Source organism: Falsigemmobacter intermedius, assembly GCF_004054105.1.
Classification (GTDB): Bacteria; Pseudomonadota; Alphaproteobacteria; order Rhodobacterales; family Rhodobacteraceae; genus Wagnerdoeblera; species Wagnerdoeblera intermedia.
The window spans coordinates 1-54967 of the sequence record NZ_SBLC01000014.1 but is presented as its reverse complement, the minus strand read 5'-3'; the positions used below and the strand labels follow the sequence as shown (position 1 = coordinate 54967).

At 64.1% G+C, this 54967-nt stretch carries 55 protein-coding genes, 1 tRNA gene and 1 other RNA gene (1 of these 57 cut by a window edge); 29 read left to right on the top strand and 28 right to left on the bottom strand.

The window, feature by feature from the left end; all coding sequences use genetic code 11:
* The 3 genes from dnaG to EP867_RS11340 all read right to left on the bottom strand — a co-directional run.
* Positions 1–1829, bottom strand: the 5' portion of a protein-coding gene (dnaG, locus tag EP867_RS11350; RefSeq protein WP_128489261.1) for a DNA primase. 127 nt of this gene lie to the left of the window's left edge; only the first 1829 of its 1956 coding nucleotides appear in the window; the start codon lies at positions 1827–1829; its stop codon lies beyond the left edge, outside the window.
* A gap of 120 nt (positions 1830–1949) precedes the next feature.
* Positions 1950–3113, bottom strand: coding sequence for an alpha-hydroxy acid oxidase (locus EP867_RS11345; RefSeq protein ID WP_128489259.1), 1164 nt, complete (start codon positions 3111–3113; stop codon positions 1950–1952).
* Positions 3114–3220: 107 nt separating this feature from the next.
* Positions 3221–3706 carry a peroxiredoxin gene (locus EP867_RS11340; protein WP_128489257.1) on the bottom strand — a complete coding sequence of 162 codons (486 nt, stop codon included), beginning with the start codon at positions 3704–3706 and terminating at the stop codon, positions 3221–3223.
* A 77-nt stretch (positions 3707–3783) separates the two neighbouring features.
* Between EP867_RS11340 and EP867_RS11335 the strand changes: the two genes are divergently transcribed.
* From EP867_RS11335 to EP867_RS11325, 3 genes are all read left to right on the top strand, one after another.
* On the top strand, positions 3784–4983 hold the full coding sequence (locus EP867_RS11335; protein ID WP_128489255.1) for an NAD(P)/FAD-dependent oxidoreductase: 1200 nt from the start codon (positions 3784–3786) through the stop codon (positions 4981–4983).
* 83 nt (positions 4984–5066) lie between these two features.
* Positions 5067–5636: a 16S rRNA (guanine(966)-N(2))-methyltransferase RsmD gene (rsmD, locus tag EP867_RS11330; RefSeq protein ID WP_128489253.1), complete on the top strand. Its 570-nt coding sequence runs from the start codon at positions 5067–5069 to the stop codon at positions 5634–5636.
* Entirely contained in the window at positions 5636–6001 is a 366-nt protein-coding gene (locus EP867_RS11325; RefSeq protein ID WP_128489251.1) for a YbaN family protein, read from the top strand. Before rsmD ends, EP867_RS11325 begins: the two co-directional genes overlap by 1 nt.
* A gap of 18 nt (positions 6002–6019) precedes the next feature.
* Here EP867_RS11325 and EP867_RS11320 read toward each other — a convergent pair whose 3' ends face one another.
* From EP867_RS11320 to EP867_RS11305, 4 genes are all read right to left on the bottom strand, one after another.
* A complete protein-coding gene (locus EP867_RS11320; RefSeq protein ID WP_128489249.1) occupies positions 6020–9277 on the bottom strand; it encodes an efflux RND transporter permease subunit in 3258 nt (1085 codons plus the stop codon).
* 9 nt (positions 9278–9286) lie between these two features.
* Entirely contained in the window at positions 9287–10462 is a 1176-nt protein-coding gene (locus EP867_RS11315; protein ID WP_128489247.1) for an efflux RND transporter periplasmic adaptor subunit, read from the bottom strand.
* 183 nt (positions 10463–10645) lie between these two features.
* An RNA gene (gene ffs / locus EP867_RS11310) (signal recognition particle sRNA small type) lies at positions 10646–10744 on the bottom strand.
* Positions 10745–10761: 17 nt separating this feature from the next.
* A complete protein-coding gene (locus EP867_RS11305; RefSeq protein ID WP_128489245.1) occupies positions 10762–12663 on the bottom strand; it encodes a 5'-nucleotidase C-terminal domain-containing protein in 1902 nt (633 codons plus the stop codon).
* Between the two features lie 227 nt (positions 12664–12890).
* On the opposite strand from EP867_RS11305, the gene nudC reads away from it, so the two are divergent.
* The 8 genes from nudC (at position 12891) to EP867_RS11265 (ending at position 20327) form a co-directional block, all read left to right on the top strand.
* On the top strand, positions 12891–13859 hold the full coding sequence (gene nudC / locus EP867_RS11300; protein WP_128489243.1) for an NAD(+) diphosphatase: 969 nt from the start codon (positions 12891–12893) through the stop codon (positions 13857–13859).
* Positions 13860–13967: 108 nt separating this feature from the next.
* The gene (locus EP867_RS11295) at positions 13968–14390 is read left to right on the top strand and encodes an SRPBCC family protein (RefSeq protein ID WP_128489241.1); all 423 of its coding nucleotides are present in this window, start codon (positions 13968–13970) and stop codon (positions 14388–14390) included.
* 77 nt (positions 14391–14467) lie between these two features.
* Entirely contained in the window at positions 14468–14872 is a 405-nt protein-coding gene (locus tag EP867_RS11290; RefSeq protein ID WP_380049788.1) for a cytidine deaminase, read from the top strand.
* On the top strand, positions 14869–16173 hold the full coding sequence (locus EP867_RS11285; RefSeq protein ID WP_128489237.1) for a thymidine phosphorylase: 1305 nt from the start codon (positions 14869–14871) through the stop codon (positions 16171–16173). The genes EP867_RS11290 and EP867_RS11285 overlap by 4 nt, the downstream gene beginning before the upstream one ends.
* A complete protein-coding gene (locus EP867_RS11280; RefSeq protein ID WP_128489235.1) occupies positions 16174–17370 on the top strand; it encodes a phosphopentomutase in 1197 nt (398 codons plus the stop codon). It begins immediately after the preceding gene.
* Positions 17367–18344, top strand: a complete 978-nt coding sequence (locus EP867_RS11275) for an adenosine deaminase (protein WP_128489233.1) — start codon at positions 17367–17369, stop codon at positions 18342–18344. Before EP867_RS11280 ends, EP867_RS11275 begins: the two co-directional genes overlap by 4 nt.
* Entirely contained in the window at positions 18341–18985 is a 645-nt protein-coding gene (upp, locus tag EP867_RS11270; protein WP_128489231.1) for a uracil phosphoribosyltransferase, read from the top strand. Before EP867_RS11275 ends, upp begins: the two co-directional genes overlap by 4 nt.
* A 79-nt stretch (positions 18986–19064) precedes the next feature.
* A complete protein-coding gene (locus EP867_RS11265) occupies positions 19065–20327 on the top strand; it encodes an SPOR domain-containing protein (protein WP_128489229.1) in 1263 nt (420 codons plus the stop codon).
* 75 nt (positions 20328–20402) lie between these two features.
* Here the strand turns inward: EP867_RS11265 and EP867_RS11260 are convergent, their stop codons facing one another.
* From EP867_RS11260 to EP867_RS11230, 7 genes are all read right to left on the bottom strand, one after another.
* Positions 20403–21431, bottom strand: coding sequence for a hypothetical protein (locus tag EP867_RS11260; RefSeq protein ID WP_128489227.1), 1029 nt, complete (start codon positions 21429–21431; stop codon positions 20403–20405).
* Between the two features lie 111 nt (positions 21432–21542).
* Positions 21543–22235, bottom strand: coding sequence for a phosphate regulon transcriptional regulator PhoB (gene phoB, locus EP867_RS11255; protein ID WP_128489225.1), 693 nt, complete (start codon positions 22233–22235; stop codon positions 21543–21545).
* An 11-nt stretch (positions 22236–22246) separates the two neighbouring features.
* Positions 22247–22969: a phosphate signaling complex protein PhoU gene (gene phoU / locus EP867_RS11250; RefSeq protein ID WP_128489223.1), complete on the bottom strand. Its 723-nt coding sequence runs from the start codon at positions 22967–22969 to the stop codon at positions 22247–22249.
* A gap of 17 nt (positions 22970–22986) precedes the next feature.
* Positions 22987–23775: a phosphate ABC transporter ATP-binding protein PstB gene (pstB, locus tag EP867_RS11245; RefSeq protein WP_380049794.1), complete on the bottom strand. Its 789-nt coding sequence runs from the start codon at positions 23773–23775 to the stop codon at positions 22987–22989.
* Positions 23776–23795: 20 nt separating this feature from the next.
* Positions 23796–25112: a phosphate ABC transporter permease PstA gene (pstA, locus tag EP867_RS11240; RefSeq protein ID WP_128489219.1), complete on the bottom strand. Its 1317-nt coding sequence runs from the start codon at positions 25110–25112 to the stop codon at positions 23796–23798.
* A complete protein-coding gene (pstC, locus tag EP867_RS11235; RefSeq protein ID WP_128489217.1) occupies positions 25109–26470 on the bottom strand; it encodes a phosphate ABC transporter permease subunit PstC in 1362 nt (453 codons plus the stop codon). Before pstC ends, pstA begins: the two co-directional genes overlap by 4 nt.
* Before the next feature lie 58 nt (positions 26471–26528).
* Complete coding sequence (locus EP867_RS11230; RefSeq protein ID WP_128489215.1) at positions 26529–27548, bottom strand: substrate-binding domain-containing protein; 1020 nt, start codon at positions 27546–27548, stop codon at positions 26529–26531.
* A gap of 231 nt (positions 27549–27779) precedes the next feature.
* Here EP867_RS11230 and pheS point away from each other — a divergent pair, with 231 nt between their 5' ends.
* Entirely contained in the window at positions 27780–28850 is a 1071-nt protein-coding gene (gene pheS / locus EP867_RS11225) for a phenylalanine--tRNA ligase subunit alpha (RefSeq protein ID WP_128489213.1), read from the top strand.
* Between the two features lie 213 nt (positions 28851–29063).
* Here pheS and EP867_RS11220 read toward each other — a convergent pair whose 3' ends face one another.
* The 3 genes from EP867_RS11220 to EP867_RS11210 all read right to left on the bottom strand — a co-directional run bounded on the left by EP867_RS11220 (position 29064) and on the right by EP867_RS11210 (position 32107).
* Positions 29064–30068 (bottom strand): GGDEF domain-containing protein, encoded by a 1005-nt coding sequence (locus tag EP867_RS11220; protein WP_128489211.1) that lies wholly within the window; start codon positions 30066–30068, stop codon positions 29064–29066.
* Between the two features lie 30 nt (positions 30069–30098).
* The gene (locus EP867_RS11215) at positions 30099–30689 is read right to left on the bottom strand and encodes a heme NO-binding domain-containing protein (protein ID WP_128489209.1); all 591 of its coding nucleotides are present in this window, start codon (positions 30687–30689) and stop codon (positions 30099–30101) included.
* A 65-nt stretch (positions 30690–30754) separates the two neighbouring features.
* Positions 30755–32107: a GGDEF domain-containing protein gene (locus tag EP867_RS11210; protein ID WP_128489207.1), complete on the bottom strand. Its 1353-nt coding sequence runs from the start codon at positions 32105–32107 to the stop codon at positions 30755–30757.
* Between the two features lie 149 nt (positions 32108–32256).
* Between EP867_RS11210 and EP867_RS11205 the strand changes: the two genes are divergently transcribed.
* Together EP867_RS11205 and EP867_RS11200 are read left to right on the top strand one after the other, a co-directional pair.
* Positions 32257–32535, top strand: a complete 279-nt coding sequence (locus EP867_RS11205) for a DUF3572 domain-containing protein (protein WP_128489205.1) — start codon at positions 32257–32259, stop codon at positions 32533–32535.
* Positions 32526–33233 (top strand): HAD family hydrolase, encoded by a 708-nt coding sequence (locus EP867_RS11200; RefSeq protein ID WP_241656894.1) that lies wholly within the window; start codon positions 32526–32528, stop codon positions 33231–33233. The genes EP867_RS11205 and EP867_RS11200 overlap by 10 nt, the downstream gene beginning before the upstream one ends.
* Here EP867_RS11200 and EP867_RS11195 read toward each other — a convergent pair.
* Both EP867_RS11195 and EP867_RS11190 read right to left on the bottom strand, forming a co-directional pair.
* Positions 33226–33918, bottom strand: coding sequence for an NUDIX hydrolase (locus EP867_RS11195; protein ID WP_128489203.1), 693 nt, complete (start codon positions 33916–33918; stop codon positions 33226–33228). The two genes, EP867_RS11200 and EP867_RS11195, sit on opposite strands and share 8 nt — an antisense overlap.
* Positions 33919–33945: 27 nt before the next feature.
* Positions 33946–34347: a DUF983 domain-containing protein gene (locus EP867_RS11190; protein ID WP_128489201.1), complete on the bottom strand. Its 402-nt coding sequence runs from the start codon at positions 34345–34347 to the stop codon at positions 33946–33948.
* A 265-nt stretch (positions 34348–34612) separates the two neighbouring features.
* Between EP867_RS11190 and EP867_RS11185 the strand changes: the two genes are divergently transcribed.
* The 4 genes from EP867_RS11185 (at position 34613) to EP867_RS11170 (ending at position 36870) form a co-directional block, all read left to right on the top strand.
* Positions 34613–35272: an EF-hand domain-containing protein gene (locus EP867_RS11185; protein WP_164888837.1), complete on the top strand. Its 660-nt coding sequence runs from the start codon at positions 34613–34615 to the stop codon at positions 35270–35272.
* A gap of 81 nt (positions 35273–35353) precedes the next feature.
* On the top strand, positions 35354–35935 hold the full coding sequence (locus EP867_RS11180) for an RNA polymerase sigma factor (protein ID WP_380049791.1): 582 nt from the start codon (positions 35354–35356) through the stop codon (positions 35933–35935).
* Complete coding sequence (locus EP867_RS11175) at positions 35919–36350, top strand: hypothetical protein (RefSeq protein WP_128489195.1); 432 nt, start codon at positions 35919–35921, stop codon at positions 36348–36350. The genes EP867_RS11180 and EP867_RS11175 overlap by 17 nt, the downstream gene beginning before the upstream one ends.
* Positions 36343–36870 (top strand): periplasmic heavy metal sensor, encoded by a 528-nt coding sequence (locus EP867_RS11170; RefSeq protein WP_164888836.1) that lies wholly within the window; start codon positions 36343–36345, stop codon positions 36868–36870. Before EP867_RS11175 ends, EP867_RS11170 begins: the two co-directional genes overlap by 8 nt.
* Positions 36871–36873: 3 nt before the next feature.
* On the opposite strand, the gene EP867_RS11165 is transcribed toward EP867_RS11170, so the two are convergent.
* Positions 36874–37764, bottom strand: a complete 891-nt coding sequence (locus tag EP867_RS11165) for a LysR family transcriptional regulator (protein WP_128489191.1) — start codon at positions 37762–37764, stop codon at positions 36874–36876.
* 158 nt (positions 37765–37922) lie between these two features.
* Here EP867_RS11165 and EP867_RS11160 point away from each other — a divergent pair, with 158 nt between their 5' ends.
* The gene (locus EP867_RS11160; RefSeq protein WP_128489189.1) at positions 37923–39518 is read left to right on the top strand and encodes a GMC family oxidoreductase; all 1596 of its coding nucleotides are present in this window, start codon (positions 37923–37925) and stop codon (positions 39516–39518) included.
* A gap of 338 nt (positions 39519–39856) precedes the next feature.
* On the opposite strand, the gene EP867_RS11155 is transcribed toward EP867_RS11160, so the two are convergent.
* Positions 39857–39931: transfer RNA gene (locus tag EP867_RS11155), tRNA-Gly, on the bottom strand.
* A 102-nt stretch (positions 39932–40033) separates the two neighbouring features.
* Entirely contained in the window at positions 40034–41266 is a 1233-nt protein-coding gene (locus EP867_RS11150) for an MFS transporter (protein ID WP_128489187.1), read from the bottom strand.
* A gap of 240 nt (positions 41267–41506) precedes the next feature.
* On the opposite strand from EP867_RS11150, the gene EP867_RS11145 reads away from it, so the two are divergent.
* The 8 genes from EP867_RS11145 (at position 41507) to proB (ending at position 47486) form a co-directional block, all read left to right on the top strand.
* The gene (locus EP867_RS11145; RefSeq protein ID WP_128489185.1) at positions 41507–42139 is read left to right on the top strand and encodes an ATP-dependent Clp protease proteolytic subunit; all 633 of its coding nucleotides are present in this window, start codon (positions 41507–41509) and stop codon (positions 42137–42139) included.
* Positions 42140–42228: 89 nt separating this feature from the next.
* On the top strand, positions 42229–43497 hold the full coding sequence (gene clpX / locus EP867_RS11140) for an ATP-dependent Clp protease ATP-binding subunit ClpX (protein ID WP_128489183.1): 1269 nt from the start codon (positions 42229–42231) through the stop codon (positions 43495–43497).
* A gap of 119 nt (positions 43498–43616) precedes the next feature.
* The gene (locus EP867_RS11135; protein ID WP_206616328.1) at positions 43617–43994 is read left to right on the top strand and encodes a RidA family protein; all 378 of its coding nucleotides are present in this window, start codon (positions 43617–43619) and stop codon (positions 43992–43994) included.
* Positions 43995–44062: 68 nt separating this feature from the next.
* Positions 44063–44440 (top strand): NADH:ubiquinone oxidoreductase subunit NDUFA12, encoded by a 378-nt coding sequence (locus EP867_RS11130; RefSeq protein WP_128489181.1) that lies wholly within the window; start codon positions 44063–44065, stop codon positions 44438–44440.
* The gene (gene mlaD / locus EP867_RS11125) at positions 44437–44898 is read left to right on the top strand and encodes an outer membrane lipid asymmetry maintenance protein MlaD (RefSeq protein ID WP_128489179.1); all 462 of its coding nucleotides are present in this window, start codon (positions 44437–44439) and stop codon (positions 44896–44898) included. Before EP867_RS11130 ends, mlaD begins: the two co-directional genes overlap by 4 nt.
* A complete protein-coding gene (locus tag EP867_RS11120) occupies positions 44895–45248 on the top strand; it encodes a DUF2155 domain-containing protein (protein ID WP_174722320.1) in 354 nt (117 codons plus the stop codon). Before mlaD ends, EP867_RS11120 begins: the two co-directional genes overlap by 4 nt.
* Before the next feature lie 82 nt (positions 45249–45330).
* Complete coding sequence (gene obgE, locus EP867_RS11115) at positions 45331–46362, top strand: GTPase ObgE (protein ID WP_128489177.1); 1032 nt, start codon at positions 45331–45333, stop codon at positions 46360–46362.
* A 14-nt stretch (positions 46363–46376) separates the two neighbouring features.
* Positions 46377–47486, top strand: coding sequence for a glutamate 5-kinase (gene proB, locus EP867_RS11110; protein ID WP_128489175.1), 1110 nt, complete (start codon positions 46377–46379; stop codon positions 47484–47486).
* A gap of 78 nt (positions 47487–47564) precedes the next feature.
* Here the strand turns inward: proB and EP867_RS11105 are convergent, their stop codons facing one another.
* A complete protein-coding gene (locus tag EP867_RS11105) occupies positions 47565–48440 on the bottom strand; it encodes a 3-hydroxybutyryl-CoA dehydrogenase (RefSeq protein ID WP_128489172.1) in 876 nt (291 codons plus the stop codon).
* 129 nt (positions 48441–48569) lie between these two features.
* On the opposite strand from EP867_RS11105, the gene EP867_RS11100 reads away from it, so the two are divergent.
* A complete protein-coding gene (locus EP867_RS11100) occupies positions 48570–49325 on the top strand; it encodes a DUF6473 family protein (RefSeq protein ID WP_128489170.1) in 756 nt (251 codons plus the stop codon).
* A 47-nt stretch (positions 49326–49372) separates the two neighbouring features.
* On the opposite strand, the gene EP867_RS11095 is transcribed toward EP867_RS11100, so the two are convergent.
* From EP867_RS11095 to EP867_RS11080, 4 genes are all read right to left on the bottom strand, one after another.
* A complete protein-coding gene (locus EP867_RS11095; protein ID WP_128489168.1) occupies positions 49373–50284 on the bottom strand; it encodes an electron transfer flavoprotein subunit alpha/FixB family protein in 912 nt (303 codons plus the stop codon).
* On the bottom strand, positions 50284–51045 hold the full coding sequence (locus tag EP867_RS11090; RefSeq protein ID WP_128489166.1) for an electron transfer flavoprotein subunit beta/FixA family protein: 762 nt from the start codon (positions 51043–51045) through the stop codon (positions 50284–50286). Before EP867_RS11090 ends, EP867_RS11095 begins: the two co-directional genes overlap by 1 nt.
* Positions 51046–51175: 130 nt before the next feature.
* Entirely contained in the window at positions 51176–51751 is a 576-nt protein-coding gene (locus tag EP867_RS11085; RefSeq protein ID WP_128489164.1) for a cob(I)yrinic acid a,c-diamide adenosyltransferase, read from the bottom strand.
* 1 nt (position 51752) lies between these two features.
* Positions 51753–51965, bottom strand: coding sequence for a twin transmembrane helix small protein (locus EP867_RS11080; protein ID WP_322099015.1), 213 nt, complete (start codon positions 51963–51965; stop codon positions 51753–51755).
* Positions 51966–52121: 156 nt separating this feature from the next.
* On the opposite strand from EP867_RS11080, the gene EP867_RS11075 reads away from it, so the two are divergent.
* On the top strand, positions 52122–53054 hold the full coding sequence (locus EP867_RS11075) for a hypothetical protein (protein WP_128489162.1): 933 nt from the start codon (positions 52122–52124) through the stop codon (positions 53052–53054).
* 55 nt (positions 53055–53109) lie between these two features.
* On the opposite strand, the gene EP867_RS11070 is transcribed toward EP867_RS11075, so the two are convergent.
* Entirely contained in the window at positions 53110–54708 is a 1599-nt protein-coding gene (locus tag EP867_RS11070; RefSeq protein WP_128489160.1) for a phosphoenolpyruvate carboxykinase, read from the bottom strand.
* Positions 54709–54967: the final 259 nt, after the last annotated feature.

The window sequence follows — 54967 nt, the reverse complement described above, 5'->3', positions numbered from 1 at the left end:
TCCGCCGCCTGACCAAGCCGCCATGTCAGGCCCTCATCGGCAAGGGCCTCAACTTCATCCATCGCTTCCGCTATTTCCCGCCGTGCAGCACGACGGGCCTCCAGCTTGGCGAATTCCTCAGCAAGGCACATGCGTGCGGCACTGATATCTGAGGGATTTCGCAAAGCCGGAACAATAGAGACATGGCGCATGGCCATCAGGGTTTCAAGGTCACCTGCTCCCTGAGAGCGGATCATTTCTTCAGGCTGCCCGGTCAAAAGAGCCCGAAACAGTGTCTGGCGCAGAGACTGACAGACCGGATCCAGACAATCCATCATAGAAAGCGAGGTTTCAAACTCGGCCACCAGCGCCGGGAAATGGGCCAGCAGGGCAAGGATGACCGCCTCGCGCAGCCGCTCCTCGACCGCTGTCCCCTCAGAGGCCAGCAGCGAATTGCGCGCCCCGGGGCTGGGGGCGATGGCCTGTGGCGCTGTGCCACGCCCGCCCGGACCACTGCGCGGGCGCAGGTGTTTGGGCGGCAGGAAGCCGCGCGGGGCAGCGACGCCGGTGCCGAACAGCTCTTCGCGCAGGCGTTTGAGCTCCAGCCCGTAATGGGTGCGGATCGAGGGGTCGGTGATCTTGGCGAGAAGCGTGCGCAGGGATTTGTCCAAAGCCGCGCGCCGCTCGGGGCTGTCGATGACTTTGCCTTCGGTCTCGCGGGTCCAGATCAGCCGCACCATGGGCTGTGCTTTGTCCAGAACGCGCTGGAAGGCCTGCGGCCCTTCGGATTTGATCAGATCATCAGGGTCGAGCCCCTCGGGCAGGACGGCAAAGCGCAGACCCTTTCCGGCCACCAGCAGCGGCAGTGCCAGATCGATGACCCGAAGTGCCGCCCTGGTCCCGGCCGCATCGCCGTCAAGCGCGATCACCGGCTCATCGGAGATGCGCCACAAGAGCGCCAGCTGATCGGCCGTGACCGCCGTGCCAAGGGGCGCGACCGTGGCCTGAAATCCCGCCTCTGACAGCGCGATGACATCCATATAGCCCTCAGCCACCACCAGGGGCTGGCCCTTGCCGGCCGCCTCACGGGCAGGGCCGTGGTTGAAAAGCGAGCGGCCTTTGTCGAACAGCGCCGTCTCAGGCCCGTTGAGGTATTTTGCCTGGGCATTGGGATCGAGCGCCCGCCCGCCCAGCGAGATTGCCCGGCCCCGCGCATCGCGGATCGGGAAGATCACCCGTCCGCGGAAGCGGTCATAGGGCGCGCCGCCGTCATCGGGCTTAATGGCAAGGCCCGCCTCCACCACCTGCTCAGGGGTGAACCCCTTGGCGATCAGCGCCTGGGTCAGGCCGTTGCGGATATTGGGCGCCCAGCCGATCTGCCAGCGGTCCTGGGCCTGCTCTGTCAGGCGGCGGCGGGCCAGATAGTCCCGTGCCTGCTGCCCCTGCGAGCCGCGCAGCATCATGCGGTAATGCTGAACCGCGGCCTCCATGACTTCCGTCAGCTTGCCGCGCTTGTCGGCGACCTGCGCGGCCCGGGGATCGCGGGCGGGCATCTGCACCCCGGCCTCGCGGGCCAGAATCTCGACCGCCTCCATGAAGGCGACGTTTTCGCTGTTCATCACGAAAGAGACGGCATCGCCCTTGGCCTGACAGCCGAAGCAGTAGTAATAGCCCTTCCGGTCATCCACGTGAAAAGACGCGGATTTTTCCTGGTGGAACGGGCAGGGCGCCCACCAGTCTCCCTTGCCCTGATTGGACTTCCGGGGATCCCATGTGACTTTGCGCCCGACGACCTGTGCGAGCGACAGCCGGTTGCGCAATTCATCAAGGAAACCAGGAGGCAGAGACATAGGGGAACTATAGGCCGGGTTGCAGGGATTGGCACCCTGTGCTTTCGCAAAGTGTCAGAAAGAACCGCAGGGGGCAGCCCGGCCTTCTAGACCGGAGCCGCCTGGCCTGCAACCGCCGCTTCAGCTGTAACGGGTAAAGAAGCCCTCAGGGATCAGCAGGTTATCGCGGCTGAGGTTGTGGATGTCGCGCTCACCACAGAGCGCCATGCTCAGATCCAGCTCACGCCGGATCACTTCCAGCGCCGTGGTCACGCCCTTTTGCCCCATAGCGCCAAGGCCATAGACGAAAGAGCGCCCGATATAGGTGCCCTTCGCGCCCAGCGCCAAAGCCTTCAGCACGTCCTGGCCTGAGCGGATGCCGCCATCGAGATGCACTTCCATCTGATCGCCCACCGCATCCATGATCGACGGGAGCATGCGGATCGACGAGAGCGCCCCGTCAAGCTGCCGCCCGCCGTGGTTCGAGACCACAATGGCATCGGCCCCGACTTTGGCGGCCATTTTCGCGTCTTCCGCATCAAGGATCCCCTTCAGGATCACCTTGCCGCCCCACATCTCTTTCAGCTTTTCGATCTTCTTCCAGTCAAGCTGGGGGTCAAACTGCTCTGCCGTCCAGCTTGAGAGCGAGGAGGTATCGCCCACGTTCTTCGCATGACCGACGATATTGCCAAAGCTGCGCCGCTTCGTCTGCAGCATCGCCATGCCCCAGCGCCAGCGCAGCGCCAGATCGGCCAGGGTGGCCGGCGTCAGCTTCGGCGGGGCCGAGAGCCCGTTTTTGAGATCTTTGTGCCGCTGGCCAAGGATCTGCAGATCAAGCGTGATCACCAGGGCTGAGACTTTTGCAGCCTTCGCCCGCTCAATCAGGCGGCGGACGAAGTCTTCGTCGCGCATGACGTAAAGCTGAAACCAGAAGGGCCGGGTGGTATGAGCGGCCACATCTTCCAGCGAGCAGATCGACATGGTCGAGAGCGTGAAAGGAACGCCAAAGGCCTCTGCCGCGCGGGCGGCCAGGATCTCACCATCGGCATGCTGCATGCCGGTCATGCCCACCGGGGCCAGCGCCACAGGCATGGTCACATCCTGCCCGATCATCTGCGAGCGCAGATTGCGGTTGGACATATCCACCGCCACCTTCTGGCGCAGGCGGATCTCAGAGAAATCGGTGATATTTTCGCGGAAGGTCTGCTCGGTCCAGGAGCCGGATTCGGCATAGTCGTAAAACATCTTCGGTGCGCGGCGCTTATAGATGCGACGCAGATCTTCGATGCAGGTGATAACGGCCATCTGTCCCTCCGGTTTTATTGCCAAGCATTGCCAGGCCCGCGCGGGAGCCGCAATGAAAAAGCGGCCCGCCCGAAGGAGGACCGCCCGTGGCAGGCGCTGAGCGCCGCTCAGATCTCAGCGAGAAGCGCTTCGCCGCCCGAGATCTCGCAGGCACCGGGGCTTTCTTCGAGGTGCAGTTTTTCGACCACCCCGTCGACGACATACATCGCATAGCGCTTCGAGCGGCCGATCAGACCGGCAGCAGCGCCGTCAAAGCTGAGGCCCAGGGCTTTGGTATATTCACCCGTGTCCGAGAGCATCGAGATGCCCGCCGCAGTCGCGCCGGTGGCTTCGCCCCAGGCTTTCATCACGAAAACATCGTTGACCGAGATGCAGACGACTTCGTCCACGCCTTTGGCTTTGAACTGATCGATGGTGCGCACAAAGCTCGGGACATGGGCCGAGTGGCAGGTGGGGGTAAAGGCACCCGGCACGGCGAAGATGACGACTTTGCGGCCACGGGTCAGATCGCTGACCGACACCGCTTCGGGGCCATTGGCGCCCAGGCGGATCAGATTGGCCTCGGGCAGTTTGTCACCGGCGGAAATGGTCATTGGAGTCTCCTCGCGCGTTGCATTTGACACGAGGCAAACTATAGGCTCCAACCTCGCTTTGACCAGAGGGGGCGCAGATGGATGTGGTGATTGTGGGGGCCGGTCAGGCCGGTGCGGCGGCAGCGGCAAAGCTGCGCAGCCTCTCGCCTGAGGCAAAGATCACGCTCCTCGGGGCCGAGCCCCAGGCCCCCTATCAGCGCCCGCCGCTGTCAAAAGCCTATCTCCTGGGCGAATTGCCCCTTGAGCGGCTGATGCTGCGGGCCCCCGACTTCTGGGAGGCGCAGAAGATCGATCTGCGGACCGGCGTTGAGGTGACATCGATCGATCGCGCCGCCCGGGCGGTTGAGACCTCAGCGGGGCGCTTTTCTTATGATCATCTGATCCTTGCGACCGGCTCGCGTCCGCGGCTCTGGCCGGCCGATTTGGGGGGCGATCTTTCGGGCATCTGCGCGGTGCGGACGCTGGCGGATGTGGATGCCATGGCCCCGGAATATATTGAGGGCCGTCACGTGCTGATCCTGGGCGGCGGCTATATCGGGCTGGAGGCTGCAGCGGTGGCCCGCAAAAAGGGCCTGCGCGTGACGCTCGCCGAGGCCGCGCCGCGCATCCTGCAGCGGGTTGCCGCGCCCGAGACCTCTGACTGGTTCCGCGCCCTGCATCAGGCGCGTGGCGTTGAGATTATTGAGGGCACGCCCGTTGCGCGGCTGACCGGGACCAATGGCCGCGTGAGCGGGGCAGAACTCTCGGACGGCCGCCACATTGCCTGTGATTTCGTGATCCTTGGCATCGGCATCCTGCCCGAGACGGCTCTGGCCGAAGCGGCGGGGCTTGTCATCGACAATGGCATTGCAACGGATGCCCGGGGGCGCACCTCTGATCCCGCCATACGGGCGATCGGGGACTGCGCGAGCTTCCCCTCAGCCCGGGGGCGGATCCGTCTGGAATCGGTGCCCCATGCGATTGATATGGGCGACTGCGTGGCGGCTGACATCGCCGGGCAGGGCGCGGATTATCAGCCGAAACCCTGGTTCTGGTCGGACCAGTATGAGGTGAAGCTGCAGATCGCCGGGCTGAATACCGGCTATGACCGTGTGGTGATCCGCGAGACGCCCCCGGCACGCTCGCACTGGTATTATCAGGGCGACCGGCTGCTGGCCGTGGATGCCATGAACGACCCCCGCGCCTTCATGATCGCCCGCCGCCTGATTGAGGCGGGCCGCAGCGCCGATCCGGCCCTTGTGGCCGACCCGGCGACGGATCTGAAAGCCCTGATGTGACCTGCGACACCTGAGAGCGCTGCCGCCGCCTTTCCGGCGGCGCTCATCGCAGCTATTGTCGCGCCGAATTTCGGAGAACACCCATGCGCATCATTTCCGGCCAGTTTCGTGGCCTGCATCTGGCCGATGTCGGCGAAGGCGATCAGGCGGCGCATCTGCGCCCCACCACCGACCGCGTGCGCGAATCGATCTTCAATCTGCTGGTGAACGGCAATTACGGCGACCCGGTGCGCGGTGCCCGGGTGCTGGATCTCTTTGCCGGAACCGGCGCACTGGGCCTTGAGGCTCTGAGCCGTGGGGCGGTGAAAGTGGCCATGGTCGATGACGGAGCCGCCGCCCGCGCGCTTCAGCGCCGCAATGTTGAGAAAATGCGCGCCATGGGCGTGACCGAGATCTGGCGCCGTGATGCCACCCGCCTTGGGGTGAATCGCGGCGCGGGCTATGATCTGATTTTCCTCGATCCGCCCTATGGGATGGGTCTGGGGGAAAAGGCTCTCGCCTCGGCCATTGAGGGCAACTGGATCGCGCCGGGCGCGATGATCGTCTGGGAAGAAAGCGCCCCCCCGGTGATCCCGGCGGCTTTTGCGATGCTCGATCAGCGGAGATATGGCGATACGCTGGTCACGCTTTTGCGCATGCCGGAAGCGGGCTGATGCGCAGCCTCTGGATCGCGCTGGGCGGGCTGTTCTTTGCGCTGGGCGTCATAGGGGCGGTGCTGCCTCTGCTGCCCACCACGCCTTTCATGCTGCTGGCGGCGGGCTGTTTTGCCAAGGGCTCGCCCCGGCTGCACGCCTGGCTTTTAAGCCATAAGACCTTTGGTCCGCTGATTTCAAACTGGCGCGCGCATGGCGCGATCCCGCGCCGCGCCAAGGTCATCGCGGTGGCCATGATGGCTGCTACCTTCGCGCTGAGTGTGGGCCTGGGGCTGCCGTCGGTGGCGCTGATCCCGCAGGGGCTGGTTTTGTCCTGCGTGGCGCTTTTTCTGATCACCCGGCCGGAAGGCCCGAAAGCCCGCTGAGGCGCGGGCTTTCGCGGATCACTCTCCCGGTTTCGCGGAGGGGCTCAGGCCGCTGCGCTCTTCCAGCGCCATCAGGCGGCGGGTCAGTTCCTCGCCGGGCAGGGCCTCAATCTCTTCCTCTTTCGGGCCGACCACACCCCGCAGAAGGCGCGATATCAGCCGGGAGAGATCATCCATGATGAGATAAAAGGCCGGCACCACCACCAGGCTCAGCACCGTTGAGACGATGATCCCGCCGATCACCGCCGTCGCCATCGGCGCACGGAAAGAGCCACCCTCGCCCACGCCAAGCGCCGAAGGCAGCATCCCCGCCGACATGGCGATGGAGGTCATCACAATCGGCTGCGCCCGTTTGTGGCCGGCCTCAATGACGGCGGCAAAACGCTCCATCCCGCGGGCGCGCATCTCAATTGCGAAATCAACCAGCAGGATGGCGTTCTTGGTCACAATCCCCATCAGCATCAGAATGCCGATCAGCACCGGCATCGAGAGCGCCGAATTGGTCAGGATCAGCGCCCCTGCCACCCCGCCGATGGCCAGCGGCAGCGACAGAAGGATCGTGAAAGGCTGAATGACCGATTTGAACAAAAGGATCAGCACGGTCAGAACGAAGAGAAGCCCCATAATCATCGCATTGCCGAAACTGACGTTCAGTTCGGCCTGAATCTCGGCGTCACCGGATTCCGCGACCCGCACACCCTCAGGCAGATCAACGCTTTCAAGGATTTCTTTGAACCGCGCGGTTGCCGTGCCAAGCGCCACCCCCGGCGGCAGGTTCGCCCCGATCACCGCCCGCCGCTCACGGTTCAGACGGTCGATCATCGAGGGGCCCTGCGAGAGGGTGATATCCGCCACCGCCGAGAGCGGAACCGAGACCCCGCCCGCCGAGACGACCCTGAGCGCGGCAATCCGGGCCGGGTCGCTGCGCATCTCATCATTGAGGCGCACCCGAACCGGGATCATCCGGTTGTCGATCGAGAGTTTCGCCAGCGCCGCATCCGCATCCCCGATGGTCGCCACCCGCAGCACAGAGGCCATTTCGGCGGTGGTGATGCCAAGCCGCGCAGCCTCTTCCATGCGCGGGGTGATCTGCAGTTCGGGCCGGGGCAGAGCACCTTCGGTTGAGACATCCGCCAGCAGCGGCTCGCCCACGAAAGCCGCCTCCAGACGCGAGACGGCCTCTGAAAGCGCGGCCTCATCCTGGCTCAGGATTGAAAAGGACAATTCACGCTCGCCGCGGTCGTTCAGCTTGATCGCCCGCACATCCGGGATCGGCGCCAGACGGGAAAAGATTTCGGTCTCAATCTCGCGTTGCTCACGGATGCGGCCCTGCGGCGCCATGACCGGCACCAGATTGCCAAAGAGCGGCAGGCGCCTTGCCAGATTGGCGACCCGGTAACTCAGCCGGTGGTCAAGCTTTTCAAGAAGCACCGTGATGGTGGCGCGGCGCACGTCGAGATCGCCCTTGGGCGAGGCCCCGCCCAGAACGAAGATATTCTCAATCCCCTCAATATCGCGGATCGCGGCCACCATGGCATCGGTGGTCTGGCTGGTGCGCTCAAGCGTGCTGCCGGGGGGAAGCTCAACCGAGATGGAAACGCGGCTCACATCCTCAGGCGGCATGAATTCCCCCGGCACCTGCAACATGAACCAGACCGAAACCACCAGAGCGGCGATGCCCGACAGAAGCGTCAGATAACGCGCCGGAATGAACAGGAATTTGCCCGATGTCGAGCGGCGCACAAAGCGCAGATAGGCCCGCATGAAGAAGCCGTCCTGATGGCTCTCCTCATGGGCTGCGTCTTTGTCGCGCATCAGATAGGCCGCCATCATCGGCGTGATCAGCCGCGCCACCACCAGCGAGAAGAGCACTGAAATTGCTACCGTCATGCCGAACTGCCGGAAATACTGCCCCGGAATGCCGGGCATGAAGCTCACCGGCACAAAGACGGCCACGATGGTGAAGGCGGTGGCAATCACCGCCAGACCGATCTCATCGGCGGCATCGATTGAGGCGCGATAGGGGCTTTTGCCCATCCGCATGTGTCGGGCGATATTCTCAATCTCAACGATCGCATCATCGACGAGGATGCCGGTCGCCAGCGTAATGGCGAGAAAGGACACCAGGTTGAGCGAGAAGCCTAGAAGCTCCATGACATAGAATGTGGGCACAGCAGACAGCGGCAGTGCCACAGCGGCGATCAGCGTGGCGCGCCAGTTGCGCAGGAAGGCAAAGACCACCAGCACCGCCAGAACCGCGCCTTCGATCAGCGTGTGCAGCGCACTTTCATAATTGCCATAGGTGTAAAACACCGTGTCATCGACCAGGCTGACCGTCACATCCGGATATTGCGCGGCCAGGGCCTCCAGCCCCTCGGCCACGGTCTCGGCCACTGTGACCTCGGAGGCGCCTTTGGCGCGGAAGACCGCAAAGGTCACCACCGGATCGCCGTTAAACCGCGAGAAGCTGCGCAGCTCTTCATAGGTGTCGCGCAGCACCCCCAGTTCCGACAGCCGCACATGCCGCCCCCCGCCCACGGCGATCATCGTCCCGGAAAGATCGCGCACGGTGGCGGCATTGCCGATGGTGCGGATCGCCTGCTCGGATCCGGCCAGCTCGGCGCGGCCTGAGCCGATATTGCTGTTGGTGGCGCGCAGCTGCTGGCTGACGGCCTGAGCGGTCACCCCCCAGCTGTCGAGCAGCAGCGGATCAAGCTCAATGCGGATTTCGCGGTCCGCACCGCCATAGCGGTCAATCCGCCCGATGCCGGGCTTGCCCTGAAGCGCGCGTTTGATGGTGTCATCGACAAACCAGGACAGCTCTTCGATGGTCATGCCGGGGGCGGCGACCGCGAAGGTCTGAATGGCCTGACCCTCGACATCGATCTTGGCCACCACCGGCACTTCCGCATCGGCGGGCAGCGATGAGCGGATGCGGTCCACGGCATCTTTCACGTCCTGAAGTGCGCGGTCTGTGGTCACCTCCATCCGAAATTCGACAGAGGTGACGGAGGCGCCGTCCTGCACTTTGGAAAAGACGTTTTTGACACCCGCGATACCGGCCACGGCGTCTTCGATCTCGCGGGTGACCTGGCTTTCCAGCTCCGCCGGTGCGGCGCCATTCTGCGCCACGGTGACCGAGACCAGCGGCACATCGATATTGGGAAAGCGGGTGATCGGCAGGGCGTTAAAGCTCTGCCAGCCCAGCAGCATCAGGATCACAAAGGCCAGGATCGGCGCGACCGGATTGCGAATGGCCCAGGCAGAGAAATTCATCGCCAGCCCCTATTCCGTCTGCTCTGTGACCGGGGTGATCTGATCGCCTTCGCGCACGAAGGAGCCGGCGCGGGCAACCACGGCCTCGCCTTCAGAAAGGCCACTCAGAATTTCCACCAGATCGCCGTCGCGGATGCCGGTGGTGACGCTGCGGCGGCTCACACGGCCCTCAGCGTCGACGACCATCACAAAGGCCCCTCGCGGCCCGCTGGTCACGGCCGTCAGCGGCAGGGCCAGCCCCTCGCGCTCTGCGACAAGCACCACCGCCTCACCATACATCCCGGCGCGGGCGGTCCCCGGGGCGTCAAGCGCCAGCCGCGCATAGCCCAGACGGCTGTTCAGATCGAGCGCAGGCTCCACCAGGCGCACGGTGGCGGAGAGGGTCTCGCGGCCGCCGGGCAGGCGCAGTTCTGCGCTTTGACCCGGCGCGATGCGCAGCAGATCCGTGGCGCTGAGTTCGGCACGAAGCTCCAGCGCGCCGTCGCGGATCAGGGTGAACATGGGCGCGCCCGCAGCACTTGCCACTCCGCCAAGCTGTGCATTGCGGGCCACGATCTCCCCCGCGACCGGCGCACGGACTTCGGTGCGCGAGAGGTTCAGCTCAACATTGGCGAGCTGCGCGGCCGTTGAGGCGGCCTGGGCCTTTGCGGCCTCCAGCGACTGACGCGCCACCGTCAGCCGGGCCAGGGCCGAGACGGAGGCCGTCTTCGCCTGATCGGCAGCCGCCTCCGAGGCATTTCCGCGCTCCTGCAGGCTGAGGATACGTGCGGCGGCCCGCTCGGCCTCTGCCAGACTGGCTTCGGCATCCGTGACCTGGGCCTCTGCCTGGGCCACCGTGGCATTGGCGGCGGCAAGCGAGGCCAGAAGCTGGCTGCGGTTCAGTTCCAGCGTGGTGGGCGAGAGCCGTGCAAGAACATCGCCGCTTTTGACGATCTGACCGACATCGGCCAGGAGTTCCTCAACCGACTGTCCCTCAATCAGCGGGGTGACCAGCACGGTCTCCTGCGGCTGGATCAGTCCACCGGTATAAATCCGATCGCGCAGCGGCGCGGATGTCGCGGTGACAACCGAAATCGCGGGGCGGTTCACCGTCACAGCCGGGCCGGTCTCCTGCGCTGAGACAGGCGCGGGCAGCAGGGCGAGCGCACAAAGGCTCAGACAGGCAAGCAGGGGGCTGCGGGGCATTCGCTGTCGTGAAGGGGCAGTCATTCCAGGCGTTCTCCGCAGGCGATCTTGCAATCAGACTGTCGGGAGATAGGTGGCGCGCCCCATATGCGTCAATGGGCCACGGCCGGATCCGGCACGAATGCCGCCCGCCTGACGCAGGGTAAGGGGGTAAACCCTGAGAGATCAAAGCAGAGGGGAGATAGGTGAGAGACCGGACATCGACCCAGACGGGGCTCGTTACGGCTGCTTCCTTCCGGACCTGACCGGGTTGGCGAGGCGCCTGCCCGCGCCAGCCTCTCGACGCTGCAGATACGCTGTCAGGCGGCGGGATGCAAGGGGCGGATTTCTTCCATGTTCATTCGCAGCCGCAAAAATCCGTCCGGACCATCGCCCAGGCTTTCAAATCCCGGACGGGGCAGCAGAGCCTTAGCACAGGGTCCGGTTTCAAAGATGGCGGTGGCCTGCGGGATAGGGGCCAGCGACCAGGGCGTGGTGTCTTCCGCCCGGTAGGGGCCATTGCGGCTGAGGAATTCCTCGACGATGCGGCCGATGGTCAGAGCGGTGTCAAACAGCACCCGCCCGCCGGGGCCGGTGGCAGGAAACCCGCCGCCCCCCGCCGCGCGATAAGAGGTGGTGGCCAGCAGGAAACTGTCGCTGTCGCAGACGTCCCGCCCTTCGCAGCGCAGATTACGGATACGGGGCCCGGTGCCGCTGAGATCAATCTCATAGGTCAGGCCGCGGATGACATCGAAGTTATAGCTCGCCCAGTCATCGGCCAGCAGCGACAGATCGCGGCTGCCAGGCGGGATGGTGTTGAAAGCCCGCGCCGAATGCTCCAGCCAGTCGGTCAGCTCGCGCCCCGTCAGACGCAGAGCGCGCAGCTCATCCGGGAAGGGGCAAAGGGCTGCCACATCCCGTGCCAGCACCGGACCTGGCATCAGATGCGTATAATGCGTGGGCCCGCGCCGCCCGCCCGCCCGCCAGGGCGAGGCCGCGGCCAGCAGCCGTGCCGTGCCGCGCTCTGCCGGGGGCAGGCGGCTTTTGAGATACCACAGCATCGCATCGGTCACGAGGCAGGTGACGGGGCAGTCCCCGGTCATGGCGAAATAGCTGAAAAGCCGGCTTTCGCTGCGCCCGACCGCGCGGTCGAGATGGCTGACGGTTGCCTCATGGGCCTGAAGGCAGAGCGTTGCAAATTCCGGCCGCAGTCCGGGTGAGGCGGCGCAGGCCTCGCGGAAGGTGAGTTCGGGCGGCGGCCCGCCCGGGCGGGGCGGCGTCAGGGGCAGCGTCTCTCCGCGTCCCTGCAGCAGCTGCCAGCCCCCCTCAGCGCGCGGCGCGAGTGTCAGATGCAAAAGGCCGATGTGGCTGGCACCGAAGCCCGGCATGCAGGCGGCCTTGCCTGCCAGAGTGCCCGCAGCGACGTCTGCTCCCGGAGTGGCGGCGAAATCCGGTCCGGGGAAGACATCATGGGTATGGCCGGTGACAAGCGCATCCACCCCCGGCAGGGCCGCGATGGCGAGGCCTGCGTTTTCCTCATCATCCCCGACCCCGGCCGTGCCGATCCCGCAGTGGCAGAGCCCGACGATCAGATCGACGCCCACTTTCTGCATCGCCGCCACAGCATCCTGCGCGGCGGAGATCATCCCGCGCGCCACCATCCGGCCTGCAAGTTTGGGCTGATTCCAGATCATCACCTGCGGCGGCGTCACGCCAAAGAGGCCAATCCGCATCAGGCTGCTGTTGCCCTGGCTGTCGGTCACCTGACGGTGCAGGATCGTCCATCCCGCATGGGGTACGGCCGCCCGGCCGGTGCCGGTCAGATTGGCGCAGAGGGCGGGGAATTTCGCCTCTGCCAGCGCCTCGCTCAGGACGCCGAGGCCATAGTCGAAATCATGGTTTCCCAGCGAGACCGCGTCATAGCCCGCAAGATTCATCGCCGCGATCATCGGATGGATCCGCGTCTCCTCGGCGCTTTTTGCCAGCAAGGCATCCCCAAGGGCCGAGCCCTGAAGGAAATCGCCGTTATCCACCAGCAGCGTGTTGGTAAATTTCGCCCGCAGATCCGAAATCGTCCCCGAGACCGCAGCCAGCCCCGTGCCCGGCGCCGCGCGGTTTGCGTAATAATCCCATGGGCAGAGCTGAAGGTGCAGATCGCTGGTTGCCAGAATCGTGAGATTGCAACGCAGCGGCTCCGGGGATGAGGTTAGGCTTGGGTTCACGCGCTTGCCTGGTAGCTTATTGGAGTACAAGGGAATGATTTGTCCAATTTATCCTTCGCGTTAGCAGTTCGAAGGCGGTATTGTCAAAAAGTTACCCCTCAGAGTTGCGCTCATGCAACATTTTGCCTCAGGCCTGCGCCAAATTCGGCTCCGCTGTGACAGAGCTGCCCTTTTCGCGGTTTCCATAGCATGTAATCACTGGCGAAAAGGGATGGGGAGAGAGCCGGATGCGCGCGGCAGAAACAGTGACTTTCGGAGGGCTTGGGGGGCTTGATCGTGCGGCCTGGCTGCGCGGCGATGAGACCCGCCAGCGGATCCTGCGGACGGCCCCGTCCAGCCGCGTGCTGCCGGTCTGGCGCGGCAAGCCGCTGATCGCGGGCGAGGGGCGTGATGCGCTCGGGCTTTTGCCGGTCGATCATCCGGCTCTGCGGGATGCGGGGCTGTGGCTCTATCTCGGCCAGGTGGAGGAGCGCGCGATCTATGCCGCAGAGCTTTCGGGCTTTCAGCCGACGGGGGTGGATGCGGCGGCAGAGGTGGCCTTTTTCGACCCGGGCGAGCAGTCGCACCCGGATCTGCCGGGAGATCACCGCTTTACCGAGTTGCGCGGGGTGATGACCTCGCTCTCTCCGCTTGATGCTGAGATTGCGGCGACGGCGCGGGGGCTTTTTGAATGGCACCGCAGCCACGGCTTTTGTGCCCGCTGTGGTCAGCCCTCTGAGGCGGCGGTTGCAGGCTGGCAGCGCAATTGCGGCGCCTGCGGGGCCTCGCATTTCCCGCGCACCGATCCGGTGGCGATTATGCTGGTCACGCGGGGGGACAATCTGCTGCTCGGGCGTTCCCGCGGCTGGCCGGCGGGCATGTATTCGCTGCTCGCGGGCTTTATTGAGCCGGGCGAGACCCTTGAGGCGGCGGTGCGCCGTGAGGTCTTTGAGGAAGCGGGCATCCGGGTGGGGGCGGTGCGCTATCTGGCCAGCCAGCCCTGGCCTTTCCCGGCTTCGCTGATGCTGGGCTGTCATGGTGAGGCCACCAGCGAAGAGATCGACATCGACCCGCAGGAGCTGGAACATGCGCTCTGGATCAGTCGGGAAGAGATGGTCGAGGTGCTGGCAGGCCGCCATCCGGTGGTCAAAGGCGCCCGCAGGGGGGCCATTGCGCATTTTCTGATGCAGGCCTGGGTGGCTGATTCACTGGATTGAAAGACCTCAGCGACAAACTCTGGGGGGCATCCCCTCAGACGTTGCCCAACACAGCAGGAGCAGAGATGAAATTCATCACCAGTGAGGAAATCGGGGCACCTCTGGCGGATGTCTGGGCGGTGGCTCTCTGACATCGAGGGTCTTGTGGCCGAAGCCCGCGCCCGCGGTGCCAGACTGAAGCGGCTTGAGCGCGGGGACGCGCCTGCCTGGAAAACGGAGTTCCGCTTCCGCCAGCGGGTGAGAGAGGTGGAAATGCGCGTGGCCCAGGTTCTGGCGCCGGAGCTTCTGGCCTTTGAGATCACCGGCAAAGCCGCGGAAGGCACCCTGCGGCTTGAACTTCTGCCGCTTTCGCCCGCGCACTGCCGCCTGACGGTCACTTCTGAGATCCGGGCCCGCTCGCTGGCGGCGCGGCTCTTTTTGCAGTCCCTCAAACTCGCCCGTGCAGGGTTGAACCGGCGCTACCGTGAAAAGGTGGCTCTGGGTGCTGCGCTGCTGACCGCGCGGGCCGTTGCGCTGCGGGACCTGCAGTAAGCGGCCCTGATCGCGCAGGACCCCGCGCCGCGCTGGACATGACCCCGCCCCGCAGGCAGTCTTGTGCGATCAGTTCGATGGGGGAAGCAATGTCACTTTTGCAGGCGGCAAGCGAGGTGCGACTGAATGCCTGGGCGCCCTATTCGGGCTTTCGGGTGGGGGCGGCGGTGCGTGGCGCCTCCGGGGTGATCTATCGTGGCTGTAATGTGGAAAACGCTGCCTATCCGGAAGGGACCTGCGCTGAGGCCGGGGCGATTGCTGCCATGGTCGCGGCCGGCGAGACGCGGCTGATTGAGGCTCTGGTCATTGCCGAAAGCCCCCGTCCGGTCCCCCCCTGCGGCGGCTGCCGCCAGAAGCTTGCGGAATTCGGCGGGCCGGAGGTGCCTGTGACGCTCTGCACAACCGATGGAGCCGCCCGGCAGACCACCATTGGGGAGCTTCTGCCCGGTGCCTTCGGCGTTGCGCATATGGCGGCGCGATGACGTCGGCCCGCTCCATCATCGCGGCTCTGCGCGACGGGGCTGAGCCATCGGCCGCGGATCTGCGCTGGTTTGCGGCGGGCCTCGCCTCGGGGGAGGTCTCGGAGGCCCAGGCCGGTGCTTTTGCCATGGCGGTGCTGCTGCGTGGCCTCACGGAGGCGGGGCGCGTGGCGCTGACAGAGGCCATGCGCGACAGTGGCCGGATTTTGCGCTGGGATCTGCCGGGACCAGTTGTCGATAAACATTCGACCGGCGGCGTCGGGGATGTGGTCTCTCTGGCGCTGGCTCCCGCGCTGGCGGATTGTGGCGTCTTTGTGCCGATGATCTCGGGCAGGGGGCTTGGACACACCGGCGGCACGCTGGATAAGCTGGAGGCGATCCCCGGTCTGCGGGTCACTTTGGACGAGGCAGAGTTTCGCGCCATCACCGCCCGCGAGGGTGTGGCCATTGTTGCGGCCTCCCGCGATCTGGCCCCGGCGGACCGGCGGCTTTATGCGGTGCGCGATGTCACCGCCACGGTCGAGAGCATTGATCTGATCACCGCCTCGATCCTGTCAAAGAAGCTTGCAGCGGGGCTTGAGGCGCTGGTTCTGGACGTCAAATGCGGCTCGGGGGCGTTTTTGCCCGATGCGGCCTCAGCCAGGGCGCTGGCCCGGGCCCTTGTGCAGACGGCGAAGGGGGCGGGCTGTGCGACGGTGGCGCTGATCACTGATATGGACCAGCCCCTCTGCACCAGGGCGGGTAACGCGCTGGAAGTGGTTGAAACGCTGGATCTTCTGACCGGAGGCGCAGAGAGCGCGCGGCTGCGTGATCTGACCATCGCGCTGGGGGGTGAGTTGCTGGCGCTTTGCGGCGCGGCAGAGACAGTCGCGGCGGGGCAGGCGCGGATCCGTGACAGCCTGGCCTCCGGTCGCGCGGCGGAGCGCTTTGGCCGGATGGTTGCGGCGCAGGGCGGCCCGCGGGATCTGCTGTCGCGTTACGGCGATCTTCTGCCGAAAGCGCCGGTGATCCTGCCCTGTCCCTCGCCCTTCAGCGGCGTGATCGGCGCCATCAACACCCGCGAGGTTGGTGAGACGGTGGTGCATCTCGGTGGCGGCCGCCTGCGAGAAAGCGATGTCCTTAACCCCGCCGTGGGGCTGAGCGATCTCCTGCCCGTTGGCACTGAGGTTCAGGCGGGAGAGCCCTTGTGCAGGGTCCATGCGGCGGATGAGGCCTCGGCTCAGGCGGCGATTGCGCGCTTGCAAAAGGCCTTTCGGACAGGCACTCCCGCTGCGGTGAAACTGGTGCAGGATCGGGTCATCTGAATGACGCGGGCTTTTCTGATTGTGATGGATTCGGTGGGCATCGGCGGCGCGCCGGACGCGGCGGCCTTTGGCGATGAGGGGGCGAATACGCTGCTGCATATCGCACAGTCCTGCGCAGAGGGGCGCGCCGATGAAGGGCGCAGCGGTCCTTTGAAGATGCCGGTTCTGGATGGCCTTGGTCTTGGCGAGGCGGCAAAGCTTGCCTGCGGAGAGCCCGTGCCGGGGCTTTCGGCGCGACCGCAGGGGCGCTGGGGCGCGGCAACAGAGGTGTCGCGCGGCAAGGATACCCCTTCGGGTCATTGGGAACTGGCCGGGCTTCCGGTGCCCTTTGACTGGACGTATTTCCCGGATGAGACCCCTGCCTTTCCCCCTGATCTGGTGGCCAAAGTCTGCGAACTGGCGGGAACGGACGGGATTTTGGGAAACTGCCATTCTTCGGGCCTCCGCATCCTGGAGAAACTTGCCGGAGAGCATCTGCGGACCGGCTGGCCGATCTGCTATACCTCGGTCGACAGCGTGTTTCAGATTGCCGCGCATGAAGAGCATTTCGGTCTTGAGCGGCTGTTGGCGCTTTGCGAAGCGCTGGCCCCCTGGCTGCATGAGCGTTGCGTCGGCCGGGTGATTGCGCGCCCCTTCCTGGGCGGGGCCACGGACTTCCGCCGCACCCCCAACCGGCGTGATTATGCAATCGCGCCGCCAGGCCCCACGCTTCTGGACTGCGCCTCGGGGGCGGGTCGGGTGACCCATGCCATCGGCAAAATCGGCGATATTTTCTCGATGCGCGGGGTCTCGCATCTGCATAAGGGAAAGGGCGATGCGGATCTGGCCGACCATCTGATCCGGCTGGCAGATGAGGCCGAAGAGGGCTCGCTGACTTTCGCGAATTTCGTGGAATTTGATACGCTTTATGGCCACACCCGCGATGTTGCGGGCTATGCCCGTGCGCTGGAGTGGTTTGATACCCGCGCCGGGGCCTTTCTCGCAAAGCTGCGCCCCGGTGATCTGGCGATCTTTACCGCCGATCACGGCAATGACCCCAGTTTCCGCGGCACCGAGCACACCCGTGAGCGGGTTCCGGTGCTTTGCGCGGGCGTCGGCACCGGTGCCTTCGGGCACTGCGGTTTCGTCGATGTCGCGGCCTGCGTCGCGGCCCATCTGGGCGTGGATAACCCCGGCCCCGGAAGGAGCTTTCTGTGATCCCGAAGTTAGAGTTGCATCTGCATCTGGAAGGCGCGGCCCCTCCTGGGTTCATCCGCGATCTGGCTGCGCGGCGCCATATCGATATCAGCGGAATTTTCGATGAGGTCGGTGGCTACAAATTCAGCGATTTCAAAGGCTTTCTGGCCGTCTATGAGGCAGCAACCTCTGTGCTGCAAAGCCCGGAGGACTATGGGCGGCTGACCCGCGCCGTTCTGGAAGAGGCGGCAGCCTCGGATGTGATCTATGCCGAGACCTTTCTCTCGCCCGATTTCTGTGGCGGCTCAGACCTGAGTGCCTGGCGCGACTATCTGGCGGCTATTGAAGACGCCGCGGCAGAGGTCGCCGCTCAGGGCGGGCCGGAACTGCGCGGCATTGTCACCTGCGTGCGTCACTTCGGGCCGGAGCGTGCAAAACGCGCGGCCCTTTGCGCGGCAGAAACCGCGGGCCGCTTTGTGACGGGGTTTGGCATGGGCGGCGATGAGACGGTGGGGGCGCAGAAAGACTACGCCTGGTCTTTCGACTGCGCGAGAGAAGCGGGTCTGGGGCTGACCACCCATGCCGGGGAATGGCGCGGCCCGCAGGAAATCCGCGATGCGCTGAAGGATCTGCGGGTCAGCCGCATCGGGCATGGTGTGCGGGCGATTGAGGATCTGGCCCTCGTGGATGAGCTGGCAGAGCGTGGAATCACGCTTGAGGTCTGCCCCGGCTCAAACATCGCGCTCGGGCTTTATCCCGATCTGCGGCACCATCCGATCAGCGAGCTGGACCGGCGCGGGGTGAAAGTGACCGTCTCAACCGATGATCCGCCGTTTTTTCACACCACACTCAGGCGTGAATATGACGGACTCCATGCCGCATTTGACTGGGATGAGGGGCAGTTTATGCGCCTTGGTCACACCGCGCTTGACGCGGCATTCTGTGACACTGATACCAAAGCCCGTATTTTAAAGAAGCTGGAGATCCGCGCATGACCGACCACACCACCGAGCATCTGACCATCGTGTCTCATCCGCTGGTGCAGCATAAGCTGTCGATCATGCGGGACAAAAACACCTCCACCGCCTCGTTCCGCCGCCTGCTGCGTGAGATTTCGCTGCTGCTGGCCTATGAGGTGACCCGCAATCTGCCGCTGACCACCCGCCGAATCGACACGCCCATGATGGCGATGGATGCTCCGGCGATTGAGGGCAAAAAACTCGCGCTGGTCTCGATCCTGCGGGCGGGCAATGGTCTGATGGACGGCATTCTGGAGCTGATCCCGGCGGCCCGCGTGGGCTTTCTGGGCATGTACCGTGATCCCGAGACCCTGCTGCCGGTGCAATACTACTGCAAAGTGCCGGAAAACCTCGATGAGCGTCTGACCATCGCGGTGGACCCGATGCTGGCCACCGGCAATTCCTCGGTCGCGGCGATTGATCTGCTGAAAGAAAAAGGCGCGAAGAATATCATCTTCCTCTGCCTGCTCGCCTCGCCGGAAGGTGTCGCCCGCATGAAGGCCGCGCATCCCGACGTGCCGATCGTCACCGCTTCGCTCGACAGCCATCTCGATGACCACGGCTATATCGTGCCGGGCCTGGGGGATGCGGGCGACCGGATGTTCGGAACCAAATAAGGGGCCGGTGGGGTAAGCCCCCGCTTTACTCACTGCCTGTAAAAAGCCATGATTGCCCCCTGACACCAGGGGGTAGTCTATGTTTATTAAATCGCTTCCGGTCGCAATTACCGCGACCCTGCTCTGCGCCGGTGCTGCCGCCGCGCAAAGCCGTCCTCCGGCCGAGACACCGCCTGCGGGTTACGCGGGCCAGCAATATGTCGACAGCCGTGGTTGCGTCTATGTGCGTGCGGGCCATGGTGGACAGGTGAACTGGGTGGCGAGGATCGACCGCGCGCGCCGCCCGATCTGTGGCCAGACCCCGAGCCTGACCGAAATGGCGCAGGCCCGCGCCGCGCTGAATGCCCCCGCAGAAACCGCAGCCGCTGTTCCGGCCACCCCGGCGCCGGTGGTCGCGCCGGTGGCTCCGCGCCCGGTCCCGACATCGGCCCCGACCTCGACCTCTGTCGCGGCACCGGCCCGGAGCGTGGCGATTGCCGCTGCGGATTATGTTCCGCCGCCCGTAACCTATGGCGCGCCGCGCCCGCTGGCCGCGGCCCCCGCAGCGCCGCGTAAACCGGCTGCGGCCCCCGCGCCGGCGCGGCTGGCCGACAACAACCGCCCCCCGGCCACTCTTGGCGGACATCCCACCATGGTGGATCGCCGCGTCGGCTGCCCGGCCCAGACGCCCCATGCGGTCTGGTATGAACTCCAGGACGGCCGCAGAACGCTGATGTGCTCGAACAAACCGCATGACCTCGAAGGCATTCGCCCGGCCGGAGCGGCGGGCGCGGCCGCGCGCCCCCCCGCCCGGGTGCCGTCCGGTCAGGCCCCGCAGCGCGCAGGCGGGCAGGGCTATGTTGATCCGCCAATGGTGGGGGGCACCGGCTACCGGGTCTCTTATCCGCAGCGCACCGATCTGATGACGCCGCCACCCGGCTATAAGGCGGCCTGGTCGGATGACCGCCTTAACCCTCATCGCGGGCCGCGCTCGGCTGCCGGGGATGCGGCCATGGCGCAGATCTGGACCGAAGAGACGCCGCAGCGTCTGCGCCGCGCGGAGGATGCCCAACCCGCGCACAGCCGGGTCAGCAGCCGCAATGCCCCCGCGACCGCGCCTGTCGCTGCAGCGCCCGCAGGCCGTTTCGTCCAGATCGGCAGCTTTGCGCAGCGCGAGAACGCGGGCCGCGCCATTCAGCGTCTTCAGGGCATGGGTCTTCCGGTCCAGGTGTCCCGCAGCACGCTGCGCGGCAAAGCCGTGCAGGTTGTCAGCGCAGGCCCCTTCGCCTCTGCGCAGCAGGCAGCAGAGGCGCTGCGCCATCTGCGCGCTGCCGGATATGGGGACGCCATCCTGCGGCGCTGACAGACAGGTCCCTCAGGTGCAAAAGCCGCCCCCGGGGGCGGCTTTTTTATCGGGCTCCTGAGGGGGTCTCAGCGATTACCGGCTGCAGACATTCTGCAGCGCCAGCCATTCGGCATCGGGCATCAGCGCCCGGGCGCGGGCCGGGGGGACAGGGTCCTTTTCGATCAGCCCCCGCGTCGCCGTGGCTGTCGGGTCCAGGGACAGCGCATAGGCGGTGACTGAGACCTGCGCGCGGCTGAATTCGGCCAGAAGCTCCTCATCGGTGAGAGAGACCGGGGGCGCCTGAAGCTGCTCGGCCGCCTGCTTGCGCAGGGTGCCTGCGGGCAGATCTCCGGTTGCCAGCAGGGTCACCGTGGGCGTCAGGCCGCTGCCTTTGAGAACCCGCGCCAGCGGATCGGACAGATCCGTGCGCAGCTTCTCGGCCAGAAGATGGCCTGCCAGCACTTCGGGCGTGTCGTAATTCTCAATCAGGCGATGATCGACGAGGAGAAAGCGACCGGGAAGATTGGCGCTGCCGCCCTCTGCCAGACCTTCACGCAGGATCACCACCTGCACTGTGCCCGAGCCGAAAAGGCGCGTCGTCAGACGGTCCAATGCGGCCAGCCCCTCACGGGATGCACAGGGCGCTCCGGTGAAGCGGGTCATCTCTTTGAGAAGCGTGGTGCCGATCTGCTGGCGTTTGACGAAGGGCACTACCCGGGTGGTATGGGCGACCAGTGCATCGGGCAGCCAGAAGATCCCCGCCAGCAGGACGCCTGCCGCCACCACACCGGTGGTGATAAAGCGCAGACGGCCGCGACGGGGGCGGCGCCGGGTGATGGCGCTGCGCACGGTCTCGATCGCCTCGATCATTGCGGGCTCGGAAATCTCGATCAGTTCGGCATCATCTTCGGGACCGGGGGAATAGACGGCCACCTTTTCGCCGGGGTTGCGGCGCTGCAAAGCCGCCAGCGACCAATGCGTCAGCGCAAGCCCCGTGGCCAGATCCGAGAGCACCAGGGAGGCCTCACCGAAGGAGACCACCACCTCGCGCCGCTGCTCTCCGGGACGGGGAAGCCAGAGGCCCGTTGTCTCCAGACGGGCGTATTTTTTCAACGCGGTCATTTATGCCGTCCGGCCTGTCTCTGCCCTGCTTTTTCACGACCTTAGACGATGGCAGAGGCTGTTACAACGGGCAGTCCCGGCCCCGCCGCAGCGGCGGCGGGGCAGCGCCGGTCAGCCAAGGGCATAACCTGCGCCGCGCACGGTGCGGATCGGATCCTGGCCGCCCTCTTTCATCAGATTGCGCCGCAGCCGTCCGACATGCACATCGACGGTGCGCGTGTCGACATAGATGTCGCGCCCCCAGACCCGGTCCAGCAGCTGCTCGCGTGACAGAACCCGGCCTGGCCGCTCCATGAAGGTGACCAGAAGGCGAAATTCGGTGGGGCCCAGCGTCAGGGGCTGCCCGTTGCGCCAGACGCGGTGCTCTTCGGGATCGAGCAGGATATCCTGCCAGACCAGACGCTCTCCTGCGGCTGCCGGGCGCACGCGGCGCAACTGGGTGCGCAGCCGCGCCATCAGCTCCGCCACCGAATAGGGCTTCACCACATAATCATCGGCCCCCGTCTCAAGTCCGCGCACGCGGTCGAGTTCTTCGGAGCGTGCGGACAGCATGATGATCGGGATCGAGCGTGTCTCGGGCCGGGATTTGATCCGCCTGCAAACCTCAATGCCGGAGACATTGGGCAGCATCCAGTCGAGGAGGATCAGATCGGGGACCTCCTCTTCGACCTTCAGAAGCGCCTCATCGCCGTTGAGTGCCTCAACCACATGGAAGCCTTCTGCGGTCAGGTTGTAGTGCAGCACTTCCCGCTGGGCGCTTTCATCCTCGACCAGCAGAACGACGGGCTTTCTTTGTATATTCATCCGCCCGTCCCTCAGCTCTGATCTTCGGGCGAGCTGACATAGGCGGTTTTATCCGCCTTCAGCCGCGCCTCATCGGGAAGCTGGCCTGTGGCCAGATAGATCACCTGCTCGGCGATGCCGGTGGCGTGATCGCCCATCCGCTCAAGGTTCTTGGCAATGAAATGCAGATGCATCGCATTGGTGATGCTGGAGGGGGCTTCGAGCATATGGGTCAGCAGCACCCGGAAGAGGGCGTTATAGACCTGATCGACATCGCGGTCGCGGTTGCGCACATCTTCGGCGAGCGCCACATCCTGGCGGATATAGGCATCAAGCGCATCCGAGAGCATCTGCTGCACCTGACGCGCCATGCGCCGCGCGGTGCCCGAGGTATCACCCACCGGCGCGGTCTGCGACAGCACGGTGGAGCGTTTGGCGATGTTTTTCGCGTAATCGCCCATCCGCTCCAGCGAGCCCGAGATTTTCAGAACCGTCAGCGCGGTGCGCAGGTCTTTTGCCGCAGGTGCCCGCAGTGCGATCAGCCGCGCGGCCTCTTCGTTGATCTGCTGCTCAAGGCTGTCGATCACTTTGTCGGTCTTAATGACCTCACGGGCGAGGTCTTCGTCGCGGGTTTCCAGCGCGCGGGTGCAGTCGAGGATCGCGTTCTCAACCAGCCCGCCCATCTTCATGATAAGCGCCTGGATCGCCTCAAGATCGCGGTCAAAGGCCGAGGAAATATGCGGTTGATGTGCCATGATGTCCCTCTGCGGTCTCAGCCGATACGTCCGGTGATATAGGATTCCGTGCGCGGATCGGTCGGATTGGTAAAGATCTGTCCGGTCTCACCATATTCCACCAGGTTGCCAAGATGGAAAAAGGCGGTGCGCTGGCTGACGCGGGCGGCCTGCTGCATCGAGTGGGTGACGATCACCACCGAAAACTGGCTGCGCAGCTCATCGATCAGCTCTTCGACCTGAGCGGTGGCAATCGGGTCAAGCGCCGAGCAGGGCTCATCCATCAGCAGGACTTCCGGTGAGGTGGCAATGGCGCGCGCAATGCACAACCGCTGCTGCTGGCCGCCCGAAAGCCCGGTGCCGGGCGCGGTCAGACGGTCTTTCACCTCATTCCAGATCGCGGCTTTGCGCAGGCTTTTCTCAACGATTTCATCGAGTTCTGCCTTGCTTCGCGCAAGGCCGTGGATGCGCGGCCCGTAAGCCACATTGTCGTAGATCGATTTCGGGAAAGGGTTCGGCTTTTGAAACACCATCCCCACCCGTGCACGCAGCTGCACCGGATCGACGCGGCGGTCGTAGATGTCCTCGCCGTCAAGCTCAATCTTCCCGCTGACACGGGCCGAGGCCACGGTGTCGTTCATGCGGTTCAGGCAGCGCAGGAAGGTCGATTTTCCGCAGCCCGAGGGGCCGATGAAGGCGGTCACGGTTTTGTCGAGGATGTCGATATCAACATCCTTCAGCGCATGGGTGGTGCCATAATGCACCTGCACGCCCCGGGCGGTCATCTTAGAGGTCTGGCTGTCCACGGTTCTCTCCGCAATTCGCATGTCTTTCACGGGGCGGCTCCTTACCAGCGACGCTCAAAGCGGCGGCGCAGCAGAATGGCGATGGCATTCATCACGATCAGGAACAGCAGCAGGACAATGATTGCGCCCGATGCGCGTTCCATAAAGGCGGGATCTGCCCGGGTCGTCCAGTTGTAAACCTGAACCGGCAGGGCAGAGGCGGGATCAAAGAACCCCTCCGGCGGGGCGGCGGGATAGTCGCGCACAAAGGCAACCATACCGATCAGCAGAAGCGGCGCGGTTTCGCCAAGCGCCTGGGCCAGACCGATGATGGTCCCGGTCAGAATGCCCGGCATCGCCAGCGGCAGAACATGGTGAAAGATCGCCTGCATCTTGGACGCACCCACCCCGAGCGCCGCATCGCGGATTGAGGGGGGAACCGCCTTCAGCGCAGCGCGGGTTGAGATGATGATGGTCGGCAGCGTCATCAGCGTCAGCACCAGACCGCCCACGATCGGGGCCGACTGCGGCATGCCGGCGAAATTGATAAAGATCGCCAGACCAAGAATCCCGAAGACGATCGAGGGCACCGCTGCGAGGTTGGAGATATTCACCTCGATCAGATCGGTCAGCCGGTTTTGCGGGGCAAATTCCTCGAGATAGATCGAAGCGGCCACGCCCAGCGGCACCGAAATGCACAGAACGATCAGCATCATATAGGCCGAGCCGAGGATCGCCACGCCCAGACCCGCCGCTTCGGGGCGAAGCTCTGAGGCATCGGGCGCGGTCAGGAAGGAGGGGTTGAAGCTCAGCTTCAGCATGCCTGCCTCACGCATCGCGGTGGCAAGGGTCAGCTGCTCCGGGCTGATATTGCTGTCGAGCTTCGCGCTTTCCATCGTCACGCGGCCCTTCAGGAAACCGTCGATGCGGCCATTGGCAAGGGCATCAAAACTGAGCTGCTGCCCGATGAGGGAGGGATCTTCCAGCACCAGGCGGCGCAGCACGGCAGGGGCTTCCTGCGACAGCATCCCCGCGATGGCTTTGTCGTTCAGCCCGCTGGTGTCGAGGCCCTTTGCCGCCAGATCCTGCGCAAGCTCCCGGTCGAGAAGGCGCTTATAGGCGATGGTGGTGACCTTTTGCAGCGCCTCCGGATCGGTGCCTTTGGGGGCAATAATGGCCGCATCAAGCGTCATATCCAGCGTGATGACGCCCTGACGGAAGGCCCCGAGGCCATTGCCCAGCACCGAGGACAGCAGGAAGATCAGCGCGGCCACTGCCAGACCCACAGCGCCCAGGCCCATCAGGCGAAAGCGGCGCTCTGAGCGGCGACGGGCTTTGCTGCGCGGATCTGCGACGTAAAGCGAGGACGGGGTGCTCATTCGTATTGCTCCCGGTATTTGCGCACGATCACCAGCGCCAGGATGTTCAGTCCAAGGGTGAAGATGAAAAGCGTGAGGCCAAGGGCAAAGGCCACCAGCGTCTCGGGGCTGGCAAATTCGGTGTCGCCAGTCAGCTGGCTCACGATCTTCACGGTGATGGTCGTCATCGCCTCAAAGGGGTTGAGGTCGAGTTTTGCGGCTGCACCCGCCCCCATGACCACGATCATCGTCTCCCCAATCGCGCGGCTGGCCGCCAGCAGAACGGCCCCCACCACGCCGGGAAGGGCTGCGGGCAGAACGACCTGACGGATGGTTTCGCTTTGCGTGGCGCCAAGGCCGTAAGAGCCGTCGCGCATCGCTTGGGGGACCGCGTTGATGATGTCATCCGAGAGCGAAGAGACAAAAGGGATCAGCATGATGCCCATCACCAGACCTGCCGTCAGCACCGAGGAGGAACTGTCGCCAAGGCCCATGGGCTGCGCCAGGTAATCGCGCAGCAGCGGCCCCACGGTGATCAGCGCAAAAAGCCCGTAAACGATGGTCGGAATACCGGCCAGGATCTCAATCAACGGCTTGGCCAATGCGCGCATGCGGGGCCCCGCATATTCCGAGAGGTAAATCGCCGCCATCAGCCCGACCGGCACCGCGAACAAAAGCGCGATGAAAGAGATGTAAAGCGTGCCCCACAGAAGCGGCCAGAGACCCAGTTGCGAGCCACCGCCAAAGCGCGGCGACCAGGTCAGGCTGAGGAAGAAGTCCCGCGCCTCATAGACCTGGAAAAAATGCACCGTCTCAAAGATCAGCGAGGCGACGATGGCAAAGGTGGTCAGAATGGCGATGAGCGAGGCCCCCATCAGCATCGCCAGAATAAACTGCTCCACCAGATTGCGCGCGCGGGCTTCGGGGCGGATGCGTAAGAACGCCCAGACAGCCCCCCCGAGGGAGAGCGCGAGCGCCGCGAGGCTCAGCATCTGGCGGGAACTTTCCGCGCCTGCCCGCAGCGCCTCGGCCGCAGCCAGCACAGAGGGCAGGGTGGCAGCAGCAGCGGGCAGCCCGCCCGCGATCCGCCGCGCTTCATCAAGCAGCAGTGCAACGCCCGATCCGGCCGGAATATCCGAGGCCGGGATCATGCCGGCAGCCCGGCCTTCGAGGAAGACCGGCTGCAGCAGGAGCCAGACTGCGACCAGCAAAAGCGCAGGTACGGTGGCAAAGAGAAAAACCGACTGGCCATAGGCCATGGGCAGCGAATGCAGCTTTTGCCCCGAGCTTTGCGCACCGAGCAGCGCCCGGCGGCGGCCCAGCACCAGCCCGGCGATCCCGGTGCAAAGGATGATGAGGATCAGAAGGCCAGGGGACATAGGTCTCTCCGCGCGAAAGGCGGGCAGCGCGAGATTTCGCGCTGCCCTTTGGGTCAGATTATTTTTTCAGGATGTCCTGAGCGGCCACAGCCGCCTGGGTGGCCGCCAGCTCGGGGTCAGAGACGAGGCCGTATTGTGCCAGCGGGCCATCGGGGCCTGCCATATCGTCCGAGACAAAGAATTCGACGAATTCCTGCAGACCCGGGATCACGCCGATATGGGCTTTCTTCACATAGAAGAAGAGCGGACGCGAAACCGGATAGCTGCCATCGGCGATGGTCTCGGTCGACGGGGTCACGCCGTCGATGGTGGCGACGCGCAGCTTGTCGGTGTTGTTTTCATAAAACGACAGACCAAAGATGCCGATGCCGTTTTTATTGGCCGCAACGCGGGCCAGGGTCTCGGTGTAATCGCCGTCGATATCGACCGAGACGCCATCGGTGCGCAGCAGGGTGCAGGCTTTGCCATCGCCCTTGGCTGCCTTGAACAGATCTTCCGCGCCGGTGGCTTTGCAGCCGGCGTGCAGCACTTTTTCCTCGAAGACTTCGCGGGTGCCGTGTTTGGTGCCCGGAACGAAGGCCAGGATCGGCTGGTCGGGCAGGCTTGCGTCAACCTCTTTCCAGGTCTTGCGGGTGTTCGGCACCAGCTTGCCGTCGACGACCACTTCCGCAGCCAAGGCGTTGAACCACTGCGAGGGCGTGAAGGCGAATTCCGCGCCATTGATGTCCGAGGCAAAGACGATGCCGTCATAGCCGATGCGGACTTCCATCACCTCAGTCACGCCATTGGCGGCGCAATCAGCCAGTTCCTTGTCGCGGATCGGGCGCGAGGCATTGGCGATATCGGCGGTGGTCGGGCCGGTGCCTTCGCAGAAACGCTTGATGCCGCCGCCGGTGCCGCCTGATTCGACGACCGGGGTCGCAAAGTCGAAGTTCTCACCAAAGGCTTCCGCCACGATGGTGGCATAGGGCAGCACCGTCGAGGAGCCTGCGGCCTGAATGTTGTCACGGGCAAATGCAGCCGAAGCCGCCACGGCGGAAATCGCAAAAGCGGAAACAGAGATCTTCAGAAAGGACATGGATCGCTCCTTCAGGGTCCGGGCCGGGTCTCGGCCTCTCGGGGACTGTCCTAATGCGGTTCTGTGACGCTTCTGCTGCAGCTTTGTAACAGCTCCATGACAATGCGACGGTTTTGCAAATTTCGGAAAATTCGTCGCGGTCCGGCTCCGGCAGGCGCGAAGCCGCCCCGCGGTTCTGGACAAACGGCGCACCTGCCGCTAGCACGAGCCGACACTTCTGGAGAGGTTCCGATGATCCCGCTTGATACGCTGCGCGCCCGTTATCTGGAGGGTATCCGTGCGGCCGCCGATGAGGCTGCGCTGGAAGAGCTGCGCCTTGCTGCCCTGGGTAAGAAGGGCGAAGTGGCCCTTCTGATGCGCGAACTGGGCAAAATGAGCCCCGAAGAGCGCCAGACCATCGGCAAATCGCTCAATGAGCTGAAAGACGAAATCGACGCTCTGCTGCGCGCGCGCAAAGCCGCTTTCGCCGATGCGGCCCTCGATGAGCGGCTGAAAGCCGAATGGCTCGACGTCACCCTGCCGGGCCGTCCGCGCCGCATGGGCACCATCCATCCGGTCAGCCAGGTGATGGAAGAATGCTCGGCCATCTTCGCCGATATGGGCTTCCGCGTGGCCGAAGGTCCGCAGATTGAGACCGACTGGTATAACTTTGATGCGCTGAACATCGCGCCCGAGCATCCCGCGCGCCAGGAGCATGACACCTTCTTCATGCACCGCGCCGAGGGCGATGCCCGTCCGCCGCATGTGCTGCGCACCCATACCTCGCCGGTGCAGATCCGCGCCATGCTCGACCAGGGCGCGCCGATCCGCGTGATCGCGCCGGGTCGCGTTTACCGCATGGATATGGACCAGACCCATACCCCGATGTTCCACCAGATTGAGGGCATGGCGATCGACCGTGACATCTCGATGGCGAACCTGAAGTGGGTGCTCGAGGAATTCTTCTCGGCCTATTTCGGCACCAAGGTGAAGACCCGTTTCCGCGCCTCGCATTTCCCCTTCACCGAGCCTTCGGCGGAAGTCGACATCCAGTGCTCCTGGGTCGGCGGTCAGCTGAAAGTGGGTGAGGGTGATGGCTGGCTGGAAGTTCTCGGCTCAGGCATGATGCACCCGAAAGTTCTGCAGGCGGGCGGGATCGATCCCAACGAATGGCAGGGCTTTGCCTTCGGGATGGGCATCGACCGGATGGCCATGCTGAAATATGGCATCCCGGATCTGCGCGCCTTCTTTGAAAGCGATCTGCGCTGGCTGCGCCACTATGGCTTCGGCGCCCTGGACGCGCCGAGCATTCACGCAGGCTGATCCCCTTCGCCGGACGAACAGGACGGCCCTGCCAGAGATGGCGGGGCCGTTTTCGTTTTCGGCCGCTGCTGTCGGGCGCATGACAGGGGGCAGGCATTTCATATGAGAGGTGAAGTGCAGCCTCCCGGGCAGGGCTGCGATATTCCGGGCCCTGGCTAAAGTCGCTCAGGCCAGAACACTTCAGCTCAAAAGCCGTGCGTCGCGATCGGATCCTCAGTCCGATGGCGGCGTCTTTGGGCCCGCAACCTCACTCGCAGGGTCGGCAGCGCGGGCGGTGCGGCCTCCGCCCGCCCTTTTGGCGTGATAAAGCGCCTCATCCACCACGGCCAGAACCCCTGCGGCGGTAGCGCCGGGCGGGGCGATCACAAAGCCGATGCTTGCCGAGGCGGTCAGCAGGCGGTCCTGCCAGCGCAGCGGACGGGTCAGCCGGCTGAGCAGGCGATCTGCAAGGCGCGAAAGGGCGGCACTGTCGCTCAGCCCCGGCAGCAGAAGCAGAAATTCGTCGCCACCGATCCGGGCGGATAAATCGCTGTCGCGGGCTTCGCCCTGTAAAATCTGCCCCACATGCCGCAACAGAGCGTCCCCGGCCGCATGTCCGAAGCTGTCGTTGATCTTTTTGAAGTGATCGAGATCGAGGTGAAGGACGCCGAAGGGTGCCGCACCCCCCAGAAGCGCCTCCAGCATGTCATCGGCGGCGCGGCGATTGCCAAGCCCGGTCAGCGCGTCGCTGTGCGCCTGGCTTTCCGCGGCTCTGCGTGCGCGCTGAAGGCGGCGGGTCAGTCCGGTCAGCTCAGCGGTGACGAGGCTGTTGGCTTCGATCAGAAACAGCAGCTCCATCGCAGGATCTGTCGGCGCGAAGTCCGCGACCGTGAGGTCATGACGCCGGACAGCCTGGGGCAGGTCGATGCCGAGGGCGAAATTGACCAGCGCCCCGCCATCGGCCAGCGGGACCGCCAGCGCGCGCAGCGTCGCTTCAGGCCGGTCGCGGCTGTGCAGACGCAGTCCGCGCGGGCCGCAGTCGCGCAGTCCGGCGAGTGTCGTGATCTGCTGCGGATGGCTGATCCGGATCAGGTCGAAAAACTCTGCCCCCTCCGTCAGCGCGGGCAGCAGTCGCGGTATGGCCGGGCCAGGAAATCGCACCCGCCCCCGGCGGTCTAGGGTCAGCGCCATCGGCATCAGCCGCCCGAGCATCTCAGGCAGGATCTGAATCGCTGCCACCGGGACATCAGGGGGGGCGTGTTATCCGGTTCAAAGCCGCTCTCCGGCCAGATCGAAGCGCTGTCCGTTGGTGAAGTTGTCCAGATGCAGCTGCACCCGGATCTCACCCCTGCCGGAGGCGGCGGGGACTGCCTCGCTCAGGATCAGGGCGCCGTAGTCATCCGCCATGACGTCGATCACCCCCTTCAGAATCGGCGTGAAGGCGAAGGGCTCTGCGCAGCGCAGCACAAAAGTCGCCTCTCTCCCCTCTGACAGGCGGACATCGGGAAGGCGGATCAGCGGAAAAGCAAGGCGCGCGCGGTCCGGCAGCTCTTCAAGTGACCACAGAAAGTCGGTGAAACTGCGGCCGCCGAACCGCAGCAGCCGCCGCAGCGGCAGACCCGTCTGTGAGGTGACAAGCCATTGTCCGAAATCCTCAAGGATTGCGGCCTCAGGCCGGTTCAGCCGCTCAGAAGCGGCGGTGAGAATCGCGTAGCTGAGGGCATCTTCATAGGGCAGGAGTGCCTCAAATGGTTCCGGCCCGAGCGCGCAGTCCCCCGCCACCTGCTGCCAGAGGCTGTCACTGTGCATATCGCGCAGAAAGCTGCGCAGGGCGCGATTGACGAGGCCAAGCATATCCATCCTTCAGATCCGAGCCGCCTATGTCAGTCTGCGCCGCATCCGTTAAGAAAGCGCGAAGAGGCCCGTCAGGCCGCAAGCTGACGGGCAAGACAGACCTGATTGCGGCCCTGGCGTTTCGCGCTCAGCAAAGCCTCGTCCGCCCTTTTGAGCATCTCATCGGCCAGACAGGCGGCACCGCGGCTCAGCGCCAGGCCGATGGAGGCGGTGACGGGAAGCGAGCGGCGCTCTGCGGGCAGGGGGATCGGCCGCAGGGCAAGGGCGCAGCGCAGATGGTCCGCCAGAGCCAGCGGATCGCGGCCCGCGCCAAGCTTTGCGGCGATCAGAAATTCCTCGCCGCCATAGCGCGCGATCAGGTCATCCGGCTCAAGGCCGCTGCGCAGGCGGCGGGCCACTTCGGTCAGCACATCATCGCCTGCGGCATGGCCAAAAGTGTCATTCACCTGTTTGAAATGGTCGAGATCCAGCAGCATCACCGCGCAGTCCGTGCCCCCCGGCCCGGTCTCTCTCAGCATGCGCGACAGCGCTGGCAGGGCGTGGCGCCGGTTGCTGAGGCCGGTGAGCGGATCGGTTAGGGCAAGGCGCAGCCCGTCGTGCAAAAGGCGCATCCGCGTTTCATTGCGCAGCCGCCGCCCGATCAGCCGGCGCAGCCGGGTTGCTGCTTCCAGAGGGGTGACCACCGCGGGCAGCACCGCATCCGCCCCAAGATCAAGCGCCGCCGCATCCTGCGCCGCCGTGCCTGAGGGGCTGATCCGGACCAGGGGCGCAGCCGCCGGCCCGCGCCGGGCGAGAAGATCAGCCAGAAGGCCCGGGGCCTCCTCCGCGCCGGGGGCGGCGCAGAGGAGGAGGGCGTCGGGGGAAAGATCCTCCCGCTCAAGGAGACTTCGGCGCGAGAGTGGCGTCAGGCGATGCGGCGCAAGAAAGGGTCGCAGGCTGCGGCACCAGGATTCTGCCCGGGCTTCGGGGCCCACAACAGCGATGAGAGAGGGACGCTCAAGGCCCGGCGGAGCCTCGCAAAAGCCGTCCGGCATCTCGTCATAAAGCGCGCGCGGGCCGCTGCTCTGGCGCAGAAAGCTGCGGATCTGTGCCAGCTGAAAATGGGCAGATGCATCCTCGGGCAGCACCTCGCTGGCCCCCGCCAGCAGCACCCTGACCCGGGCCTCCCCCTCTCCCTGTTGCAGCAGCGCGAGGATCGGCAGGCCAGGTTGCCCGGCCCTTCGGCGCAGAAGATCGCAGGCCGAGGGCCCCGTGATCAACCCGCCGCTGAGGAGAACCAGATCGGCCGGGGGGCCGCGCAGAAGTGCCAGCCCTTCCGCCAGACCGCAGGCGGAGCGCACCTCATAACAGGCGGCCTGAAGTCCCGCCTGAAGCCGGATCCGGCGCGGTGCCACCTCATCTATGATCAGCACGCGGCGCAGCATCCGGGTCAGTTTCCTCCGCTCAGGGCCCCGGAGCCTTGCCTTGGCTCCGCCTTTGGGTCACCTTGCCGCCGATTGGTTAACAATTCGTTGCGCGGAGCCGGAGCGCCCGCAGGGCCGGGGCGGCCGATGTGCGGCGACAGGGGTTTTAGATGAAACGGGACTTGGCGGAAACGCTTGCGCTTCAAGCGCTTGGCTGGATTGCGAGTGAGGATGAACTCTTCGGGGTTTTCTTGAATGCGACCGGAGCGAGCCAAAGCGACCTTCGTGAACAGGCAGGCAATGCGCATTTTCTGGGCGCGGTTCTCGACTTCATTCTGCAGGAAGATGACCGGGTGCTGCGCTTTGCGGAAGCCGCCGGTGTGGCCCCCACGGCACCGGGGCAGGCCCGCCAGGTGCTGCCGGGCGGGGAGACACCGCATTGGACGTGACCGCTCTGCCCATCCGGGGGCTGATCTTCGACAAAGACGGCACGCTGTTTGATTTTCGCCGCACCTGGAGTGCCTGGTCCGCGGCGCTTCTGGAGGATCTGGCCCCCGGCGATCCCGCCCGTCAGAACGAGATGGCGGCGGCCATCGGCTTTTGCCGCGAGACGCTGGACTTTCGCGCACTCAGCCCGGTGATCGCGGGAACTCCGGCTGAGGTGGCGGCCTTATTGCTGCCCTTCCTGCCGGGGCAGCAGATGGCGCCGCTGGTGGACCGGATGAACCGGCTGGCCGAGGATGTGCCCCTGGCCGAAGTGGTGCCGCTTGCGCCGTTGCTGCGTGATCTGATTGCGCGCGGCTATGTCCTGGGCGTTGCGACCAATGATGCCGAAGCCCCGGCGCGCGCGCATCTGAGCCGCAGCGGGATCAGCGGATTTTTTGACTTCGTTGCGGGCTGCGATTCAGGCTTTGGCGCCAAACCGGCGGCAGGGCAGCTCAGGGCCTTTTGCCGGGCCACCGGCCTTGTGCCCGAGGAGGTCGCAATGATCGGGGACAGCACCCATGATCTTCATGCCGCAGAAGCCGCAGGCATGACGGCTGTGGCGGTTCTGACCGGCATTGCGACCGAAACCGATCTGGCACCGGTGGCGGATGTGGTTCTACGCGATATCGGCGGATTGCCGGAGTGGCTTTCGCTTAAATGATGCGGCGAAACTGCGGGACGGGGCCGGAGTTGTCGAAGAAGGGCACCCCTTCGTCGCGGCTGCGGCCCTCAAGGTGATGGCCGATCTCGGCCAGAACCACCTCGGTGATGAAGGGCAGATCGAAAGAGCGGACGCGTCGCAGCGGGATCCACTGCAGGTGCGACAGCTCATCCTGGGCGTCGGAGAAATCATCGGTATCCCCCGTAAGCGCCGAGGCATCCGCCAGAAAGAAGCGCGCATCAAAGCGGCGCGGGCGGCCCGGCGGGGTGATGGCGCGGAACACGAACTGAAGCCCCGCCGCATCGGGCAAAAGACCGCGTGCGGCAAGTTTTTCCCAATCACCGCCCGGTGCATCGGGCCAGTCTCCGGGCTGTGCAAGCGTCAGGCCGGTTTCCTCCCAAAGCTCCCGCACCGCCGTGACGGCGAGGGCAGCGGCCGTCAGGCCGGGCAGGGTGGTCTGCTGCGGATAGGCTGACAGCAGCGCCTCGCAGCGGGCATTCAGGGGGCGGGCAAGCGGGACCGAAGTATCGCCGTGATCCACGGCACCGCCGGGAAAGACGAACTTATTGGGCATAAAAGCCGCAGCCGCACCGCGCTGACCCATCAGAACCTCAGGTCCTTCACGGCCCTCGCGCGACAGAATGATCGTTGCGGCGTCGCGCAGGCGGCTTTTATCCTCAGTCATGCTCTCCCTTTCCCCCCTGATGACGCTTCAGCGCGCGCTGACGCGGCCAAAGCCGTGCATGCGCCGCGACCACTGGACCCCGATCAGCGCGCCTTTCAGACGCGGCAGGAAATAAAGCGACATCGCAACAGCGGCCACCGAGAAGAGGACCGAGAGCATGACCGGATCGGGGCGATACTTGGTGAAAGCCACATAAAGCAGCGGCCCGAGGATTTTGCCGACCAGAACGATGGTCAGATAGGCCGGGCCGTCATCGGCGCGGTGATGGTAGAATTCCTCACCACACTCCGAACAGGCGGTGTTCACCTTAAGATAGCCGTCAAAGAGCGCCCCCTCGCCGCAATGCGGGCAGCGACGCAGATAGCCCTTTTTCATGGCGGGCCACATCGGGCGGTCGTCGACGATCGCGGTGGTGACTGACTGGCTCATGGTAATGCCTTTCCCTCAGGTCCTGAACGCATATGGGTTGCCCGAAGGCATAGCGCATCCTGCTTGTGCCAGACTGCGGCAAGGTGCCGCAATAGCCTGTTTTCCGGGCAGATGGTCCTTGCGTTCTTCCTGCATCCCTTTCGCGGCGGAAAAGCTGTTCTGACGCCCCCTGCAAATTTTTTTACGACAGTTTCGACGGAAAGCCGTCCGGGCCGCGTTTGACTGATATCGACGGGCAATGAGCCCGGAGGAAAAGGAGACGGAAATGATCAGCAAGACCCTTCGCCCGGTGGCACCGGCTCTCGCTTCGGTTCTGGCCCTCGTGCTTGCAACCGGCGCTGTCAGCGCACAGGACGCAGGCGCGGCACCGGCAAAGCGCCCGGCCCCGCTGATGCAGCTCGACACCGATGGGGACGGCCGCATCACCCGCGCGGAATGGGATGCCCCCCGCCTTGAGCGCCTCAAGGCTATGGATCCCGATCAGGACGGCTTTGTCACGCTCGAAGAGATGAAGGCCGATGCAGTGGCCCGCGCCACCAAACGCGCCGAGGCTATGGCGGAGCGTCGCTTCAATCGTCTCGACACCGATGGCGACGGCAAAATCTCGGCCGCTGAGGCCATGATGGCCCCCCCTGAGGGACGGCCTGGTCCCAAAGGCGGCAAAGGCCACGGCCCGCGCGGCAAAGCCATGGGCCCGATGGGCGGGGATTTCCACGCGAACTTCTTTGAGCGCCTTGATGCCGACAAAGACGGCGTGCTGAGCGCCGAGGAGCTTGAGGCCGCGAAAAAGCGGATGGAGCGCGGCCCGCGCCATGGCGCAAAGGGTCACCACGGCCACCACGGTCCTGAGGGCGAGCGTGGCCCGCGCGGACCGCGCCCGGAAGCTGCCCCGGAGGCGGGGGCTGACAAACCGGCCGGGAACTGACAGGTTCCCCCGGCGGGGCGCTGAGCTTCGCCGGGGGGCCTTGCCTTTCGCTTTGTAACGGTATGCGCAGGGAAAATGGCGTTGGATTCTGATCTTGGCCCGGCCTCCGAAGAGGCGCTGCTGCGTCTCTATGCCAATGGCGACGATCAGGCGGCACGCGAGCTGGCGCGGCGCTTTCTGCCCCGGGTTCTGGCCTATGGGCGGCGGATGCTCGGCGATGGCGATGAGGCGCAGGATGTGGCCCAGGAGGCCATGGTGCGGCTCTGGCGGATCGCGCCTGAGTGGCGCTCGGGAGAGGCGCAGGTCTCGACCTGGCTCTGGCGGGTGACGGCGAACCTCTGCACCGACCGGCTGCGGCGCAGGCGGGGCGGCGTGGCGCTTGAAGATGCCCCCGAGCCTGAGGATGACGCGCCCTCGGCCCTCCAGCAGATGGTCGAGGCCAACCGCGCGGCCGCCCTTGAGGCTGCGCTGCAGAAACTGCCCGAACGGCAGCGCCAGGCCGTGGTGCTGCGCCACCTTGAAGGGCTGAGCAATCCCGAAATCGCCGAGGTCATGGCGATCGGGGTTGAGGCGGTGGAAAGTCTGACGGCGCGCGGAAAGCGTGCATTGAGCGCCCTTTTGTCGGGGCAGAAGCAGGAACTGGGGTATGAAGATGACCGCTGATAAATCGCTGAGAGATCACGATGAGGATGCTTTCCTTGATGCCTTTTTCATCGCCGCCCGGGCGCAGCCTGAAAGGGTGCCTGAGGCGCTGACGGATCAGGTCCTGCAGCGCGCCGCCGAATTGCAGCCCCGCGCAGCGCCGCTGGCGGCTGCGCCCGCCCGTCCCGGACGGGGCCGGATCGCGGGCTTTTTCGCGGGGCTGTTTGGCGGCGGCCTTTATGCCGGTCAGCTCGCGGGTATTGCCCTGGCGGCTGTGGCTGGTGTCTGGATGGGGCTGGTTCAGCCCGTAAGCCTTGGCATTGCCGGTGATATCGACGCTGAATTTATTGAAACGATTGAACTTCTGCCCGATGGCCCGGATGTCTGGGCGCAGGAGTTGGGGCTGGATCTGGGGACGGAAGACCGCGATGACTGAGCCATTGAATACCCCTCGTGCTTCGCGCCTTCGGGCGCGGACCTGGATCCTGACGCTGTCGCTCGCGGCCAATGTGCTGGTGGCGGGGGTGGGTCTGGGCACCTGGCTGCGCCACTCCGGCCCGCCGCCCGAGCCGCCGCAGGCGGAGCGGCGTCTGGGCTTTGGTCAATGGGCGGCGGGGCTGGAGCGCGAAGATCACCGCGCCCTGCGCCAGGCCTTCGAGGCCCGGGGCATGGATTTCCGGGGCCTGCGTCAGGCTGAGATGGCCGATCGCCGCGCGCTGCTTGAGGTTTTGCAGAAAGTCCCCTTCGACGCTTTGGCTTTTGCTGAGATCACCGACCGGATCACGGCCCGCGCCATGGACCGGATGTCCCTGGGCAATGAGCTGATCCGCGATCACGTCATTGCCATGGACGACGCCCGCCGCCGCGCCTTTGCCGAGCGTCTGGAGGTTGCGGTGAAAAAGTCCGAAGCCCCGCCGCGCCCGCGTGCGGAGCGTCAGGGCACCGCGCAGGATTAACCCTCAGAGCAGCTGCTGCTGGCTTGCGGCAAGTTCGCTCAGCAGCCAGTTGCGCACCACACGCAGCCGGCGCGTGCCGATGTGATCGCGGTGCGCAGTCAGCCAGTAGCTGCGCCTGAGCCGGATCTGATCGTCCAGAACCGGCACCAGCCCCGGCGTGCCGCGCGCCACATAACAGGGCAGCACTGCCAGCCCCAGACCGCGCTGCGCGGCCATGGCCTGGTTGAAGATGCTGGCACTGCGAAACACCGGGCGCAGACCGGGGCGCAATTCGTCGAGGTAATCCAGCGCCGGGGTGATCAGCATCTCTTCGATGTAACCGACAAACGGCAGGTCGTTCAGGGCCTCAGCGCTTTCAGGCTGACCCTTGGCGGCCAGAAGATCTGCCGCGCCGTAAAGCGCCAGCGCATAGTCGCAGAGCTTCTCAGACTGCCAGCCGCCCCGCTGCACCGGGTCGAGCGTTATGGTCACATCCGCCTCGCGGCGTGAGAGGGACAACACCTGCGTCAGGGTGATGAGATCGAGGGTAAGCCGCGGAAACCGCTCCAGAAACCGCCCGAGAAGCTGGTCGCTGAAAAAGGCGCCGAACCCTTCCGGCACCGCCATGCGCAGCACACCGGACAGTCCCGGATCGCGGGATTCTTCCGGGCTGACAAGGGCAGAGGCCTCTTCCATCTTTTCTGCCTGAGCGATCAGCCGCCGCCCTGAGGTGGTGAGGCCATAGCCTCTGGCCGAGCGCTCAAAAAGCCGCTGCCCAAGGCCCTCTTCCAGCCGTTCGATGCGCCGTGCCACGGTGACATGAGAGGTGCCAAGCGCGCGGGCCGCGCCGCTGAGCTGCCCGTCGCGGGCCAGGGCAAGGAAGAACCGCAGGTCATCCCAGTTGAAGTGGTCCATGTCTGTTCATTTTCGTTCAGTTGCTGTGCGCAGAGTTTCACGTCTGCCCCCTTGTGCCAATGGGCTTCGCGCCGGAAACTCCGGCTCTGTTGCGGAAGGGGATCAGAGCGCCGCATCAGAGATTCTGAACGGATCTGAACAGCACGACGGGAGAGGCCATGGAAACCTTCGACTATATCATTGTCGGCGCGGGCAGCGCTGGCTGCGTCATGGCCAATCGCCTTTCGGCAGATCCGCGCAATCGGGTGCTGCTGCTGGAGGCGGGCGGTAAAGACAATTACCACTGGATCCATATTCCGGTCGGCTATCTTTATTGCATCGACAATCCCCGCACCGACTGGCGCTTCCGGACCGAAGCGGAAGAAGGCCTGAACGGGCGCAGCCTGATCTATCCGCGCGGCAAGGTGCTGGGCGGCTGCTCCTCGATCAACGGCATGATCTATATGCGCGGTCAGGCGCAGGATTATGACACCTGGGCGCAGATGGGCTGCACCGGCTGGGGCTGGGACGATGTTCTGCCGCTCTTTAAGGGCATGGAAGATCACTACAAAGGCGGCACGGATCTGCATGGCTCGGGCGGTGAATGGCGGGTGGAGAAGGCCCGTCTGCACTGGCCGGTGCTGGATGCCTTCCGCGATGCGGCGCTGCAGGCCGGGATTCCCGCGACTGATGACTTCAACAAAGGCACCAATGAGGGGGCCGGTTACTTTGAGGTCAATCAGCGCCGGGGTATTCGCTGGAATGCGTCAAAGGCGTTTCTGCATCCGGTGACGGGGCGCAGCAATCTGAAGGTGGTGACCGGCGCCCAGGCCGGGCGGCTGATCATTGAAGGTGGCGAGGTTCAGGGCGTGCGCTGGACCGTCGGCGGCCAGGAGATGGCAGCCCTTGCCCGGCGCGAGACGGTGCTTTGCGCGGGCGCCGTCGGCACCCCGCAACTGCTTGAGCTGTCGGGCGTCGGGCGCGGCGATGTTCTGGCTGCTGCGGGTGTTCAGCAGGTGGCAGAGGTCGCAGGCGTGGGCGAGAACCTGCAGGATCACCTGCAACTGCGGCTGATCTATAAGGTTAAAGGCGTTGGCACGCTGAACGAGAAAGCCTCGAGCCTTATCGGTAAGGCCATGATCGGGGCGGAATATCTGTTCAGGCGCTCCGGCCCGATGTCGATGGCCCCCAGCCAGCTCGGGATTTTCACCCGCTCCGGCCCTGAGAAGGAAACGCCGGATCTGGAATGGCACGTCCAGCCCGTCAGCCTCGATAAATTCGGCGATCCGGTGCATAAATTCCCGGCGATCACGGCGAGTGTCTGTAACCTGCGGCCCGAAAGCCGGGGCAGCATTCACATCAAATCCGCTGACTTCCGTGAAGCCCCCTCGATCCGGCCGAATTACCTTTCGACCGAAGGCGATCTTGAGGTCGCTGCGCGCTCGATCCGGAAGACGCGCGAGATTGCGGCACAGCCTGCTTTCGCCCGCTACAGCCCGGAAGAGTTCAAGCCCGGTCCGGATTACACCTCGGAAGAGGATCTGCGCCGCGCCGCGCGTGATATCGGCACCACCATCTTCCACCCTGCCGGTACCTGCCGCATGGGCGCGGATGAGGGCGCAGTGGTCGATGCCCGCCTGCGGATGAAAGCTCTTGGCCGCCTGCGCATCGCGGATGCTTCGGTGATGCCGGTCATCACCTCAGGCAATACCAATTCGCCGACCCTGATGATTGCCGAGAAGGCCGCGAAGATGATCCTGGAGGATGCCCGCTGAGCGGGGCATGCTGATCAGGCTGCACGCTTGCGCAGAGGCTCCGGGCCAAAGGCGCGGCTGTGCAGCCTTTTTTAATGGCCAGGCCAAGGGGCAGTGAGACGCGAAAACTGCAGTCTCACAGGCCCCGCCTTTTGGTCTGGTGAGCCGGCATATGATCTCCATACGGGGGATCATATCCGCGGCCATGATCAGAGCCATCACAAAGAGAAGACTTAAGCTGACACCCATATCTGTCCTCCTCCGGATGGATCAGGGCAGTCTGGGGCGGATGTCTTTCAAAACAGTAAAACGCCGGACAGAAATTAAAAAAGCCATCCCGAAGGATGGCTTTTTTAAACTGGAGCGGGCGAGGCGATTCGAACGCCCGACCCTAACCTTGGCAAGGTTATGCTCTACCCCTGAGCTACGCCCGCTCTCTGTGAGGGGGTATTTACGTCCGCCCGCCGCGCTCTGCAAGAGAAAAAATGACGGCGGGCGAAAATTTAGAAGTCTCTGATAAGGCGGGGCTTTCCGCGTCAGCGCGTCCCGGCTTTGGGCTGAGACATCAGCCAGATCAGCGCGCCGCCTGCCAGCACCAGGAAGGGCAGCATGGCCATATTCACCGCCTGCCAGCCCTCTTCAACCGAGCCCCCGGAGCAGTTCATCAGCCCGCCCGAGGAGAAGCTGGCCATGGTCACGCCGCCAAAGACGATCAGATCGTTCAGCCCCTGCATCCGGCCCCGCTCTGCCGGGCTGTGCTGCGCGGTCAGCATGGCCGTCGCGCCGACAAATCCGAAGTTCCATCCCAGACCCAGCAGGATCAGCGCGAGGAAGAAGTTCTCCAGCTCCACACCGCTCATGGCCACGGCTCCGGCGGCGGCCAGGATCACAAGGCCCAGCCCCACCACCCGCGTCGCGCCAAAACGCGCGATGATATGGCCGGTGAAGAAGGAGGGCGCATACATCGCCAGCACATGGGCGGTGACCACATTGGCCGCATCTGAGGTCTCAAACCCGCAGCCGACCACCGCCAGCGGCGAGGAGGTCATGATGAGGTTCATCAGGGCGTAAGAGACCGTGGCACAGATCACGGAAACCGCGATGGCCGGGGTTTTCAGAAGCTCCATCCGGCTGCGTCCCTGGAAGGCGCCGGGGACCGGGGCAGGGGGCCTGGGGATCTTCAGTCCGGCAAAGAGAAAGACGCCCACAAGGTTCAGGCCGATGACCGCGAGATAGGTGCCGAGGAAGGGGAAAACGAAGGCCTCTGCCGTCAGTTTCACCAGCTGCGGGCCCAGAAGGGCCGAGAGCAGCCCCCCCGCCATGACCCAGGAGATCGCCTTTGGGCGGAAGGCCTCTGAGGCGGTGTCGGTGGCGGCGAAGCGGTAGAAGCCCTGGGCGCTCATATAGCTGCCGGTGAAAAGCGCGCCGAGCACAAAGAGCGGAAAGCTTTGGATATAAAGCGCGATTGCGCCCAGGATCGCGCCGATCATACCCCCGATCGCCCCGGCCACAAAGCCCGCGCGGCGACCGTGCTTTTGCATCAGTGACGACAGGGGCGTGGCTGACAGCATCGAGCCGATCACCGTGGCCGAAATCGGCAGCGTCGCCCAGCAGGGGTTGGCGGCCAGCGACTGACCGGCAAGACCTGCAATGGTGAAGATCATCGGCATCTGTGCACCCAGCACGGCCTGAGCCGCGACCAGCACATAGACGTTCTGCCGGGCAAGCCGGTCATCGGGGGCGGGGGTATGGGGTGCGGTCTGGCTCATGACGGGGACGCTAGGCCCGGGCGGCAGGCCCTGCAAGAGGGCAGATTGAACCCCTCTGTGATGCCTGTGCTTTGTTGCGGCCCCGCCGCAGTGACCGGGTGTAAAGACCCCGCCAGGGGCCCGCAATTTCCCTGCGCCCCTTGCGGGGGGGCGGACGCGATACTAAGACTCTGACAAGAGTGCTGTGGCAAAACCCTGTGAGGGGTAATCCACAGCCCATGAAATCAGAGGCGGGTAAAGATGCGCGATCCGGCAGACTTCTATATGAACACCCTCGTGCCTATGGTGGTTGAGCAGACCAGCCGTGGTGAGCGGGCCTATGACATCTTCTCGCGCCTGCTGAAGGAGCGGATCATCTTTCTGTCGGGCCCCGTGCATGACGGCATGTCGACGCTGATCGTGGCGCAGCTGCTGTTTCTGGAAGCGGAAAATCCGAATAAAGAAATCAGCATGTATATCAACAGCCCCGGCGGTGTCGTGACCTCGGGTCTGTCGATCTATGACACCATGCAGTACATCAAGCCGAAGGTCTCGACCCTGGTGGTCGGCCAGGCGGCTTCGATGGGCTCGCTTTTGCTGACCGCGGGTGAGCCGGGCATGCGCTTCTCGCTGCCCAACAGCCGTGTCATGGTGCACCAGCCCTCGGGTGGCTATCAGGGCCAGGCGACGGATATCATGATCCACGCCCGCGAGACCGAAAAACTCAAGCGCCGCCTGAATGAGATTTACGTCAAACACACCGGCAACAGCTATGATGTGATTGAAGCCGGCCTTGAGCGCGACAACTTCATGTCGGCCGAAGAGGCAAAAGCCTGGGGTCTGATCGACGAGATCGTTGAGACCCGCGGCAAAGCCGACACGGACGCAAAGTAACGCCTTCGGGGGTTGAGAGAGACTCCGTGCTCCCGTAATCTCGCGGGAGCAGCTTATGAGGGCCCGGCAGGGCCAAAGGAACGGAACGCATGGCAAGCAATTCGGGCGACAGCAAAAACACCCTCTACTGCTCGTTCTGCGGCAAGAGCCAGCACGAGGTGCGCAAGCTGATCGCCGGGCCGACGGTGTTCATCTGCGATGAATGCGTTGAGCTTTGCATGGATATCATCCGCGAAGAGACCAAGTCTTCGGGGCTGAAATCCGCAGATGGTGTGCCGACGCCGCGCGAGATCGCGAAGGTGCTCGACGATTATGTGGTGGGGCAGGAACATGCCAAGCGCGTCCTCGCCGTGGCTGTGCACAACCACTACAAGCGTCTGAACCATTCGGGTGGCAAAGCCGGCGACATCGAGCTTGCGAAGTCGAACATCCTGCTGATCGGGCCGACCGGCACCGGCAAAACCCTTCTGGCGCAGACGCTGGCGCGTATTCTCGATGTGCCCTTCACCATGGCCGATGCGACCACGCTGACGGAAGCGGGCTATGTCGGGGAAGATGTTGAAAACATCATTCTGAAGCTTCTGCAGGCCTCGGAGTATAACGTAGAGCGTGCGCAGCGCGGCATCGTTTATATCGACGAGGTCGATAAGATCACCCGCAAGTCGGACAACCCTTCGATCACCCGGGACGTCTCGGGCGAGGGCGTGCAGCAGGCGCTTCTGAAGATCATGGAGGGCACCGTGGCCTCGGTGCCGCCGCAGGGCGGGCGCAAGCATCCGCAGCAGGAATTCCTGCAGGTCGACACCACCAATATTCTCTTCATCTGCGGCGGCGCTTTTGCGGGTCTGGAAAAGATCATCGCGCAGCGCGGCACGGCGAAGGGAATCGGTTTTGGTGCGGCGGTCAAAGGCCCCGATGAGCGTGGCACGGGCGAGCTGTTCAAAGAGCTTGAGCCGGAAGATCTGCTGAAGTTCGGCCTGATCCCGGAGTTTGTCGGCCGTCTGCCGGTGATTGCAACCCTTGCTGATCTGGATGAAGCGGCACTGGTGACCATCCTGTCGGAGCCGAAGAACGCGCTGGTCAAGCAGTATCAGAAGCTCTTTGAGATCGAGAATGTGAAGCTGACCTTTACGGCAGATGCGCTCTCAGCAGTCGCGAAGCGGGCGATCAAACGCAAAACCGGTGCGCGGGGCCTGCGCTCGATCATGGAAGATATCCTGCTCGATACCATGTTCGAGCTTCCGGGCATGGAAGATGTGCAGGAAGTGGTGGTCAATGAGGAGGTCGTGAACGGCGCCTCAAAACCGCTTCTGGTGCATACGGATGCGGCGAAGAAAAAACAGGCGGCCAGCGCCTGAGGATTTGAGAGGGCGGGAGGAAACTCCCGCCCTTTCCTTTTGGCGAGAGGCCGGGGGCTTTGCGCCCCCGGACCCCCGCAGAGTATTTGGAAAAAGCCAAAATCAAAGGCGGCGGGATGATGCGGCGGATCTCTTCAGGATCGGTGTTTGAGGCGCAGATCGGCTACAGCCGGGCGGTTGTGCAGGGCGGTCTGGTCTATGTTTCAGGCACCACGGGCTATGATTATGCCAGCATGACGCTGCCCGGGGATGTGGAAGCGCAATGTGCCAATACGCTGGCCACGATTGCGAAGGTGCTGGAGGAGGCGGGCTCTTCGCTCGATCAGGTGGTGCGGGTTCGGTATATTTTGCCGGACCGGCGCGATTTTCCGAAATGCTGGCCGCAGCTGAGCGCGGCTTTTGCCCGGGCGCGGCCCGCGGCGACTATGATCGAGGCGCGTCTTATGGAAGATGCGATGAAAATTGAAATCGAAGTGACCGCGGTCTGTGGCGAATAAGCGCAGGCCCTCTGGACCCGGGGCGGTGGTTTTTTTATAACCGGGCCAACTGAACGCGTGGAGTCGCCATGAAGAATTTTCTCCTCAGTTTTGCGACCTGGTGGAATGGCCAGACGCTGAACACCCGTTTCCACACCTGGCGTCACGGTGTGAAGGTCGGCGAAGACCCGCAGGGCAATACCTATTATCAGTCGAAAGACGGCAAGCGCCGCTGGGTCATCTTTAACGGGGAGATGCAGGCAAGCCGGGTGCCGAGCGACTGGCATGGCTGGCTGCACCACACCTTTGCGGAGCCGCCGACAAAAGCGCCGCTTACGCATAAGCCGTGGGAGAAGCCGCATATGGAGAACCCCACGGGAACGGCGGCTGCCTATGCCCCGGCGGGTTCGCTGATGCGCGCAGCCCCGGTGCAGCGCCGCGATTATGAGGCCTGGCAGCCCGAATGAGCGAGGGCAGCAAGGCAGAGGTTGCGGTCGGAGCAGCAGTGCTCGCGATCGCAGCCGGGTTTCTGATTTACGCAGCCCAGGTGACTGGCCTTGGTCCCTCGGGGGGCGCCTATGAGTTGCGGGCGCAGTTTCGCTCGATCGAAGGTGTGCGCGCCGGGACGGATGTGCGCATCGCCGGGGTGAAAGTCGGCACGGTGACGTCGACCTCGCTCGATCCGCAGAGCTTCATGGCAGAGGCGCGGTTTACCGTGCGCGAGGGTGTCGAGATCCCGGAGGACAGCATCGTCATGATTTCCTCCGAGGGTCTGTTGGGCGGCAATTTTGTTGAGATTTCGCCCGGCGGTTCGCTGGAGGTGCTGCCGCCAGGCGCTGAGGTCGAGGATACCCAGGGCTCGGTGGGGCTGATCTCGCTTTTGATGAAATTTGTCGGCGGCGATAAAAAAGAGGACGGGCAATGATCCGCGCTGCCCTTCTGGCTCTCTTGATGGCCTTGCCCGCGCAAGCGCAGACTGTGACGGAAGGGCGGGGCGCGGCCCTGCGCTGGCTGGATAAAATGTCGGGCGAGACCGCGGATGTGGAGTTGTCGCGCGGCCAGGCGGCCGTCTGGGGGCGGCTGACCATCCAGCTCGACAGCTGCCGTTTTCCGGCCGATAACGCGACCTCTGAGGCCTGGGCGCATCTGACCATTCGCGACTCGGTGGCGGATAAGGCTGTCTTCAACGGCTGGATGCTCGCCAGTTCTCCGGCGCTTTCGGCTTTGGATCATCCGCGCTATGATGTCTGGGTTCTGCGCTGCCTGCAGAGCTGAGACTGCGGCACTTTCCCGATTGAGCCTTCACCCCTTTTCGGGGTAGGAGCCTCCTTTGGGTGCCGCGCGAAAGGATATTGCCATGAAGTTTCTTGACCTCTGCAAGGTCTATATCCGGTCCGGCGGCGGCGGTGGCGGCGCGGTGTCCTTCCGTCGTGAGAAATTCATCGAATTCGGCGGCCCGGACGGCGGCGACGGCGGTAACGGTGGTTCGGTTTACGCCGAGGCCGTTGAAGGTCTGAACACGCTGATCGATTTCCGCTATCAGCAGCACTTCTTCGCCAAGAACGGCCAGCACGGCATGGGCAGCCAGCGGACCGGGCGCAACGGCGATGACATCGTTCTGCGCGTCCCCGTCGGCACCGAGATCCTTGATGAGGATGAAGAAACCGTCATCGCTGACCTGACCGAAGTCGGCCAGCGTGTTGAACTGGCGCATGGCGGCAACGGCGGCTGGGGCAACCTGCGCTTCAAATCCTCGACCAACCGGGCGCCGGCACGTGCGAACCCCGGCCAGGAGGGGGTTGAGCGCACCATCTGGCTGCGGTTGAAACTGATCGCGGATGCGGGTCTTCTGGGCCTTCCGAATGCCGGTAAATCGACCTTCCTCGCGGCGACCTCGAATGCGCGTCCGAAAATTGCCGATTACCCTTTCACCACCCTGGTGCCGAACCTTGGGGTCGTGGGCGTTGACGGCAAAGAATTCGTCATGGCGGATATTCCGGGTCTCATTGAAGGCGCGTCTGAGGGGCGGGGCCTTGGTGATCAGTTCCTCGGCCATGTTGAGCGCTGCGCCGTTCTTCTGCACCTCGTGGATGGCACCTCTGAAACGGTGGCCAATGATTACCGCACCATCATCGGTGAACTGGAAGCCTATGGCGGAGAGCTGGCTGAAAAGCGGCGGATCACCTGCCTGAACAAAACCGATGCGCTTGACCCCGAAACCCTGGCCGAGCGTCTTGCTGAACTGCAGGAAGCCGCGGGCGGTCAGGTCTACGCTATTTCGGGCGCGGCCGGCATTGGTCTGCAGGAGGTGCTTCGGGCATTGATGAGCGAAATCGAAGCCCGTAAAGCTGAAGCCGAAGAAGACGCGGCGGGGCCCTGGCGCCCCTGAGGTGAGGCCCGAATATGACTGCCCCTGATGTGACCCAGGCGCGCCGCCTGGTGGTGAAGATCGGCTCCGCTTTGCTGGTGGACCGGGTGACGGGCCTGCGCGGCGACTGGCTGCGCGGCCTTGCCGAAGATGTGGCCGCCGCACGGGCGCGCGGCAGCGACGTGGTGCTGGTCTCCTCAGGGTCAATCGCACTCGGACGGCGCGTCCTCGGCCTGCCGGAAGGCCCTCTTGCGCTTGAGCAGTCCCAGGCAGCGGCAGCCGTGGGCCAGATCCGTCTGGCCCGCGCCTATGAGGAGGTGCTCGCGCCGCATGGCCTCAAGGCGGCACAGGTGCTCGTGACGCTCGAAGATACGGAGGATCGCCGCCGCTACCTCAACAGCCGCGCGACCCTTGAGACGCTGCTGAACCTCGGCGTCATCCCGATCGTCAACGAAAACGACACCGTCGCCACCGATGAGATTCGCTTCGGTGACAACGACCGGCTGGCCGCGCAGATTGCCGTGACCATCGGTGCCGACCAGTTGCTGCTTCTCTCGGATGTCGACGGTTTCTACAGCGCCAATCCCAAGACCGATCCTTCTGCACAGCGCTTTGATCTCGTTGATCAGATCACACCCGAGATCGAAGCCATGGCCGGCGATCCGATCTCCGGCCTCTCAAAAGGCGGGATGAAAACGAAAGTCATGGCCGCCAAAACCGCTGTTGCCGGCGGCTGCGCCATGGCGATCATGGAGGGCTCAGTCTATCGTCCGCTCTCCGCGCTGGCCAAAGACGCGAACCGCACCTGGTTCCTGCCGCTGTCGGATCCGCAACATGCCCGCAAGCGCTGGATTGCCGCCATGAAGCCCCGCGGCACCGTGCAGCTGGATGAAGGCGCCGTGCGTGCCCTTCACGCCGGAAAATCGCTGCTTCCTGCCGGTGTAACCCGGGTGTTCGGCAGTTTCGGGCGCGGCGAAGCGGTTCAGATCACAGACCCGCAGGGGGCAGAGCTTGCCAAAGGCCTGATCCGTTACACCGACGCCGAGGCCCGCGCCATCGCCGGCCATCAAAGTTCAGAGATTGAAAGCATTCTGGGCTACCCCGGCCGCGCCGCTCTCATCCATCGTGACGATCTCGCGATCTGATCTTTGGGTTTTTAAAAATACTCCGGGGGTCCGGGGGCAGCGCCCCCGGCCTCTCCGCTCCAGGCGCCCGATGCACGCTCAGCGCGTCGGCACCGGCTCTTCGCCGCGATAATCGTAAAAGCCGCGCTTCACCTTACGTCCCAGCCAGCCGGCCTCCACATATTTCACCAAAAGCGGGCAGGGGCGGTATTTGGTATCGGCCAGCCCCTCATGCAGGACGTTCATAATCGACAGGCAGGTATCGAGCCCGATGAAATCCGCAAGCTCCAGCGGACCCATGGGATGATTGGCCCCCAGCTTCATCGACTGATCGATTGAGCGGACATTGCCCACCCCTTCATAAAGCGCATAGACCGCCTCATTGATCATCGGGATCAGAATGCGGTTGACGATAAAGGCCGGAAAATCCTCGGCAGAGGCAGCGGTCTTACCAAGGGTCGCCACCACCTTCAGAAGCGTCTGATAGGTCTCCTCGCTGGTCTGAATCCCGCGGATCAGCTCCACCAGCTGCATGACCGGCACCGGGTTCATGAAGTGAAAGCCCATGAACCGCTCGGGCCGCTCGGTGCCTGCCGCCAGCCGCGTGATCGAAATAGAGGAGGTGTTGGAGGTCAGAATTGTCTCAGGCCGCAGATGCGGGCGCAGCTCTTCAAAAAGCTTCACCTTCACCGCCTCACGCTCAGTTGCGGCCTCGATGACCAGATCGCAGGCCCCCAGATCAGCCAGCACCCCGGTGGTACGAATGCGCCCCAGAGCAAGCGCCATTTCCGCCTCAGTCGTCTTGCCGCGGCTCACCTGACGCTCAAGATTACGGGCAATCAGCGCCATGGCCTTTTCCAAGGCCTCTTCGGAAATATCAGTCAGCAGAACGTCATAGCCCGACTGCGCAAAAACATGCGCAATGCCGTTTCCCATCTGTCCGGCACCGATGACGCCAACTGAACGGATTTCCATATTTTCCTCCGGGAGATGTCCGAAAGCGACATTAGGCCGCGCTGAGGCGCAAGCGCAAGCGGCAGCGTTTAACCGCTCCTTATCCTCTCCCGGCTAAACAGGCTGCGGGTGTGATTTATGGGGGTGGGCATGGGCAGGCTTTCGCCGCTCTGGGCTGAGCCGCAATTTCCGACCTGCCTTTTCGGGCAGTCGCGACTGCGGTTTCGCGCACAACAGCAGATTACCGGCCGCGCGGATGTTGCGGTTCTGGGCAGCGGGATAAGTTTCGGTCGTTTCTCTGAGGCGCCGTGGCCTGAACTTCTGGCCCGCCGCTCCGGGCTGCAGCTTCGAAACCTTGCCGTGCCACAGACAGGGCCTGAGGCCTGGGTTCAGGACGATGATCTGATGGCCCTGGCCGCCCGATCCTCGCTGCAACTGGTCGAGGTACCCTCCTGCCTGCGGGTCTCTAACCGGTTCTGGCAGCTGCATCCGCGCCGCAGCGACCGGATTGTCCGGGTGCTGCCCGGGCTCATCTCGCTTTATCCTGAACTGGATCTGGCGGAGGTGGTGTTTGCGGGCCATCTTCTGCGGCTTCTTGAGAGCATCTGCCCGCGCCGGTTTGACCTGATCCGCGACGCGGCAGAGCGGGCCTGGCTTGACCGGATGAACGGACTTCTGGCCGAGCTTCCGGGTCCGGTGGTGCTTCTTTGGCTCCATTTCCCGCAGCCGCGCGCGCTCTCACCTGGTGCGGATCTGGTGCAGGCGCTGCGCAGCAAGGTCCGCGCGGTGATCGAGGTGAAGGTCACTCCCAATCGGGACGCAGCGGGGCCGGCGGTCCATTTTCCGGATGCCGCGTCGCACAGCCGCATCGCTGAAAGGCTGAGCCAGCTGTCCGATCTGATGTAAAAAGGGCGCCCTGAGGCGCCCTTTTCCGTCCTGAGCCGCGGTGCGGATCAGAGCTTACCGGTGAGTTCCGGAACGATCTGGAAGAGATCGCCGACCAGGCCGTAATCGGCCACCTGGAAGATCGGGGCTTCTTCGTCTTTGTTGATCGCGACGATGACTTTCGAGTCTTTCATCCCGGCGAGGTGCTGGATGGCACCCGAGATGCCGACAGCGATATAGAGCTGCGGGGCAACCACTTTACCGGTCTGACCAACCTGCAGATCGTTCGGGGCATAGCCCGAATCGACGGCAGCGCGCGAAGCACCGACAGCCGCGCCGAGCTTGTCGGCCAGCTGGCCCACGATCGCGAAGTTTTCTTCCGAGCCGACGCCACGGCCGCCCGATACGACGATCTTCGCCGAGGTCAGATCCGGACGATCCGAGGCCGCAACCTTGTCTTCCACCCAAGCCGAGAGATCCGAGGTTTTCGGAGCCACGGCCTCAACAGCAGCCGAGCCACCCTGACCAGCCGCCGCAAAAGCAGCGGTCCGGACGGTAAAGACTTTAACCTTATCGGAAGACTTTACGGTTTGAATGGCGTTACCGGCATAGATCGGACGCGAGAAGGTGTCGGCGTCGACCACTTCGATCACATCGGAGAGAACCATGACGTCCAGAAGCGCGGCTGCACGGGGCAGTACGTTCTTCGAGAAGGCGGTCGCAGCCGCCGCGATGTGGCTGTAGCCACCCGCGATCGAGACGATCAGATCGGCAACCGATTCCGCCAGGCCGTGGCCTGCGTCCTCAGCGTGCAGAACTTTCGCAGCGCCTTCCAGCTTTGCAGCCTCGGCCGCAGCAGCAGCCGGACCTGCGACGAGGATATGAACCTCGCCAAGCGCTTTGACGGCCGAGAGAGCCTTGGCGACCGCATCGGTTGCCAGAGCGCCGTTGTTGACATCAGCAAGCAGCAGAACAGCCATCAGAGAACCCCCGCCTCGTCTTTCAGTTTCGCAATCAGCTCATCCACCGAGCCCACTTTCACACCGGCTTTACGGCCGGCGGGCTCTGCGGTTTTCACCACGGTCAGGCGCGGGGTGACATCGACGCCGTAATCGGCAGCGGTCTTTTCCTCGAGCGGCTTTTTCTTTGCCTTCATGATGTTCGGCAGCGAAGCATAGCGCGGCTCGTTGAGGCGAAGGTCGGCGGTGATGACAGCCGGGAGCTTCACTTTGATGGTCTGCAGACCGCCGTCGACCTCACGGGTCACGGTCGCGGCATCGCCCTCAACGGTGATTTCCGAAGCAAAGGTCGCCTGCGCCCAGCCCAGAAGGGCTGCGAGCATCTGACCGGTGGCGTTCAGATCGTTGTCGATCGCCTGTTTGCCCGCCAGAATGATCTGCGGCTGCTCTTCTTTGGCAACGGCAGCCAGCAGTTTTGCAACGGCCAGCGGCTCGATGTCGGTGTGAACATCGGAGGCAGCTTCGATCAGGATCGCGCGGTCCGCGCCCATGGCAAGGGCGGTGCGCAGGGTTTCCTGGGCCTGTTTCACGCCGATCGAGACCACGACGATCTCAGTGGCGACGCCTTTTTCTTTCAGGCGGATGGCCTCTTCGACTGCGATTTCGTCAAAGGGGTTCATCGACATTTTCACGTTGGCGAGGTCTACCCCCGAGCCGTCCGCTTTCACGCGGGCCTTCACGTTATAGTCGATGACCCGCTTTACGGGGACAAGAACCTTCATCGGCACATCTCTCCATCCTGACGTGACCTGACGCGCAGGTCACAGATCCGATCCGAAGCGGTGTTAGCCTGTCCACATCTTTTAGGACAGGTCAAAAAGACGCAGGACAGATCAAAACGTGGCGTTGCCATTAGCCTCTTGTCAGGCCTGGAACCCAGAGTACGTCCTTGTTTCCGCTATCATTTGCAATTCGCCCGGCAACAAAAAACCAATCCGAGAGCCGGTTGAGGTAGCGGATTGCCGCCGGGTTGACTGATTCGTCCTGTGAGAGGGCGACGGCCAGGCGCTCTGCACGGCGGCAGACCGTGCGGCACAGGTGCAGATGCGCCGCAAGCGCTGAGCCGCTGGGCAGGATGAAGCTGCGCAGGGGTGAGAGATCCGCATTCATCGCATCGATCTCGCGCTCAAGCCGGTCGACCTGGGCATCGATCATCCGCAGCACCGGATAGCCCGCCTCCGCGTCTTTCTCCATCGCCGGGCGGCCAAGGTCGGCGCCAAGGTCGAAAAGATCGTTGGAAATCCGCGCCAGAGCGGCATCCAGATCGCCTTCCGCATGCAGTCGGGCAAGGCCGACGGTGGCATTGGTTTCATCCACCGTGCCATAGGCATCAACCCGGGCTGAGGATTTCGCAACGCGGGTGCCATCAACCAGGGCCGTGTCGCCCTTATCGCCGGTGCGGGTGTAGATCTTTGACAGCACAACCATCTCAGTTGCCGCCCTGCATGCGCGACCAGGCGAAAAGAATGATGAGCAGAACGGCCACGAACTGTGCGCCGATGCGCCAGCGCATGATGCGATTGCCGTTCCGGCGGTTGAACTCGCCGCCACGTGCGAAGGTCACCACCCCGAAAATCAAAATGGCAGCCACGACCACGGTCGCGGCCACCGCGATGTAAAACAGCGGGTCATCTGTCAGCATGGGGGGTCCTCTCTCTCTTTCCACGGATGTAGCCCGTTTCCTGTGGCGAAGCAGCAGAAAATAAAACATCCTTGGGTTGTATCGTCGCTGCGGCCGGCGCGGACTGGCCGGCGGCTGCGGTCTGTTCGTTTGTGAAACGGGGTGCTGGTAGCGGGTATGAGTGAGATCCGGAGCGGGAATTACGTGCTGCGTGCGCGGCTGGATCAGGCGCAGGGGCCGGTCCTCTTCTGCTTTCATTTCTGGGATCCGAGGCCCGGGCTTGAGGGCGAGATCTTCGCGGAAAGCTATGCGCAGGCGCGGGGCTGGAACTGGATCGGGATCAGGCCGCTGCGCAACGACTGGTATCAGGGCGAAGAGGTTCCTGACCTGCTGCGTCGGGCGCGTGATCTGGCGGGGGGGCGTCGTCTGGTCTGCTATGGGCCGAGCATGGGGGCCTTTGCGGCACTGAATTTCGCCGGGCTGCTGCGAGCGGATTACGTGCTCGCTCTGGCGCCGCAGTTGACCGTCAATCCGGCCCACAGGCTTTATGATGACCGCTGGGCCGCAGATTCGGCGCAGATCACCTTTCGCCACGAATGGATTGAGCGGGGCCCGGCCATTGAGAAGGGGGTTCTGATCTTCAGCAGCCACCAGCGAGAGGTCTGCCACGCGAGAGAGATCCTGCGTCATCATCCGGCGCTGACTGCAATGGTGGTGCCCTTCGCCGGGCATCAGCCTGGATGGGTGCTGAGCGAGGCCGATGTCTTGGGGGATCTGGTCAGGGCGGCGATGGAGGGGCGCATTCCGATGCCGGAGGCCCGGCATAACCTGCGACGCAACCGGCTGCGCTCAAAGACCTATGTGCAGGAACTGCTGTTCTGGTTGCAGCGGCGCGGCGCGGCGGCGGGGGCGCTGGATCTGATCCGGGGCCGGCTCGCAGCGCATCTTTTTCAACACTGGCCGATTGCCCTCGCGCATCATCTCTGCCTGCGCGATCTGGGGCGCTGCGATGAAGCGGCGGAGGTTCTGACCCCCTGGCTCACCTCAGAGGAGCATGGGGGAATAGCGGGATGGCATCTGCAACAGATGCGAAAGGACACGCCCGAATGACAAAGGCCCCGCGCGGGGCGGGGCCTTTGTGAAGATCTTACCGATCCGCCTGGCTTCAGCCGATGGCAGCGGCTTTGACGTCTTCGTCGACGTTGTCGAGATACTGCGCGAAGTTCTTCGAGAACATCTCAACCAGTTTCTGTGCCTGAGCGTCGTAGGCGGCCGCATCAGCCCAGGTCGAACGCGGGTCGAGCAGACCGGTGTCCACGCCGTTCACGGCAACCGGAACCTCAAAGCCGAAGTTCGGGTCAACGCGGAATTCCACGTTGTTCAGCGAGCCGTCGAGCGCTGCGGTCAGCAGAGCGCGGGTTGCCTTGATCGGCATACGCTTGCCAACGCCGTGCTTGCCACCGGTCCAGCCGGTGTTCACCAGCCAGCAGGTTGCGCCGGTTACAGCGATCTTTTCCTGCAGCAGCTTGCCGTAGACTTCCGGACGACGCGGCATGAAGGGCGCGCCGAAGCAGGTCGAGAAGGTCGGGGTGGGTTCAGTCACGCCGCGCTCGGTGCCCGGGGTCTTCGAGGTGAAGCCCGACAGGAAGTGATACATCGCCTGAGCCGAGGAGAGACGCGCGATCGGCGGCAGAACACCGAAAGCATCGCAGGTCAGCATGATGACGTTCTTCGGCTGACCACCAAGGCCGGTGTCCGATGCGTTCGAGATATACTCGAGCGGATAGGCACAGCGCATGTTGTCGGTCAGCGAGTTGTCGTCAAAGTCCAGCTCGAGGGTATCGGCGTCATAGACCATGTTCTCAATGACGGTGCCGAATTTCGAGGTGGTGCCATAGATCTCCGGCTCAGCTTCTGCCGAGAGGTTGATCGTTTTGGCGTAGCAGCCGCCTTCGAAGTTGAAGGTGCCGTTGTCCGACCAGCCGTGCTCATCGTCGCCGATGAGGACGCGATTCGGATCTGCCGAAAGCGTGGTCTTACCGGTGCCCGACAGACCGAAGAACACAGCGGTGTCTTCCGGATTGCCGACGGCATGGTTGGCCGAGCAGTGCATCGGCATGATGCCTTTTTCCGGCAGCAGGTAGTTCAGCAGGGTGAAGACCGACTTCTTGTTCTCGCCTGCATATTCGGTATTGCCGATCAGGATCAGCTTTTTGTCGAAGTTCAGCGCGATGACGGTCTCGGTCCGGCAGCCGTGGCGGGCCGGATCTGCCTTGAATTTCGGGCAGTTGATGATCGTCCATTCCGGCACGAAGCTGTCAAGCTCCTCGCGCGCCGGGCGGCGCAGCAGGTGACGGATGAACAGGTTGTGCCAGGCCAGTTCCGAGACCACGCGAACGTCGAGACGATGCGCGGGGTCAGCGCCGCCGAACAGGTCCTGAACGAAGTAATCGCGGCCTTTCATGTGCTCCAGCATATCGGCGTGGAGCAGATCAAAGGCCTCGGGGGTCATCGGGGCATTGTTTTCCCACCAGATGGAATTTTCCACCGAAGGGGTGCGGACAACGAATTTGTCTTTGGGCGAACGGCCCGTAAACTGGCCCGTCGACACCAGGAAGGCTCCGCCCTGACCAAGGCGGCCCTCACCGCGCGACACGGCGGCTTCGACAAGCGCCGGTTCGATCAGGTTGTAATAGACGTTGCCAAGACCGGAAATGCCTTGATCTTCAAGCTTCCGGGCCGGGTTCACGCGTCCATGATCCATGTGCAGGCTCCATGCCGCCTGAGCGGCCTCTTCAGTGAAACTCGGCGGGACACCGTGACTACACCCGCCGTTCGTGCCCCTCCGGGGTCCGATGGCGGCGCTATAACACGCCGGCGCGGTCTGGGAACAGGGAACATTCCTCAGTTAGCGCAACCAGGTGCGGTTTAGCGCAACCACCCGCAAAAGTTGCGACATATTAGGGTCCGTGGACATTCATCGTAAAGCGATGATGGCCGCTGCGAGATACCAGTTGGCAGCA

Bases quoted from the DNA above. Each gene is read 5' to 3' on its own strand.
- EP867_RS11345 (WP_128489259.1), bottom strand. From the start codon at position 3,113: ATGGCCGTTATCACCTGCATCGAAGATCTGCGTCGCATCTATAAGCGC.
- EP867_RS11340 (WP_128489257.1), bottom strand. From the start codon at position 3,706: ATGACCATTTCCGCCGGTGACAAACTGCCCGAGGCCAATCTGATCCGC.
- EP867_RS11335 (WP_128489255.1), top strand. From the start codon at position 3,784: ATGGATGTGGTGATTGTGGGGGCCGGTCAGGCCGGTGCGGCGGCAGCG.
- rsmD (WP_128489253.1), top strand. From the start codon at position 5,067: ATGCGCATCATTTCCGGCCAGTTTCGTGGCCTGCATCTGGCCGATGTC.
- EP867_RS11325 (WP_128489251.1), top strand. From the start codon at position 5,636: ATGCGCAGCCTCTGGATCGCGCTGGGCGGGCTGTTCTTTGCGCTGGGC.
- EP867_RS11320 (WP_128489249.1), bottom strand. From the start codon at position 9,277: ATGAATTTCTCTGCCTGGGCCATTCGCAATCCGGTCGCGCCGATCCTG.
- EP867_RS11315 (WP_128489247.1), bottom strand. From the start codon at position 10,462: ATGCCCCGCAGCCCCCTGCTTGCCTGTCTGAGCCTTTGTGCGCTCGCC.
- nudC (WP_128489243.1), top strand. From the start codon at position 12,891: ATGCGCGCGGCAGAAACAGTGACTTTCGGAGGGCTTGGGGGGCTTGAT.
- EP867_RS11295 (WP_128489241.1), top strand. From the start codon at position 13,968: ATGTCTGGGCGGTGGCTCTCTGACATCGAGGGTCTTGTGGCCGAAGCC.
- EP867_RS11290 (WP_380049788.1), top strand. From the start codon at position 14,468: ATGGGGGAAGCAATGTCACTTTTGCAGGCGGCAAGCGAGGTGCGACTG.
- EP867_RS11285 (WP_128489237.1), top strand. From the start codon at position 14,869: ATGACGTCGGCCCGCTCCATCATCGCGGCTCTGCGCGACGGGGCTGAG.
- EP867_RS11280 (WP_128489235.1), top strand. From the start codon at position 16,174: ATGACGCGGGCTTTTCTGATTGTGATGGATTCGGTGGGCATCGGCGGC.
- upp (WP_128489231.1), top strand. From the start codon at position 18,341: ATGACCGACCACACCACCGAGCATCTGACCATCGTGTCTCATCCGCTG.
- EP867_RS11265 (WP_128489229.1), top strand. From the start codon at position 19,065: ATGTTTATTAAATCGCTTCCGGTCGCAATTACCGCGACCCTGCTCTGC.
- EP867_RS11260 (WP_128489227.1), bottom strand. From the start codon at position 21,431: ATGACCGCGTTGAAAAAATACGCCCGTCTGGAGACAACGGGCCTCTGG.
- phoB (WP_128489225.1), bottom strand. From the start codon at position 22,235: ATGAATATACAAAGAAAGCCCGTCGTTCTGCTGGTCGAGGATGAAAGC.
- phoU (WP_128489223.1), bottom strand. From the start codon at position 22,969: ATGGCACATCAACCGCATATTTCCTCGGCCTTTGACCGCGATCTTGAG.
- pstB (WP_380049794.1), bottom strand. From the start codon at position 23,775: ATGCGAATTGCGGAGAGAACCGTGGACAGCCAGACCTCTAAGATGACC.
- pstA (WP_128489219.1), bottom strand. From the start codon at position 25,112: ATGAGCACCCCGTCCTCGCTTTACGTCGCAGATCCGCGCAGCAAAGCC.
- pstC (WP_128489217.1), bottom strand. From the start codon at position 26,470: ATGTCCCCTGGCCTTCTGATCCTCATCATCCTTTGCACCGGGATCGCC.
- EP867_RS11230 (WP_128489215.1), bottom strand. From the start codon at position 27,548: ATGTCCTTTCTGAAGATCTCTGTTTCCGCTTTTGCGATTTCCGCCGTG.
- pheS (WP_128489213.1), top strand. From the start codon at position 27,780: ATGATCCCGCTTGATACGCTGCGCGCCCGTTATCTGGAGGGTATCCGT.
- EP867_RS11215 (WP_128489209.1), bottom strand. From the start codon at position 30,689: ATGGATATGCTTGGCCTCGTCAATCGCGCCCTGCGCAGCTTTCTGCGC.
- EP867_RS11210 (WP_128489207.1), bottom strand. From the start codon at position 32,107: ATGCTGCGCCGCGTGCTGATCATAGATGAGGTGGCACCGCGCCGGATC.
- EP867_RS11205 (WP_128489205.1), top strand. From the start codon at position 32,257: ATGAAACGGGACTTGGCGGAAACGCTTGCGCTTCAAGCGCTTGGCTGG.
- EP867_RS11195 (WP_128489203.1), bottom strand. From the start codon at position 33,918: ATGACTGAGGATAAAAGCCGCCTGCGCGACGCCGCAACGATCATTCTG.
- EP867_RS11190 (WP_128489201.1), bottom strand. From the start codon at position 34,347: ATGAGCCAGTCAGTCACCACCGCGATCGTCGACGACCGCCCGATGTGG.
- EP867_RS11185 (WP_164888837.1), top strand. From the start codon at position 34,613: ATGATCAGCAAGACCCTTCGCCCGGTGGCACCGGCTCTCGCTTCGGTT.
- EP867_RS11175 (WP_128489195.1), top strand. From the start codon at position 35,919: ATGAAGATGACCGCTGATAAATCGCTGAGAGATCACGATGAGGATGCT.
- EP867_RS11170 (WP_164888836.1), top strand. From the start codon at position 36,343: ATGACTGAGCCATTGAATACCCCTCGTGCTTCGCGCCTTCGGGCGCGG.
- EP867_RS11165 (WP_128489191.1), bottom strand. From the start codon at position 37,764: ATGGACCACTTCAACTGGGATGACCTGCGGTTCTTCCTTGCCCTGGCC.
- EP867_RS11160 (WP_128489189.1), top strand. From the start codon at position 37,923: ATGGAAACCTTCGACTATATCATTGTCGGCGCGGGCAGCGCTGGCTGC.
- EP867_RS11150 (WP_128489187.1), bottom strand. From the start codon at position 41,266: ATGAGCCAGACCGCACCCCATACCCCCGCCCCCGATGACCGGCTTGCC.
- EP867_RS11145 (WP_128489185.1), top strand. From the start codon at position 41,507: ATGCGCGATCCGGCAGACTTCTATATGAACACCCTCGTGCCTATGGTG.
- clpX (WP_128489183.1), top strand. From the start codon at position 42,229: ATGGCAAGCAATTCGGGCGACAGCAAAAACACCCTCTACTGCTCGTTC.
- EP867_RS11135 (WP_206616328.1), top strand. From the start codon at position 43,617: ATGCGGCGGATCTCTTCAGGATCGGTGTTTGAGGCGCAGATCGGCTAC.
- EP867_RS11130 (WP_128489181.1), top strand. From the start codon at position 44,063: ATGAAGAATTTTCTCCTCAGTTTTGCGACCTGGTGGAATGGCCAGACG.
- mlaD (WP_128489179.1), top strand. From the start codon at position 44,437: ATGAGCGAGGGCAGCAAGGCAGAGGTTGCGGTCGGAGCAGCAGTGCTC.
- EP867_RS11120 (WP_174722320.1), top strand. From the start codon at position 44,895: ATGATCCGCGCTGCCCTTCTGGCTCTCTTGATGGCCTTGCCCGCGCAA.
- obgE (WP_128489177.1), top strand. From the start codon at position 45,331: ATGAAGTTTCTTGACCTCTGCAAGGTCTATATCCGGTCCGGCGGCGGC.
- proB (WP_128489175.1), top strand. From the start codon at position 46,377: ATGACTGCCCCTGATGTGACCCAGGCGCGCCGCCTGGTGGTGAAGATC.
- EP867_RS11105 (WP_128489172.1), bottom strand. From the start codon at position 48,440: ATGGAAATCCGTTCAGTTGGCGTCATCGGTGCCGGACAGATGGGAAAC.
- EP867_RS11100 (WP_128489170.1), top strand. From the start codon at position 48,570: ATGGGCAGGCTTTCGCCGCTCTGGGCTGAGCCGCAATTTCCGACCTGC.
- EP867_RS11095 (WP_128489168.1), bottom strand. From the start codon at position 50,284: ATGGCTGTTCTGCTGCTTGCTGATGTCAACAACGGCGCTCTGGCAACC.
- EP867_RS11090 (WP_128489166.1), bottom strand. From the start codon at position 51,045: ATGAAGGTTCTTGTCCCCGTAAAGCGGGTCATCGACTATAACGTGAAG.
- EP867_RS11085 (WP_128489164.1), bottom strand. From the start codon at position 51,751: ATGGTTGTGCTGTCAAAGATCTACACCCGCACCGGCGATAAGGGCGAC.
- EP867_RS11080 (WP_322099015.1), bottom strand. From the start codon at position 51,965: ATGCTGACAGATGACCCGCTGTTTTACATCGCGGTGGCCGCGACCGTG.
- EP867_RS11075 (WP_128489162.1), top strand. From the start codon at position 52,122: ATGAGTGAGATCCGGAGCGGGAATTACGTGCTGCGTGCGCGGCTGGAT.
- EP867_RS11070 (WP_128489160.1), bottom strand. From the start codon at position 54,708: ATGGATCATGGACGCGTGAACCCGGCCCGGAAGCTTGAAGATCAAGGC.